This is a genomic window from Novosphingobium sp. (assembly GCF_036820275.1).
Classification (GTDB): Bacteria; Pseudomonadota; Alphaproteobacteria; order Sphingomonadales; family Sphingomonadaceae; genus Novosphingobium.
On sequence record NZ_DAISLT010000037.1, the window covers coordinates 1 to 54222 of the forward strand.

64 protein-coding genes (1 of these 64 only partly in view) are annotated in these 54222 nt (G+C 64.0%); 17 read left to right on the plus strand and 47 right to left on the minus strand.

Annotation, left to right across the window (positions count from 1 at the left end):
* The 5 genes from V7066_RS22190 to sdhC all read right to left on the minus strand — a co-directional run.
* Positions 1-171 (minus strand): BlaI/MecI/CopY family transcriptional regulator (locus V7066_RS22190; protein WP_334185212.1); only part of this gene is annotated, 171 nt, incomplete at its 3' end.
* Positions 172-224: 53 nt separating this feature from the next.
* Positions 225-818: an HdeD family acid-resistance protein gene (locus V7066_RS22195; protein ID WP_334185166.1), complete on the minus strand. Its 594-nt coding sequence runs from the start codon at positions 816-818 to the stop codon at positions 225-227.
* Between the two features lie 401 nt (positions 819-1219).
* Positions 1220-3028 carry a succinate dehydrogenase flavoprotein subunit gene (sdhA, locus tag V7066_RS22200; RefSeq protein WP_334185167.1) on the minus strand — a complete coding sequence of 603 codons (1809 nt, stop codon included), beginning with the start codon at positions 3026-3028 and terminating at the stop codon, positions 1220-1222.
* Entirely contained in the window at positions 3028-3414 is a 387-nt protein-coding gene (gene sdhD / locus V7066_RS22205; RefSeq protein ID WP_147219154.1) for a succinate dehydrogenase, hydrophobic membrane anchor protein, read from the minus strand. The genes sdhA and sdhD overlap by 1 nt, the downstream gene beginning before the upstream one ends.
* A gap of 12 nt (positions 3415-3426) precedes the next feature.
* The gene (sdhC, locus tag V7066_RS22210) at positions 3427-3822 is read right to left on the minus strand and encodes a succinate dehydrogenase, cytochrome b556 subunit (RefSeq protein WP_334185168.1); all 396 of its coding nucleotides are present in this window, start codon (positions 3820-3822) and stop codon (positions 3427-3429) included.
* A 371-nt stretch (positions 3823-4193) separates the two neighbouring features.
* On the opposite strand from sdhC, the gene V7066_RS22215 reads away from it, so the two are divergent.
* A complete protein-coding gene (locus V7066_RS22215) occupies positions 4194-5096 on the plus strand; it encodes a 50S ribosomal protein L11 methyltransferase (RefSeq protein WP_334185169.1) in 903 nt (300 codons plus the stop codon).
* A gap of 267 nt (positions 5097-5363) precedes the next feature.
* Entirely contained in the window at positions 5364-5666 is a 303-nt protein-coding gene (gene sciP / locus V7066_RS22220; RefSeq protein ID WP_334185170.1) for a CtrA inhibitor SciP, read from the plus strand.
* Positions 5667-5738: 72 nt separating this feature from the next.
* Here sciP and ligA read toward each other — a convergent pair whose 3' ends face one another.
* Positions 5739-7877: an NAD-dependent DNA ligase LigA gene (gene ligA / locus V7066_RS22225; protein ID WP_334185171.1), complete on the minus strand. Its 2139-nt coding sequence runs from the start codon at positions 7875-7877 to the stop codon at positions 5739-5741.
* Positions 7878-7925: 48 nt separating this feature from the next.
* Complete coding sequence (locus tag V7066_RS22230) at positions 7926-9248, minus strand: cytochrome P450 (protein ID WP_334185172.1); 1323 nt, start codon at positions 9246-9248, stop codon at positions 7926-7928.
* 126 nt (positions 9249-9374) lie between these two features.
* Between V7066_RS22230 and V7066_RS22235 the strand changes: the two genes are divergently transcribed.
* The gene (locus V7066_RS22235; RefSeq protein ID WP_334185173.1) at positions 9375-10007 is read left to right on the plus strand and encodes a trimeric intracellular cation channel family protein; all 633 of its coding nucleotides are present in this window, start codon (positions 9375-9377) and stop codon (positions 10005-10007) included.
* A 34-nt stretch (positions 10008-10041) separates the two neighbouring features.
* On the opposite strand, the gene V7066_RS22240 is transcribed toward V7066_RS22235, so the two are convergent.
* From V7066_RS22240 to rpsJ, 31 genes are all read right to left on the minus strand, one after another.
* On the minus strand, positions 10042-12165 hold the full coding sequence (locus V7066_RS22240) for a prolyl oligopeptidase family serine peptidase (protein ID WP_334185174.1): 2124 nt from the start codon (positions 12163-12165) through the stop codon (positions 10042-10044).
* Positions 12166-12330: 165 nt separating this feature from the next.
* On the minus strand, positions 12331-12753 hold the full coding sequence (rplQ, locus tag V7066_RS22245) for a 50S ribosomal protein L17 (protein ID WP_334185175.1): 423 nt from the start codon (positions 12751-12753) through the stop codon (positions 12331-12333).
* Between the two features lie 148 nt (positions 12754-12901).
* Complete coding sequence (locus tag V7066_RS22250) at positions 12902-13321, minus strand: diacylglycerol kinase family protein (protein ID WP_334185176.1); 420 nt, start codon at positions 13319-13321, stop codon at positions 12902-12904.
* A 101-nt stretch (positions 13322-13422) separates the two neighbouring features.
* Positions 13423-14490 carry a DNA-directed RNA polymerase subunit alpha gene (locus V7066_RS22255; RefSeq protein WP_334185177.1) on the minus strand — a complete coding sequence of 356 codons (1068 nt, stop codon included), beginning with the start codon at positions 14488-14490 and terminating at the stop codon, positions 13423-13425.
* A 105-nt stretch (positions 14491-14595) separates the two neighbouring features.
* Positions 14596-14985: a 30S ribosomal protein S11 gene (rpsK, locus tag V7066_RS22260; protein ID WP_007011846.1), complete on the minus strand. Its 390-nt coding sequence runs from the start codon at positions 14983-14985 to the stop codon at positions 14596-14598.
* 66 nt (positions 14986-15051) lie between these two features.
* Positions 15052-15420 (minus strand): 30S ribosomal protein S13, encoded by a 369-nt coding sequence (gene rpsM / locus V7066_RS22265; protein ID WP_147219131.1) that lies wholly within the window; start codon positions 15418-15420, stop codon positions 15052-15054.
* A 332-nt stretch (positions 15421-15752) separates the two neighbouring features.
* The gene (locus V7066_RS22270; protein ID WP_334185178.1) at positions 15753-16352 is read right to left on the minus strand and encodes an SRPBCC family protein; all 600 of its coding nucleotides are present in this window, start codon (positions 16350-16352) and stop codon (positions 15753-15755) included.
* 46 nt (positions 16353-16398) lie between these two features.
* Entirely contained in the window at positions 16399-17046 is a 648-nt protein-coding gene (locus V7066_RS22275) for an adenylate kinase (protein WP_334185179.1), read from the minus strand.
* Positions 17047-17078: 32 nt separating this feature from the next.
* Positions 17079-18446, minus strand: a complete 1368-nt coding sequence (secY, locus tag V7066_RS22280; protein ID WP_334185180.1) for a preprotein translocase subunit SecY — start codon at positions 18444-18446, stop codon at positions 17079-17081.
* Positions 18447-18658: 212 nt separating this feature from the next.
* Positions 18659-19138 (minus strand): 50S ribosomal protein L15, encoded by a 480-nt coding sequence (gene rplO / locus V7066_RS22285; RefSeq protein ID WP_021233426.1) that lies wholly within the window; start codon positions 19136-19138, stop codon positions 18659-18661.
* 150 nt (positions 19139-19288) lie between these two features.
* A complete protein-coding gene (locus V7066_RS22290) occupies positions 19289-20656 on the minus strand; it encodes a hypothetical protein (protein ID WP_334185181.1) in 1368 nt (455 codons plus the stop codon).
* A 208-nt stretch (positions 20657-20864) separates the two neighbouring features.
* Positions 20865-21041: a 50S ribosomal protein L30 gene (gene rpmD / locus V7066_RS22295; protein WP_021233428.1), complete on the minus strand. Its 177-nt coding sequence runs from the start codon at positions 21039-21041 to the stop codon at positions 20865-20867.
* 6 nt (positions 21042-21047) lie between these two features.
* Complete coding sequence (gene rpsE / locus V7066_RS22300) at positions 21048-21752, minus strand: 30S ribosomal protein S5 (RefSeq protein WP_334185182.1); 705 nt, start codon at positions 21750-21752, stop codon at positions 21048-21050.
* Between the two features lie 2 nt (positions 21753-21754).
* Positions 21755-22093, minus strand: a complete 339-nt coding sequence (gene rplR, locus V7066_RS22305) for a 50S ribosomal protein L18 (protein WP_147219117.1) — start codon at positions 22091-22093, stop codon at positions 21755-21757.
* Positions 22093-22626: a 50S ribosomal protein L6 gene (gene rplF, locus V7066_RS22310; RefSeq protein WP_132386843.1), complete on the minus strand. Its 534-nt coding sequence runs from the start codon at positions 22624-22626 to the stop codon at positions 22093-22095. The genes rplR and rplF overlap by 1 nt, the downstream gene beginning before the upstream one ends.
* Entirely contained in the window at positions 22626-23021 is a 396-nt protein-coding gene (gene rpsH / locus V7066_RS22315) for a 30S ribosomal protein S8 (protein ID WP_147219115.1), read from the minus strand. The genes rplF and rpsH overlap by 1 nt, the downstream gene beginning before the upstream one ends.
* A 12-nt stretch (positions 23022-23033) precedes the next feature.
* Positions 23034-23339, minus strand: coding sequence for a 30S ribosomal protein S14 (rpsN, locus tag V7066_RS22320; protein ID WP_054440327.1), 306 nt, complete (start codon positions 23337-23339; stop codon positions 23034-23036).
* 26 nt (positions 23340-23365) lie between these two features.
* On the minus strand, positions 23366-23947 hold the full coding sequence (gene rplE / locus V7066_RS22325) for a 50S ribosomal protein L5 (protein WP_021233434.1): 582 nt from the start codon (positions 23945-23947) through the stop codon (positions 23366-23368).
* A complete protein-coding gene (gene rplX / locus V7066_RS22330; protein WP_334185183.1) occupies positions 23940-24257 on the minus strand; it encodes a 50S ribosomal protein L24 in 318 nt (105 codons plus the stop codon). The genes rplE and rplX overlap by 8 nt, the downstream gene beginning before the upstream one ends.
* Positions 24257-24625 (minus strand): 50S ribosomal protein L14, encoded by a 369-nt coding sequence (gene rplN / locus V7066_RS22335; RefSeq protein ID WP_086490050.1) that lies wholly within the window; start codon positions 24623-24625, stop codon positions 24257-24259. The genes rplX and rplN overlap by 1 nt, the downstream gene beginning before the upstream one ends.
* A 203-nt stretch (positions 24626-24828) precedes the next feature.
* The gene (gene rpsQ, locus V7066_RS22340; protein WP_021233437.1) at positions 24829-25098 is read right to left on the minus strand and encodes a 30S ribosomal protein S17; all 270 of its coding nucleotides are present in this window, start codon (positions 25096-25098) and stop codon (positions 24829-24831) included.
* Between the two features lie 12 nt (positions 25099-25110).
* Positions 25111-25311 carry a 50S ribosomal protein L29 gene (rpmC, locus tag V7066_RS22345; protein ID WP_021233438.1) on the minus strand — a complete coding sequence of 67 codons (201 nt, stop codon included), beginning with the start codon at positions 25309-25311 and terminating at the stop codon, positions 25111-25113.
* Between the two features lie 12 nt (positions 25312-25323).
* Complete coding sequence (gene rplP / locus V7066_RS22350) at positions 25324-25758, minus strand: 50S ribosomal protein L16 (protein ID WP_021233439.1); 435 nt, start codon at positions 25756-25758, stop codon at positions 25324-25326.
* A gap of 5 nt (positions 25759-25763) precedes the next feature.
* Entirely contained in the window at positions 25764-26474 is a 711-nt protein-coding gene (gene rpsC, locus V7066_RS22355; protein ID WP_147219111.1) for a 30S ribosomal protein S3, read from the minus strand.
* Between the two features lie 3 nt (positions 26475-26477).
* On the minus strand, positions 26478-26855 hold the full coding sequence (gene rplV / locus V7066_RS22360; RefSeq protein WP_132386855.1) for a 50S ribosomal protein L22: 378 nt from the start codon (positions 26853-26855) through the stop codon (positions 26478-26480).
* Positions 26855-27133, minus strand: coding sequence for a 30S ribosomal protein S19 (gene rpsS, locus V7066_RS22365; protein WP_086490053.1), 279 nt, complete (start codon positions 27131-27133; stop codon positions 26855-26857). Before rpsS ends, rplV begins: the two co-directional genes overlap by 1 nt.
* A 6-nt stretch (positions 27134-27139) precedes the next feature.
* On the minus strand, positions 27140-27976 hold the full coding sequence (rplB, locus tag V7066_RS22370; RefSeq protein WP_334185184.1) for a 50S ribosomal protein L2: 837 nt from the start codon (positions 27974-27976) through the stop codon (positions 27140-27142).
* A gap of 6 nt (positions 27977-27982) precedes the next feature.
* Positions 27983-28291, minus strand: coding sequence for a 50S ribosomal protein L23 (locus V7066_RS22375; RefSeq protein WP_147219107.1), 309 nt, complete (start codon positions 28289-28291; stop codon positions 27983-27985).
* Complete coding sequence (rplD, locus tag V7066_RS22380; protein WP_021233445.1) at positions 28284-28910, minus strand: 50S ribosomal protein L4; 627 nt, start codon at positions 28908-28910, stop codon at positions 28284-28286. The genes V7066_RS22375 and rplD overlap by 8 nt, the downstream gene beginning before the upstream one ends.
* A gap of 2 nt (positions 28911-28912) precedes the next feature.
* Positions 28913-29668 (minus strand): 50S ribosomal protein L3, encoded by a 756-nt coding sequence (rplC, locus tag V7066_RS22385; RefSeq protein ID WP_132263823.1) that lies wholly within the window; start codon positions 29666-29668, stop codon positions 28913-28915.
* A 346-nt stretch (positions 29669-30014) separates the two neighbouring features.
* Entirely contained in the window at positions 30015-30326 is a 312-nt protein-coding gene (gene rpsJ, locus V7066_RS22390; RefSeq protein ID WP_007011873.1) for a 30S ribosomal protein S10, read from the minus strand.
* A 228-nt stretch (positions 30327-30554) separates the two neighbouring features.
* Here rpsJ and V7066_RS22395 point away from each other — a divergent pair, with 228 nt between their 5' ends.
* Positions 30555-31055 carry a hypothetical protein gene (locus V7066_RS22395; RefSeq protein WP_334185185.1) on the plus strand — a complete coding sequence of 167 codons (501 nt, stop codon included), beginning with the start codon at positions 30555-30557 and terminating at the stop codon, positions 31053-31055.
* Positions 31056-31179: 124 nt separating this feature from the next.
* On the opposite strand, the gene tuf is transcribed toward V7066_RS22395, so the two are convergent.
* From tuf to rpsL, 4 genes are all read right to left on the minus strand, one after another.
* Positions 31180-32370, minus strand: a complete 1191-nt coding sequence (gene tuf, locus V7066_RS22400; protein ID WP_334185186.1) for an elongation factor Tu — start codon at positions 32368-32370, stop codon at positions 31180-31182.
* A gap of 90 nt (positions 32371-32460) precedes the next feature.
* Entirely contained in the window at positions 32461-34545 is a 2085-nt protein-coding gene (gene fusA, locus V7066_RS22405) for an elongation factor G (RefSeq protein WP_334185187.1), read from the minus strand.
* Between the two features lie 117 nt (positions 34546-34662).
* Entirely contained in the window at positions 34663-35133 is a 471-nt protein-coding gene (rpsG, locus tag V7066_RS22410) for a 30S ribosomal protein S7 (RefSeq protein WP_147219099.1), read from the minus strand.
* Between the two features lie 183 nt (positions 35134-35316).
* A complete protein-coding gene (rpsL, locus tag V7066_RS22415) occupies positions 35317-35688 on the minus strand; it encodes a 30S ribosomal protein S12 (protein ID WP_007011879.1) in 372 nt (123 codons plus the stop codon).
* Between the two features lie 543 nt (positions 35689-36231).
* Between rpsL and V7066_RS22420 the strand changes: the two genes are divergently transcribed.
* The 6 genes from V7066_RS22420 to V7066_RS22445 all read left to right on the plus strand — a co-directional run bounded on the left by V7066_RS22420 (position 36232) and on the right by V7066_RS22445 (position 44466).
* Positions 36232-39417: an autotransporter domain-containing protein gene (locus V7066_RS22420; protein WP_334185188.1), complete on the plus strand. Its 3186-nt coding sequence runs from the start codon at positions 36232-36234 to the stop codon at positions 39415-39417.
* A gap of 242 nt (positions 39418-39659) precedes the next feature.
* Positions 39660-40295 (plus strand): glutathione S-transferase family protein, encoded by a 636-nt coding sequence (locus V7066_RS22425; RefSeq protein WP_334185189.1) that lies wholly within the window; start codon positions 39660-39662, stop codon positions 40293-40295.
* 93 nt (positions 40296-40388) lie between these two features.
* Complete coding sequence (locus tag V7066_RS22430) at positions 40389-41462, plus strand: AI-2E family transporter (protein WP_334185190.1); 1074 nt, start codon at positions 40389-40391, stop codon at positions 41460-41462.
* 220 nt (positions 41463-41682) lie between these two features.
* Positions 41683-41985: a hypothetical protein gene (locus tag V7066_RS22435; RefSeq protein ID WP_334185191.1), complete on the plus strand. Its 303-nt coding sequence runs from the start codon at positions 41683-41685 to the stop codon at positions 41983-41985.
* Positions 41986-42242: 257 nt separating this feature from the next.
* Entirely contained in the window at positions 42243-43286 is a 1044-nt protein-coding gene (locus V7066_RS22440) for a hypothetical protein (protein ID WP_334185192.1), read from the plus strand.
* 7 nt (positions 43287-43293) lie between these two features.
* Positions 43294-44466 carry an acyltransferase family protein gene (locus V7066_RS22445; RefSeq protein WP_334185193.1) on the plus strand — a complete coding sequence of 391 codons (1173 nt, stop codon included), beginning with the start codon at positions 43294-43296 and terminating at the stop codon, positions 44464-44466.
* Positions 44467-44474: 8 nt separating this feature from the next.
* On the opposite strand, the gene V7066_RS22450 is transcribed toward V7066_RS22445, so the two are convergent.
* A complete protein-coding gene (locus V7066_RS22450; protein WP_334185194.1) occupies positions 44475-44897 on the minus strand; it encodes a Rap1a/Tai family immunity protein in 423 nt (140 codons plus the stop codon).
* Between the two features lie 125 nt (positions 44898-45022).
* Between V7066_RS22450 and V7066_RS22455 the strand changes: the two genes are divergently transcribed.
* Entirely contained in the window at positions 45023-45259 is a 237-nt protein-coding gene (locus V7066_RS22455) for a ParD-like family protein (RefSeq protein ID WP_334185195.1), read from the plus strand.
* On the plus strand, positions 45256-46026 hold the full coding sequence (map, locus tag V7066_RS22460) for a type I methionyl aminopeptidase (protein ID WP_334185196.1): 771 nt from the start codon (positions 45256-45258) through the stop codon (positions 46024-46026). Before V7066_RS22455 ends, map begins: the two co-directional genes overlap by 4 nt.
* A gap of 130 nt (positions 46027-46156) precedes the next feature.
* On the opposite strand, the gene V7066_RS22465 is transcribed toward map, so the two are convergent.
* Complete coding sequence (locus tag V7066_RS22465; protein ID WP_334185197.1) at positions 46157-46615, minus strand: Lrp/AsnC family transcriptional regulator; 459 nt, start codon at positions 46613-46615, stop codon at positions 46157-46159.
* 115 nt (positions 46616-46730) lie between these two features.
* Between V7066_RS22465 and V7066_RS22470 the strand changes: the two genes are divergently transcribed.
* The 3 genes from V7066_RS22470 (at position 46731) to V7066_RS22480 (ending at position 48710) form a co-directional block, all read left to right on the plus strand.
* Positions 46731-47615 (plus strand): EamA family transporter, encoded by an 885-nt coding sequence (locus tag V7066_RS22470; RefSeq protein ID WP_334185198.1) that lies wholly within the window; start codon positions 46731-46733, stop codon positions 47613-47615.
* Between the two features lie 195 nt (positions 47616-47810).
* Positions 47811-48110, plus strand: a complete 300-nt coding sequence (locus V7066_RS22475; RefSeq protein WP_334185199.1) for a YdaS family helix-turn-helix protein — start codon at positions 47811-47813, stop codon at positions 48108-48110.
* Between the two features lie 129 nt (positions 48111-48239).
* Entirely contained in the window at positions 48240-48710 is a 471-nt protein-coding gene (locus V7066_RS22480; protein WP_334185200.1) for a hypothetical protein, read from the plus strand.
* 444 nt (positions 48711-49154) lie between these two features.
* Here the strand turns inward: V7066_RS22480 and V7066_RS22485 are convergent, their stop codons facing one another.
* The 3 genes from V7066_RS22485 to V7066_RS22495 are packed head-to-tail and all read right to left on the minus strand — an operon-like array spanning position 49155 to position 52327.
* Complete coding sequence (locus V7066_RS22485; RefSeq protein ID WP_334185201.1) at positions 49155-49856, minus strand: DarT1-associated NADAR antitoxin family protein; 702 nt, start codon at positions 49854-49856, stop codon at positions 49155-49157.
* A 4-nt stretch (positions 49857-49860) separates the two neighbouring features.
* Positions 49861-51549: a DarT ssDNA thymidine ADP-ribosyltransferase family protein gene (locus V7066_RS22490; protein ID WP_334185202.1), complete on the minus strand. Its 1689-nt coding sequence runs from the start codon at positions 51547-51549 to the stop codon at positions 49861-49863.
* A 58-nt stretch (positions 51550-51607) separates the two neighbouring features.
* Complete coding sequence (locus V7066_RS22495; protein ID WP_334185203.1) at positions 51608-52327, minus strand: hypothetical protein; 720 nt, start codon at positions 52325-52327, stop codon at positions 51608-51610.
* A gap of 229 nt (positions 52328-52556) precedes the next feature.
* On the opposite strand from V7066_RS22495, the gene V7066_RS22500 reads away from it, so the two are divergent.
* Together V7066_RS22500 and V7066_RS22505 are read left to right on the plus strand one after the other, a co-directional pair.
* Positions 52557-53240, plus strand: coding sequence for a hypothetical protein (locus V7066_RS22500; protein WP_334185204.1), 684 nt, complete (start codon positions 52557-52559; stop codon positions 53238-53240).
* A 65-nt stretch (positions 53241-53305) separates the two neighbouring features.
* Positions 53306-54222: the 5' portion of a hypothetical protein gene (locus V7066_RS22505; RefSeq protein ID WP_334185205.1), read on the plus strand. It continues 244 nt past the right edge of the window; 917 of the gene's 1161 nt are visible here — the first part of the coding sequence; it begins with the start codon at positions 53306-53308; the stop codon falls past the right edge of the window.

A 54222-nucleotide genomic window follows, 5' to 3' on the forward strand; every position in this document is an offset into this window, starting at 1 on the left:
GACGGTGGCAAGGCTCCAGCCGCGCGGCTCGCAGACCTGTTCGCAGACTTCGGCGGCGGTCAGCGGGCTGCGCTGCCAGAGCACCTCCATCACCGCATGTTCGGCATCCGAGATACGCTCGGGCTGATCGCCGGATTGGAGTGGGGCAGACTCAGACACCATGGCCTCCATCGTTTACACACGTAATCGACTACGTTTGTAAACATGAACGCCAGATGAATAGATTACTGACTCAGCTTACGCAGGGTATTGGCCAGCAGGATCAGGAAAACGCCGCGCACCACCAGGCTGATCATGATGATGACGGCCAGGAAGGCAAGGCCCGTCGCGGGGTTGGAGAACAACAGGATCAGGCCGAGCACGACGTCCAGCACACCGAGGAACAGCCGCCAGCCGCGATCGTGGCGCGCCTTTAGCGCGAAGGCGATCTGGAAGCCGCCCGATACGGTCAACCAGGCGCCGATCGCCCAGACCAACGAGAGCGCTCCGGCCACCGGATTGAGGATCGCGAATATCCCGGCGACGAGCGCGAGCAGGCCCAGCAGCACTTCCACCCAGCGCGCCCGCTGCGACAGCGAGGTCCACCCTGCGGCGATGGCGGCGATGCCGTAGATCACCAGGACGACGCCGATCAGCAGCCCGGTCGCGACACCGGCGACCAGTGGATTGGCAATCACCACCAGCGCGATCAGCAGGAGCAGGATGCCGTAAGCCAGAACCCAGCCCCAGGCCTTGCCGGAAGCCTGCGCCAGCGATTGCACCAGCGGGTCGTTCTCGACGCGGGGTTCGAGTATCGGGTCCATATTCGTGGGATTCATGCGCCTGCCTCCTGCGCGGCCAGATGTCCGTGCTGAAAAATGCACGAAATGCCATCAGGTTGCGAAGGAAAGTGCATCCAACAGCAGGGGCCATCGCCCCTGCACCCCGTTACTGTCGATGTCACGCCCTGCACTATCCGTTCCGCACCCATGGCGGCGTCGGGAGACATAATGGCTGCGCCGCAGGGAGCGCACCACGGATAGGCGGCGCGCAACGTCGCCAATTCCGAGGGTCTGGGGGATCATCCCCCAGGACTTCCGCTTTTCTACTCTATCTGGAAAGCGGCCCCCGCCCCCGTCTGATCAGCGGCACGGAACAGCGGAAATCTGAAAGACCGCAATAAAAAAGGCGGCGCACCTTCCGGTACGCCGCCTTTTCGAACTCTATCCAGCGAAGCGGATCAGTACACGCGCGCCTTCGGCTTGATGTACTGCACGTCGTCGGTGAGCGTGTATTCGTGGACCGGGCGGTAATCGAGACGGATTTCGCCGCCCTTGCCGCCCCAACCGTTGAACCAGCCCACGGTGTGCTTCATCCAGTTCGCATCGTCGCGGTTCGGGAAGTCCTCGTGCGCGTGGGCGCCGCGGCTTTCCTTGCGCGCCTGCGCGCCGTGCAGCGTGACCGAAGCCTGCGAGATCAGGTTGTCCAGTTCCAGCGTTTCCACCAGGTCCGAGTTCCAGATCAGGCCGCGATCGGTGACCTTGATGTCGTTCATGCGCTCATAGGTCTTGGCGAGCTTTTCCTTGCCTTCGACCATGAGTTCGTCAGTACGGAACACCGCTGCGTGGCCCGACATCGTGCGCTGCATCTCGGTGCGAACTTCCGCCGTCGACGAACCGCCGTTGGCATTGCGGAAGTGATCGAGACGGGTGAGCGCCAGATCGGCCGAGTCCTTGGGAAGTTCGGGCTGGTTGGCACCGGCCTGAACGATTTCCTTGAGGCGGTGGCCGGTGGCGCGGCCGAAGACCACGAGGTCGATCAGCGAGTTCGAACCCAGGCGGTTGGCGCCGTGGACCGAGACGCAAGCCGCCTCGCCCACTGCGAACAGACCCGGCACCACGGTGTCCGGATTGCCGTCCGGACAGATGGTGACGACTTCGCCGTGATAGTTACAGGGAATGCCGCCCATGTTGTAGTGCACGGTCGGCACGACCGGCAGCGGCTGGCGGGTAAGGTCCACGCCCGCGAAGATCTTGCCGCTCTCGGTGATGCCCGGCAGACGCTCGCCCAGCACCTTGGGATCGATGTGATCGAGGTGCAGGTAGATGTGGTCCTTGTGCGGGCCGACGCCGCGGCCTTCGCGGATTTCCATCGCCATCGAGCGCGAGACGACGTCGCGCGAGGCGAGGTCCTTCGCGGAAGGCGCGTAACGCTCCATGAAGCGCTCGCCCTCGGAGTTGGTGAGGTAGCCGCCCTCGCCGCGCGCGCCTTCGGTGATCAGCACGCCCGCGCCGTAGATGCCGGTCGGGTGGAACTGCACGAATTCCATGTCCTGCATGGGCAGGCCGGCGCGCAAGACCATGCCGCCGCCGTCGCCGGTGCAGGTATGGGCCGAAGTGGCGGTGAAGTAGCTGCGGCCGTAGCCGCCGGTCGCCAGCACCACGGCCTGCGAGCGGAAGCGGTGGATCGAACCGTCATCCATGCAGAGCGCGATCACGCCGACGCACTTGCCGCCGTCCATGATCAGGTCGATGGCGAAGTATTCGATGAAGAAGTCCGCGTCGTACTTCAGCGACTGCTGGTAGAGCGCGTGCAGCATGGCGTGGCCGGTACGGTCCGCCGCGGCGCAAGTGCGCTGCACCGGCGGGCCTTCGCCCATGTTCTGCATGTGGCCGCCGAACGGGCGCTGGTAGATCGTGCCGTCGGCATTGCGGCTGAAGGGCACGCCGGCGTGCTCCAGCTCGTAGACTGCGGCCGGGGCTTCGCGCACCATGTACTCGATGGCGTCCTGGTCGCCCAGCCAGTCCGACCCCTTGACGGTGTCGTACATGTGCCAGGTCCAGTGGTCCGGCGTGTTGTTGCAGAGCGAGGCGGCGATGCCGCCCTGTGCCGCAACGGTGTGCGAGCGGGTCGGGAAGACCTTGGTGATGCACGCGGTCTTCAGGCCGGCTTCGGCCGAACCCATCGTGGCGCGCAGACCCGAGCCACCGGCGCCGACGACGACGGTGTCATAGGTATGGTCGATGATCTTGTAGGCAGGCGCGGACATTATGCATGTGCTCCCAGCGCGAGACGAATGACGCAGAAGGCGCCGAAGGCGATGCCGCTGCAGGCGGCAAGGTTCAGCGCGGCAATGCAGGCGAACTTGTTGGCGTGATCGTGGACATAGTCCTCGACCAGAACCTGGAGGCCGATACGCGCATGCCAGAAGGTCGTGACGACGAGCAGGATCATCACCACGGCCGGAACCGGGCGGGCGATCCATTCGACCACGGTGGCGTAGCTCAGATCGGGCAGAAGCAGGATCGAGACGGCCAGGAACAGGACCGAAAGGAGGTTGCCGATCGCGGTGAAGCGCTGGAGCAGCCAGTGGTGAACGCCGGTCTTTGCCGAGCCGAGGCCGCGCACGCGGCCGATGGAAGTTCCGTTACCCATGTTTCCCGTTCCTCAGCGAAGCAGCAGGATCGCCCAGAAGGCGACGGTGGCGAGCACGCCCAGGATCGGGCAGACGATCGACCAGGTCTTGTTCGTCTTGAGTTCGAAGCCCGCGCCGACATCCAGCACGAAGTGGCGAAGGCCGCTCATCATGTGGGTGAAGAACGCCCAGGAAATGCCCACGAGCACGACATAGCCGAGCGGCGAGGTCATGCACTTGGTGAGCAGTGCGTAAGCTTCGGGTCCGCCAGCCAGCGCCCCGAGCCACCACAGCAGCAGGCCGAGGCCGGCGAATGCCATGCCATCGCCCGTCACGCGGTGCAGAATCGAGACGAACATGTGAGGGCCCCAACGCCAGATCTGGAGATGGGGCGAAAGCGGACGGTTCCTGGTGCCGTCTTTGGCCATGGCTCTTTCGAATCCCTTTTGCCTTATGTAGCAGCCTCGAGGCTGCCCCTGTCGAAAGTCCCCTTAGACAAATCACGGCTTGGCGCAAGTTCCGCGAAGCACATCGCAGATGCATCGCACACAAGCGCCCCTGGCAATCGGTCAACCGGACATTCAGCCGCCGGACATCAGCCGATTGCATCCTACTGGTCAGCCGGGCGCAGGCGAATTAAAGCCCGGGCAAAACAGTGCATCCGCGAAAGCCGCAACGAATCGCGCGGCTTTCGGTCGTATTCCATACCGGCCGCCGTCATGCGGCCGATGCCCAAGTCCGCTTCGAACCGGCAGCTTTCCTGTCAAAGGGCCGGGTTCGCAGCGCAGGAGATCCGTTCGTGAGTTGGAAAATCACAGCTTTCGCCCCGCGCGCCACCATCGAGGCCGCACTCGTCGCCCATGAAGACGCCTTCGACTGGGACGAGGGCATCGTCCTGTCCGGCAGCGAGATCGCCGAGGACAAGCCGGACGACTGGCAACTCGAAGCCTGGTTCGCGGACGAGCCGGGCGATGCGGAAAGGCAGGCCATCGCTGCGCTATTCCCCGGCGAGGTGCCCGAATTCATCGTCGAGGAACTGCCGGAAACCGACTGGCTGGTGACGAGCCAGCAGGGCCTCGAACCGATCCGCGCCGGTCGCTTTTACGTGCACACCCCGGATCACCCGGCCAGCGACGAACCCGGCGTGATCGATTTCGCGATCCCCGCCAGCCAGGCCTTCGGCACCGGACAGCATGCGACGACGGCGGGCTGCCTCGCCATGCTCACGCACATGAAGGCGCAGGGCCTGATCTTCCGCAACCATGCCGACATCGGCACCGGCACCGGCCTGCTCGCCTTCGCGGCCATGGCACTCTGGCCGCGCGCGCTGGCGACCGCCAGCGACATCGACCAGGTCTGCGTCGGCGTGGTGGAAGACAATGCCGCCGCCAACGGCGTGAAGATGGGGCCGCGCGGCGGCGAACTGGTCATGACCGTCGCCGACGGCATGGACCACCCGCTGATCGCCGCGCGCGGACCTTACGACCTCATCATGGCGAACATTCTGGCCGGACCGCTGGTCTCGCTCGCGCCGGACTTTGCGCGCTCGCTGGCACCGGGCGGGAGCCTCGTCCTGGCGGGCCTGCTGGAAACCCAGGAAGAGGCCGTCCGCCGCGCCTGTCGCCGCGCCGGCCTGCGCCTCGCGGCAAGGCTGGTGAACGGCGACTGGTCGATCCTGTGGATGCGCGCGCGGCGCAAGTAGGCGCACCAAACGGCAGATGCGGGACCGGCCGGTTTCGCATCTGCGAGCAGCGCGCTACTCCATTCGGCGCAGCCTATGCACGTTAAGACTTATAAACGCGGCGCATAAGTATCAGCAGGAATTTTCGGGAAGCATTATCCTTTTAATTCATAGGACTAAGTAGAATCCCGAGGTTAGCCGTTAACCGCTCGAATTAACTTCGAATTAAGGGTTTCCACCAAGAATTAAGGCCAAGGGGGGCTGGTAACAACAGCTCAAGAGGCCAACATGCTTCAATCTGATCTCGACCGGCCGCGGCAGGTCGTAGGACCCCTGGGTGAAGCTCTCGACAAGAGCAGCCTGCCGCCACGCGGCACCTCTCGCTGGGTCGTTCGTCGCAAGGCGGAAGTCGTGGCAGCGGTGAACGGCGGCCTGCTGACGATTGCCGAGGCTTGCGACCGCTACGACCTCACGCTTGAGGAACTGGCATCCTGGCAACGCGCCGTCGAGCGCGAGGGCATGGCAGGACTGCGCGCAACCCGGGTTCAACATTATCGGCACCTGCACGAGCGGCAATCGCGCCGCGCCTGACAGGTCGCTCCGGACAAAAAGGGCCGCCGGTATCGCACCGGCGGCCCTTTGCGTTTGCACTGTTGAACGGGTCTATCCGGCCGCCGCCTGCACGATCCGCGCCCATTCCGCCTCGTCGATCACGCGGATGCCGAGGTCGGCGGCTTTCTTCAGCTTCGAGCCCGCCCCCGGCCCTGCCACCAGGATGTCGGTCTTGGCCGAGATCGACCCCGCCGCCTTGGCGCCGAGCCTTTCGGCCTGCGACTTGGCCTCGTCCCGGCTCATCGTTTCCAGCTTGCCGGTGAAGACCACGGTCTTGCCCGCGACTTCGCTGTCCACCGTCTCGACGACATAGGCGGGCGGCGTGACTTCCGAGAGCAGGTCGTCCCAGACTTCGCGGTTATGCTCCTCGTGGAAGAAGTCCCCCAGCGCCTCGACCACCGCCGGGCCGATGCCGTCGATCGAGACCAGTTCCGAATAGGCCTCGCTCCCCGCCGCCGCGGCTTCTTCGCCTTCCTTGGCGTGCGAGGCCTCGGCGATCTCCCGCAGCGCCGAAAGCGTCTCGAACCGCTTGAGCAGATCGCGCGCAGTGACGGCCCCGACATGGCGGATACCGAGGCCGAACAGCAGGCGCGCGGCATCGGGGCTGCGCTTGCTTTCCACAGCTGCCAACAGGTTGTCCACAGACTTGTCCTTCCACCCGTCGAGCGCGAGAATGTCCTCCCGACGCCGCCGGAGGCGGAAGATATCGGCAGGGCTTTCAAGCCAGCCCTTGGCGAAGAACTCGTCGATGGTCTTCTCGCCCAGCCCTTCGATATCGAGCGCGGCGCGGCTGACGAAGTGCTTGAGCCGCTCTGTCCGCTGCGCCGGGCAGATCAGTCCGCCGGTGCAGCGCACATCGACTTCACCCTCCTGCGCGACCGCCTCGCTGCCGCATTCCGGGCAGTGATCGGGGAAGTCGAAGGCGGGGCGCTCCTGCTCGCGGGTGAGATTGTCGACGATCTGCGGGATCACGTCGCCCGCGCGCTGGAGCACCACGGTATCGCCGGGGCGAACGCCGAGGCGGCCGATCTCGTCGCGGTTGTGCAGCGTCACATTGGTGACGGTGACGCCGCCGACCAGCACCGGCTTGAGGCGGCCGACCGGCGTGAGCTTGCCGGTGCGGCCGACCTGGATGTCGATCGATTCGAGCGTGGTCTCGGCCCGTTCCGCCGGGAACTTGTGCGCCAGCGCCCAGCGCGGGGCCTTGGCCACGAAGCCTAGGCGCTGCTGCCAGTCGAGCCGGTCGATCTTGTAGACGACGCCGTCGATCTCGAAAGGCAGAGCCGCGCGTCCGTCGCGAATGGTGCGATAGGCGGTCAGCATCTCTTCCAGCGACTGGCAGAGCCGGAACTGCGCGGAGACCGGCAGGCCCCAGGATTCGATCCGGCGGATCACGTCGTGCTGGCTGGTCCCGGGGACCCGGCTCGCCGCACCCCAGCCATGGGCCCAGAACCGCAGCGGCCGCTTGGCCGTGACGCTCGCGTCCTTCTGGCGCAGCGAACCGGCAGCGGCATTGCGCGGGTTTGCGAACTGGCGGACCTTGCTCTCGTCGAAGGCTTCGCCCTTGCTCTCGGCCAGCGCCCGCGCCTCGGCCATCAGCGTCTCGTTGAGGGCGACGAAGGCCCCCTTCTCCATGTAGACTTCGCCGCGCACCTCGAAGACCTCGGGGATGTCCTCGCCCTTCAGTTCCTGCACGACATCGGCGATGTGGGCGACGTTGGCCGTCACGTCCTCGCCGACCTGACCGTCCCCGCGCGTCGCCGCACGGACCAGCCTGCCGTTCTCGTAGCGCAGCGAGCACGAGAGCCCGTCGATCTTGTCTTCCGCCGTCACCAGCACCGGCTCTTCGGCCGGGAGCGAGAGGAAACGCCGCACCCGGCCGACGAAATCGGCGACTTCCTCATCGGTGAAGGCATTGTCGAGGCTCATCATGCGAACCTCGTGCGTCACCTTGGACAGCGGCGAGGCGGCGATTTCATGGCCGACCTTGTTCGTCGGGCTGTCGGGCCGGACCAGATTCGGGAAGGCGGCCTCCAGTTCGGCATTGCGGCGAACCAGGGCATCGTATTCGGCGTCCGAAATCTCCGGCGCATCGTCGCCATGATAGAGCCGGTTGGCGCGGTTGATCTGGCGCGCCAGACGCATCAATTCGTTGGCGGCTTCGGCTTCGTTGATCTCGGGACTGGTCATGGCGCTGGAATAGGCCAGAGCGCGGCGGCTGGGAATTCCCCTTCGCGGTTAATCCCCCTCGATCGGATCGAATTCCAGATGGAGGCTGGCGAGCGCGCGCAGGATATACGTCGGCTCATAATCGAAGTGCAGGCCGCCGTCCGGCCCGACGTGCTGCGCCGAAAGGCGAATATTGCCCATGCGCGCCAGCAGGCGCTCGATGCTCGTCACGACCTCGCGCCGGGCGAGCGGCGCGCCGATGCAGGTATGCGCGCCGCGCCCGAAGGCCAGGTGCTCCTTGAGCTTCGGCCGGTCCATGTCGAAGCGGTCCGGCTCCGGAAAACGGGCGGGATCGCGGTTGGCGGCCATGTGCGACAGCAGGATCGCGGTGCCCGCCTTGATCTCCATCCCGCCCAGCACCGTGGTCTTCTGGCACATCCGCCCGCCGCTCTTGACCGAACCGTCGAAGCGCAGGACCTCCTCGACGAAGGCGGGAATGCGGCCCGGCTCGTCGCGTAGTTCCTGCTGGATATCGGACCGTGTCGCGATGATCCGGAAGGCATTGGCGAGCAGCCGGTTCGTCGTGTCCTGCCCCGCCCCGAACAGGAAGGCGGCAAGGCTCGTCAGATCGACCAGCGAAGGCCGGCTGCCGTCCGGATAGCTCGCCTGCGCCAGTTCGTTGAGAATATCCTCATGCGCCAGAAGCGCCCGCAGGGGCCGCATCAACGGATGCGCGGAAAGCCGCCGCTGTGCGATCAGGCCGAACAGGCCCTTCCCCACTCCGACCAGCGGGTTCTTGAGCATGTCCTCCTCGCTCGCATCCATCGGCACCGGGATCGCCCCTTCCAGAAGGACGCGAAACTTGGCGCGCGTGCGTTCGGACAGACCGAGCAGATCGGAGATCACCAGCGCCCCGTAAGGCCCGCCGTACTGCCGCACGATGTCGACTTTGCCGTCGGCATGGAACTCGTCGATCAGGCCTTCCGCCGTCGCCAGCAGCTTGGGCTGGAGTTCCTTCAACCGGCTCGGCGTGAAGAGGCGCGCGATGATCGAGCGCAAGTCGGCATGCCGCGCGCCGCTCTCGGTGACGATCTGGTCGGCAAAAGCGATCTTGCTGCGATGCGCTTCGAGCTGCGCGGCGATATCGTCTCCTTCCGGCGTGAACGGCAGATCCGCCACCGGCCCGGTCACGGCATTGATCGAGGAGAAATGCTCGGTGTCGAGCATGACCTGCACCGTTTCCTCATATCCGGTCACGGCCACCGCGTTTCGATAGGGCAGACGCACCACCGGTCCTTTCGCCCGCAGGAAGTCGAAGTAGGCATGCGGATCGTCGACCAGCGCGACATCGCTGTACCAGTCCGCGGTTTCATAGGACGCCGAATGAGCCAAGGACTTGCTCTCCCTATTTTTATGATCCTCACTGTATCACAACTGAACAGGTGGTCAACTTGGCGCGCGACCCCTTCCGGAAAGCTTTCGCTCCCGCTTTCACCAAGGCCCGGCTATGACGCTGGTATGCCGACGATCATCCCGCCCGAGACCCCTGCCCTGCCGGCCGCCTTCGATATTCTCGGCATTGCCGTATTCGCCCTGACCGGAGCGCTTTCGGCCGCGCAGATGCGGCAGACTTTCGTGACGGTGGCGTTCTTCGCCTTCATGACCGGGGTCGGCGGCGGCACCTTGCGCGACCTGCTGATCGGCGCCCCGGTGTTCTGGGTGCGCGATCCCTTCGTGGTGCCCGCCTGCCTGACCGTGGCGGTGATCGCCTGGTTCACGCCGGTGCGCTGGTGGCAAGGGCGACTGCTGGAATGGGCCGACGCCATCGGCCTCACGGTCTATTCCGGATTCGGCACGATCAAGGCCATGGCCTGGGGCGTGCCGCCTATTCCGGCGATCGTCATGGGTGTCGTTACCGGTTGCGTCGGCGGCATCGTCCGCGACGTGGTGGCGGGACAGCCTTCGATCCTCATGCGCCCGGAACTCTATGTCACGGCAGGCGCGCTCACCGCGGCCACGGCGGCAGCCGGTCTGGCCATGGGATTTGCGCCGACCTTGACTTGGGCCATCGCCGCCAGTGCCGGTTTCGCGCTGCGCGGCGCCGCGATCCACTGGTCGCTCGGCCTGCCCGCCCACGAAGGAGCGGACTGAAGGGCAGGCGACAAGCGCCCGCCCCTCGATCTTCCTACTTCGACGCCGGCACGCGCAGCCCGGTCCATTGCGCGACGAACGAGAGCACGTCGGCGCTTTCCTCGATCACCTTGTCGGTCGGCTTGCCGGAGCCATGCCCGGCGCGCGTCTCGATGCGGATCAGGTGCGGCTTGTCGCCCAGCGGCGCGGCCTGGAGCGCGGCGGCGTACTTGAACGAGTGGCCCGGCACCACGCGGTCGTCGGTATCCGCCGTTGTCACCAGGATCGCCGGATAGGCCTCGCCCGCCTTGATGTTGTGGTAGGGCGAATAGGCGCGCAGCACCTTGAAGTCCGCCTCGCGGTCCGGATAGCCGTAGTCGTCCACCCAGTAGCGGCCCGCCGTGAAGCGGTCGAAGCGCAACATGTCCATTACGCCGACCTGCGGAATGCCCGCCGCGAAGAGATCGGGCCGCTGGTTGAGCACGGCCCCGACCAGCAGGCCACCGTTCGATCCGCCCTGAATGGCGAGGCCGTCCTTGGCCGCGATGCCTTCCGCCTTCAGATATTCGCCCGCGGCGATGAAGTCGTCGAAGACGTTCTGCTTGTTGGCCCGGCGACCGGCATCGTGCCAGGCACGGCCATACTCGCCGCCCCCGCGCAAGTTCGCCATCGCGAAGGCACCGCCCGCCTGCACCCAGGCCATGCGGCTCGCGGAGAAACCGGGCGTGAGCGAAATGTCGAAGCCGCCGTAGCCGTAGAGCAAGGTCGGCACCGGCTTGCCCGCCTTGGCCACATCCTTGCGGCGCACCAGGAACATCGGCACCCGCGTGCCGTCCTTCGAGGTATAGAAGCGCTGCTCGACGACGACGTCGGCCGGGTCGAAGTCCATCGCCGGCTCGGCGAAAGGCTCGGACGCGCCGGTGTCGAGGTTCATGCGGAAAATCGACGCCGGCCGGTTGAAGCTGGTGAACGAGTAGAAGGTCTCAGGATCGCCCGGCTTGCCGCGGAAGCCCGAGGCCGTGCCGATGCCGTTCAGGGCCAGCGCCCGGCCCGGCTTGCCGTCCAGCCCGACGATCTCGGCATGGCTGGCGGCATCGCGCATGTAGTTGAGCACGAGCTGGCGGCCGACGATTCCGGCCTTCTCCAGGATATCCTCCCGCTGCGGCACGACTTCGCTAGGGGCGGGATCGCTCGCCGCCAGATCGAAGCTCACCAGGCGGTAGCGCGGCGCGCTTTCGTTCGTGACGAACCAGAGCTTCTGCCCGGCACCCTCCACGAACCGCCAGTCGTCCTTGAAGCCCGAGACGATCGTGCGCGCGGTCCAACCGTTCTTCCCGCGTTTCGACAGATCGATGACCCGGACGTCGTAGCGGGAATCGGTGCCGATATGCGAGGTGATGACGGCAAGCCGCCCGTCCTGCGTGACTTCCGCCGAGTGGCCGTAGTCCGGATGGTCCGGCGTGGCATAGACCAGTTCGTCCGCGCTCTGCGGCGTGCCGAGGCGGTGGAAGTAGATCGACTGGTTGTAGTTGAGGCTCTGGAAAGCCGCGCCTTCCTCCGGCGCCGGGAAGCGCGAATAGAGGAAACCTTCGTCACCGATCCAGGCCAGCGCGCTGAACTTCACCCAGCGCAGCTCGTCTTCCAGGACCTTGCCGGTGGCCACGTCCATCACATGGAGCACCCGCCAGTCGCTGCCGCCATCCTGCACGCTGTACAGCAGGTAGCGCCCCTGCTGCGAAGGCTCCCAGGCATCGAGCGCGGTCGCTCCGTCCTTGGCCCAGGCATTGGGGTCGAGCAACAGACGCGGCGTTCCGTGGAGCGCCTCGCGCACGAAAAGCTGCGACTGGTTCTGGAGACCGGTGTTGCGCGTGTAGAAATAGCGCTTCCCCGCCTTCACCGGCAGACCGAAGCGCTCGAAATCCATCAGCGCACTCATCCGCTGCTTGAACCAGGCGCGTTGCGGCAGGGTTTCGAGATAGGTTTCGGTGAAGCGGGATTCCCGATCGACCCAGTCAGCGACCTTGGGGTCATGGCGAACGTCGGCTTCCAGCCAGCGGTAGGGATCGGCGATGCGCTCCCCGAACAAAGTCTCTGCCACGTCGTCGCGGCGGGTTTCCGGGTAGTTCATAGTCGTCACCGTCTCGGCCGATACCGGCATGGCTGCAAACAAACTCAACATGGTTACACGCGCGATCGCACCTCGGGCCCCGCCGAACCCACCCTTCCCAGGCATTCCATTCCCCTGAAACCAAAAAACAAAAGCGGCCGCGAGCCTAGCACTCGCGACCGCCCTTGCAATGTCCGGCCCGCCTCCCTGTGGAAAGCGGTCCTGGCCTTCAGCCTATCAGGCTTCGGCGTATTCGTTTTCTTCGGTCTGGACCGGACCCGAGTCCTTGCCCTTTTCCGAAGTGTCACGGTCGACGAGTTCGATGATCGCGATCGGGGCGGCGTCCGAAGCGCGGATGCCGGCCTTGATGATGCGGGTGTAACCACCGCTGCGACCGGCGTAACGCTCGGCGAGAACTTCGAAGAGCTTCTTTTCCTGAGCTTCGTCCATCAGGCGAGCGTGCGCCAGACGACGGTTCGAGAGACCACCATGCTTGGCAAGGGTGATCAGCTTTTCGAGGTAAGGACGCAGTTCCTTCGCCTTCGGCGTCGTGGTCTGGATCTGCTCGTGCTTGATGAGAGCAGCGGCCATGTTGCGCAGCAGGGCGGCGCGGTGACCTGAGGTGCGCTGAAGCTTGCGCTGGCCATGTTTGTGACGCATGTCTTGTCTTCCTGTTTGTCAGGCAGCCGTTTCAGGTACTGCCTGCCGGGCGATGTGGTGCGGCCACCGCCCAGAGCCGATTCACTTTCGTGTGAAGCGCGCCCTCAAGACGAAAACGGCGGAAGAGTCAAGGCTGGAGGCTTTCTCCTCACCCCAGCAGCGCCAGAACCGGCGGCCCGAGCGTCAGCAGCCCGATCCCTGCGGCCGCTACCGACGCGATGAGGACCGCCCCGGCCGCCACGTCCTTGATACGACCGATCGCCTTGTCGAAGCCGGGTTCGATCCGGTCGCAGAGGTCTTCGATGGCCGTGTTGAACGCCTCGGCCAGCCAGACGAGCGCCATCGCCAGAACCAGCCAGCGCCAGTCGCTTGCCGAAACCTTCAGAAATACGCCCGCCGCCACCACTGCGATCGAGGCGGCCAGATGCAAGCGAGCATTGTGCTCGCCGTAGACGAGCCGACGCAGGCCACGCCAGGCGTAGATGAAACTTCTCAGCCGCGCGGCAACGCTGAAGCGGCTTTGCACGGGCAGTGCGTCAACGGCGATCACATCGGAAGGTTCGGCCATGCCCGGAGCTTAAACCGCCTTCGCGAGCTTCCGCCAGCCCAAAGAAAAAGGCCCCGCGGTTTCCCGCGAGGCCCTCTTCAATTCGGTATCGGGAGCGCCGATCAGCCGAGCAGTTCCTGCTCCAGCTTCTTGGCCATCTCTTCGATGTTCTCGGGCGGCCAGCCCGGGATGTCCATGCCGAGGCGCAGGCCCATCGACGAAAGGACTTCCTTGATCTCGTTGAGCGACTTGCGGCCGAAGTTCGGCGTGCGCAGCATCTCGGCTTCGGTCTTCTGGACCAGATCGCCGATGTAGATGATGTTGTCGTTCTTGAGGCAGTTGGCCGAACGGACCGACAGTTCCAGCTCGTCCACCTTCTTGAGAAGGTAGCGGTTGAGCTGGTTGGTGTCGCTCTCTTCCGAGGCGGCAGCACCGCCGGCAGCCATGCCGATCATCGGCGACTGACCAACCGGAGCGATGTCCTCGAAGTGGACGAACAGCGCAAGCTGGTCCTGGAGGATGCGCGCGGCATAAGCCACGGCGTCTTCAGGAGCCACGGTGCCGTCGGTTTCGACGGTGAGGCTCAGCTTGTCGAAGTCCAGTTCCTGGCCGATACGCGCGTTCTCGACCTTGTAGCTGACCTGGCGGACCGGCGAGTAGAGCGAGTCGACCGGGATAAGACCGATCGGCGCGTCCACGGGACGGTTCGACACGGCGGGGACGTAGCCCTTGCCGGTGTCGGCGGTCAGTTCCATGTTGAGCGTCGCACCTTCGTCGAGGTGGCAGATCACGAGGTCCTTGTTCATGACCTCGATGTCACCCGAGACGGCGATGTCGCCGGCCTTCACAGCCGCCGGACCCGTGGCCGAGAGCTGGAGACGCTTCGGGCCTTCACCCTGCATCTTGAGAGCGATCTGCTTGACGTTCAGGACGATGTCCGTGACGTCCTCGCGCACACCGGCAAGCGACGAGAATTCGTGCAGCACGTTCTCGATCTTGATCGAGGTGATCGCGGCGCCCTGAAGCGAGGAGAGCAGCACGCGGCGCAGCGCATTGCCGAGCGTCAGACCGAAGCCACGCTCCAGCGGTTCGGCAACGAACGTCGCCTTCAGTTTGGGGTCGGGTCCCGGCTTGATCTCAAGGCTGTTCGGCTTCTTGAGTTCCTGCCAGTTCTTGATGTTGACAGTCATGGACTTCCCCTGGGAGTGATGGCGGTTACGCCCCGAGGCCCGGTGGAGGGGCCTGGGACGTTCCGAAGCCGGACAGCGACCGGTTCGCCGTCCGGATTAGCTCGATCAGACGCGGCGACGCTTGGAAGGACGCACGCCGTTGTGCGGGATCGGCGTCACATCGCGGATCGAGGTAATGGTGAAGCCGACAGCCTGGAGGGCGCGCAGGGCGCTCTCACGGCCCGAACCCGGACCCTTGACTTCGACTTCGAGAGTGCGGACGCCGTGCTCGGCGGCCTTCTTGCCGGCATCGTCGGCAGCGACCTGGGCGGCGTAGGGAGTCGACTTGCGGCTACCCTTGAAGCCCATCATGCCGGCCGAGGACCACGAGATCGCGTTGCCCTGGGCGTCGGTGATGGTCACCATGGTGTTGTTGAAGCTTGCATTCACGTGCGCGATGCCGCTCGTGATGTTCTTGCGCTCGCGGCGCTTAATGCGCTGAGGTTCGCGTGCCATATCCGTATATCCTGTCGAAAAATCGCTGAGGGAAACCGATTGGGCCGATTGCTCGGCCCGCGCGGCTTACTTCTTCTTACCGGCGATCGGCTTGGCCTTGCCCTTGCGGGTGCGCGCGTTGGTGTGCGTGCGCTGGCCACGAACCGGCAGACCCTTGCGGTGACGCAGGCCACGGTAGCAAGCGAGGTCCATGAGACGCTTGATGTTCATCGCGGTTTCGCGACGGAGGTCACCTTCAACCGTGTGATCGGCGTCGATGGTTTCGCGGATCTGCAGGACTTCGGCGTCCGACAGGTCCTGTACGCGGCGGCTGTGATCGATGCCGAGCTTGTCGGCGATTTCGAGAGCCTTGGTACGACCGATACCATGGATGTAGGTGAGCGCGATGATAACGCGCTTGTTGGTGGGGAGGTTTACCCCGGCAATACGAGCCACTTAATTCTCCATGCTCCACAGGGAGCGCCCTAAGGGACGAGCCCTATCTCAACGCTTATTCACCCGCCAGGCGTAAATGACAAAAGTCCGTCAGGCAGCACACATGATGCCAACGCCATCCGGACCAGCCGAAACCTTTTGAGTGAAGGGCGCGCATAAAACGATTCGCAAGGCAAGTCAATCCTTGCAAGTTGTGGTCGCTCGATCCCAGCCCGTCATCGAACCTGAGAGAGCGACTGCGCGCAAACCGTGTACCGTATCCGCGAAGTTTAGTCAAAGAATCGGCAGGTGTTGCAAGACGATGCGCAACCTTCCGGTATTCTCCGGCGCCGTTACCGCGCAGCCTCCGGCTCGATCCGACCGCCGAGCTTGCGGGCGAGCCGCTCGATCTGGGAACCCAGCACGGCATCGACCGCCGGTGCGATTCGGGAAAGTCCGGCCCGCGAATAGCCGCCCAGGACATATTCGACGACGATCCGCGTGCCGCCCTGCCCCCGGTCTTCCAGCGGCGCGAGAGTGAAGGTCATCGCGCCCTGTACCGCCTCGGCCTGAAGCGGTCCGAGCGCCCCGCTCATGCGCAGCAGCCTGGCTTTGTCGGCGTGGATCACGCGCATGTGCTCGACACTGCCGCGATCGTCCTTGCCTGCGCCGTCACCTGCACTGGCCGGAAGCCGTTCGCAGAAGCATCCGCCCGCGCGCGGATCGATGGTCAGATTGGCGGAATCGCCGGAATAGCTGTGCGCGCCGTCCCACCACAATGCGGGGGCGACCAGAACAGTCCATGCCTTTTCGGGAGAACCGGGCACCGCGGCGACATAGCGCAACACGATGCCCTGCTCGGAGGTCTCGGCAATCCGCGCCTGCGCGGACTGCCCGAAGAAAGCGCCTGCCGCCCAAAGGGCGACCAGGCAGAACCGGACGGCGCTTCTCATTGCAAGTCCCCTGTTACCGACCGAACCCAAGGTCCGGCCGGTTATGTCAGGACTTGAAAACAGCTTCAATCGCTGCGGAGACGTGATCCATGTCGGCCATGCCGTCCACCTTGGCAACGATCCCGCGCGCCTCGTAGATCGGCAGGATCGGCGCGGTCTTGGCGCGGTATTCGGCCAGACGGGTGCGGACGGTCTCGGCATTGTCGTCGGGACGACGCTTGAACTCGGTACCGCCGCACTTGTCGCAGACGCCTGCAACCTTCGGCTGCTCGAACTTGTCGTGGTAGCCCTTGCCGCAGGTGGCACAGGTGAAGCGGCCGGTGATGCGCTCGACCAGCGCATCCTCATTCACTTCGAGTTCGACCACGTGATCGAGCTTGCGGCCGCGTTCGGCCAGGATGGAGTCCAGCGACTCGGCCTGTGCGGCCGTGCGCGGATAGCCGTCGAAGATGGCTCCGGTGTCGGCGCCCATCGCGTCGAGTTCGTCGCCGATCAGCGCCGAGACGATGGCGTCGGAAACCAGTTCGCCCCGCTCCATCACCGCCTTGGCTTCGAGACCCGTGGGTGTCCCCGCCTTGACGGCGGCACGCAGCATGTCCCCGGTCGAGAGCTGGCGCATGCCATGGCGTTCGACCAGACGCTGCGCCTGCGTCCCCTTGCCCGCCCCCGGCGGGCCCAACAGGATGATATTCACGTCTTACCCCTCATCTGTCCCTGAATGCGCCCTCAGCGCATGCGGCCCTTCAGTTTCGCCTTCTTGATCAGGTCGCCGTACTGGTGCGCCAGCAGGTGCGACTGGATCTGGGTGATCGTATCGACGGTGACGTTGACGACGATCAGCAGGCTCGTCCCACCCATGAACAGCAGCGGCAGACCGGTCATCGAGAGGAAATACTCGGGAACGGTGCAGACGATGGTCAGGTAGATCGCGCCGATCACGGTCACGCGGGTCAGCACGTAGTCGAGATAGTTCGCGGTGTTCTTGCCCGGACGGATACCGGGAATGAAGCCACCGTTCTTCTTCAGATTCTCGGCCGTTTCCTCAGGATTGAAGACGACAGCGGTGTAGAAGAACGAGAAGAAGATGATGCCGGCTGCATAGAGCAGCATGTAGAGCGGCTTGCCGTGACCGAGGTACTGGTTGAGCGCGATCACGATCTTGCCACCGGTCGATTCGGGATTCAGCGACTTGCCGGCGAACTGCGTGATGGTGAGCGGCAGCAGCAGCAGCGAGCTGGCGAAGATCGGCGGGATCACGCCCGCGGTGTTGATCTTCAGCGGCAGGTGGCTGCGATCGGCCTGCATCATCCCGCGCTGCGTCGCGCGCTTCGGATACTGGATCAGCAGGCGGCGCTGCGCACGCTCGGCAAAGCAGATCATCAGGATCATCGCCACGATCAGCACGATCAGGAAGATGATGAGGACCGAACCGGTGTCGCCGGCACTGTAGGCCTGGCCGACATTGCTGGCGAACGTCGGCATCTGCGCGACGATACCCGCCATGATGATCAGCGAAACGCCGTTGCCGATGCCGCGCGAGGTGATCTGCTCACCCAGCCACAGCAGGAACATCGTACCGCCGACCAGCGAGATCACCGCACCGATTCGGAACACCATGCCCGGATCGACCACGGCCTGGAGACCGCTTGAGGCGCCATAGGCTTCGAGGCTGACGGCCAGGAACCAGCCCTGGATCGCGCAGAGCAGCACGGCACCGTAGCGCGTGTACTGGTTCAGCTTCTTGCGACCGGCCTCGCCTTCCTTCTTCAGCGCGACGAGCGCCGGGTGAAGCGAAGCGGCGAGCTGCACGACGATCGAGCTGGTGATGTAAGGCATCACGCCCAGCGCGATCAGGCTCATGCGCGAAAGCGAGCCGCCCGAGAAGGTGTTGAAGAGATCGAGAATACCGCCCTGAGTCTTGCTGTAGAGCTGAGACAGGATCAACGGGTTCACGCCGGGTAGCGGCACGAAGCTGAGGAAGCGGAAAACGATCAGGGCGCCGATGGTGAACCAGATTCGGTTCTTGAGCTCGGTCGCCTTCGAGAAGTTGGCCAGGCTCAGTGTGCTGGCGATATTGTCGGCGCGTGAAGCCATGACGATGTGTAAAGCCTCGATAGTCGGTTCGGGTCTGCCTTAGCGACTGCAAGAAGGCTTGTCGAACCCCGGTTCTGGTCCGCTCATATAGACATTCGCGCCGAGTCTGAAAGACCTGCCTGGAAAGGCCACTTGCGGGAAGTCTGAATAAAGAGAGGGCGAAGCGCATGGCGCCCGCCCTCTCCCTATGAGCATATCGCGATTGCGATGCCTCAGGCCTCGGCGGCTTCCTTGGCAGGAAGGATCACCGAACCACCGGCCTTCTCGACCGCAGCAACGGCGCTCTTCGAAGCACCGGCAACGTTGAACTCGACCTTCTCGGTCAGTTCACCCTTGGCGAGGAGGCGCACGCCGTCCTTGCCGCCACGGGCCAGGCCGGCAGCCTGGAGAACGGCGTGATCGACCACGCCCGAGATGTCGAGCTTGCCCGATTCGATCGCCTTCTGGATCATGCCGAGGTTCACTTCTGCGTAGTCCTTGGCGAACTTCTTGTTCGAGAAGCCGCGCTTCGGAAGACGCATGTGAAGCGGCATCTGGCCGCCCTCGAAGCCGTTGATCGAGACGCCCGAACGTGCCTTGGCACCCTTCTGGCCGCGGCCAGCGGTCTTGCCCTTGCCCGAGCCGATGCCGCGACCAACGCGGATACGACGGTGACGGGCGCCAGCATTGTCGCGGATATCATTCAGTTTCATAGTCTGCACTCGCTTTCGCTTTTAGTCGCGCTAATAGGAAGGCGCGCCCATAAGCGAAGCGCGCCCTGTTGTCACCCCCCAAGAATCCAGATGCGGCCCGGATGCGGCATCTAGCGACCGAATCGGGACGGAGTATCCGGAAACCCGCGGTCAACTGCCGCGCAGGCGGATCATCAGCTTGGCGTCGCCTGAAACCACGCGGCCTTCCGGATCGCGGGCGGGCGTCCACTTGAGCAGGTCCTTGCCCAGCTTGCAGATATCCGAATCGAACTCCGGCGAGACCGTCTTCGGCTCGAACACGCAGGACTTGACCCCGCCCTTGGGGTCGACGGTGAACTTCAGCTCGTGCCGGGTCATCGAATCCTTGTTGAAGATCGTCCCGTAACGCTCGCCCAGCTTCGCGAGTTCGGTGTTGAACGCGGCCTTGCTGCCGTCCGCCAGCGCCGGAACTTCGGCGAGGCCCGCATAGTCCTGCTCCGAGACCAGCGCCTTCATCCGCAGCACCAGCGCCAACCAGGATTGCGCACGGGCGATCTGCATCGGCGAATCGCGATCGACCAGCGCCTGGCACTGCGCGCCCGACGGGCTGGCCTCACGCGAAAGCAGGAAGCGTACGGCGGCATCGCGGCGATAGGCCACAGCCCAAGCCAGCGGCGTCATTCCGAAGAGGTCCGGCGAATCAATCGTGGTAGGACCGTCCAGGGCATCGCCCGTCGCCTCCGCGCTAGGCTCCTCGTCAAGGAGACGGCGCAGCACCGAAACATTGCCCCGGCGCGCGGCGTCGGCCAGTGTCGGATTTTCCGGCATCGGCCCGAGGTCGGCATAGCCGTAAGTCCGAGAGACCGCCTTTGAGGCAGTCTTGGCGACAGGCTTGGCGGCGGGTTTGGCGTTAGACGCTTCCTTGCCCCCTGCCTTGCCCTCAACCTTGCCTTTTACCTTTCCGGCCTTCTCGCCCTTGCTTTCGGCCGCCTCGACGACTTCCAGTTCATCGGGAACTGCGACGGCGCGGCAGACATCCCGATAGGGATAGGCCGGGTCGGCGATCAGCGTCTGGTTGAAGCTGCGTGCGAAGGTCCCGAGCTTGTCCTCGCCCTCCGCGCCCGGCGCCTCGCTGGGCGCGGGCGTCGGTTCGGCATCCTCACCGAAGTAGGTCACGACCCGCGCCATCCGCGGCGAAAGCCCTCCGCGCAGCACGCATTGCGCGCCGAATTCGGCGGTATCGATACCGTCCTGCGTCACGGCGGCGACAAGGCGGAAATCGCCCGCCGCAGCGGCCTTGTGTGCTTCCGCCACCGGATCGGCCTTGCCGCCGGCGAGCAGCGCCTTCAGCGCCTTGTCCGCGAGGCGATCCCGCTCCAGCGTGGCCGGGTCGGCAAGCGGATCGTTGCAGGCCGGCTCGGCCGCCGGACTTTCCTGCACGTAAGTCTCGCCATTATCGCTCGGCTCGCTGCCTTCGCACGAGGAAAGGGCGAGAGCGGCCAGGCATAACGATGAGGCCGCGATGGTCCTGCGAAGCAATGTATCCCCCAGGGAAATCCAAATCCCGCCGCGCTTAGCACAAGTCCGGGCGGTTAGGGGAGGCTGAGACGCAACCAATGAACGATTTTACGCCGCATAGATAAGCACAGCCTAAGCGCCAGCCCCGAAACGAGAAACCGCCCGAAACGAGAAAAGGCCCCGACGTTTCCGCCGGGGCCTTTTCAAGTGTTCGCCTGAAGCAGGTCGATCAGTCGATCACCGCAACCATGTGCGGCAGCTTGGCGATCGCACCACGGACTTCCGGGGTGTCTTCGCGCTCGACGACCTTGTGCATCTTGCCGAGGCCAAGACCGATGAGGATCTTCTTCTGGCTTTCGGGACGACGGATCGGCGAACCGATCTGCTTGATCTTGATCTTTGCCATGACTGATTACTCCGCGATGGCTTCAGCAGCGGCTTCCGCCTCTGCTTCGCTTGCGCCGCCGCGACCCAGCAGGTCGGCTACCTTCTTGCCACGACGCTGGGCAACCGACTTCGGCGAAGTCTGGTTGACGAGCGCGTCGAAGGTGGCGCGGATCATGTTGTAGGGGTTCGAAGTGCCGACCGACTTGGTCACGACGTCAGCAACGCCGAGGCTTTCGAACACGGCGCGCATCGGACCACCAGCGATGATGCCGGTACCGGCCGGAGCCGAACGGACATTCACCTTGCCGGCGCCGAAGTGGCCACGGCCGTCGTGGTGAAGCGTACGGCCTTCCTTGAGCGCCACGCGGACCATCTTCTTCTTGGCAGAAGCAGTGGCCTTGGTGATCGCCTCGGGAACTTCGCGAGCCTTGGCATGGCCGAAGCCGACGCGGCCCTTGCCGTCGCCAACGACGACCAGAGCTGCGAAACCAAAGCGCTTGCCGCCCTTAACGGTCTTCGAAACGCGGTTGATGTGGACGAGCTTCTCGATGAGCTCCTCGCCCTGTTCTTCCTCGTTGTTGCCACGGCCGCCACGGCGGTCGTCGCGACGGCCACGGCCGCCACGCTCGCCGCGTTCGCCACGGCCGCGACCGCGACCGCGACCTTCACGGACTTCCTGGCCTTCAGCGGCCGGGACGTCGGTCTGGATTTCGGTGTTTTCGTCAGCCATGATCAGAACTCCAGCCCGCCTTCACGGGCGGCTTCGGCCAGCGCCTTGACGCGGCCATGGAAGAGGAAACCGCCACGGTCGAACACAACCGAGGTAACACCCGCCTTCTTGGCGGCCTCGGCGAGTTCCTTGCCAACGCGAACTGCGGCATCGGTATCGGTGCCCTTGGCGCCAAGCGTGTTGGCGGCAGCTACGGTGTGGCCCTGCGCATCGTCGATGATCTGCGCATAGATGTGGCGGCCGGTGCGGTGCACCGACAGACGGGGACGACCACCCGCACGGGCCTTGAGGGCCGTGCGGACGCGCCGGCGACGGCGCTCGAAAAGGGAAAGCTTGGCCATTACTTCTTCTTCCCTTCCTTGCGGAAGATGAATTCGCCGCGGTACTTGATGCCCTTGCCCTTGTAGGGTTCGGGCTTGCGCCAGCGACGGATCTCGGCCGCGAGTTGGCCGACCTTCTGCTTGTCGATACCCGAAATCTCGACCGTGGTGTTATCCGGGGTCTTGATCTCGATGCCTTCCGGCACAGCGATGTCCACGTCGTGCGAATAGCCGAGCTGGAGCTTCAGGTTCTTGCCCTGAGCCGCGGCGCGGTAGCCGACACCCTTGATTTCGAGGACCTTGGAGAAGCCGTTGGTCACGCCTTCAACGAGGTTCGAAACGAGGGTGCGCTGCATGCCCCAGTGGCTGCGGGCAGCCTTGGTCTGGTTGGCAGGCTGAACGGCGATCGAACCTTCTTCGACCGAGTAGGTCACGAGGTCCGACAGACCCAGCGTCAGGGTGCCCTTGGGGCCCTTTACGCTAAGCACGCCGTTGTCGATGGCGGCAGTGACCCCGCCAGGGATCACAACCGGCTTCTTGCCGATGCGGCTCATTAGAACACCTCCGCCAGCACTTCGCCACCGACGTTCTGCGAGCGGGCTTCGGCATCCGAAAGCACGCCGCGGGGCGTCGAGACGATGGTGATGCCGAGACCGTTGCGAACAACCGGGAGTTCCTTCGAACCCGAGTAGACGCGGCGGCCAGGCTTGGAGACGCGAGCGATGTGCTTGATGGCGGGTTCGCCTTCGAAGTACTTCAGCTCGATGCGAAGCTGCGGGTGCGCGCCGGTGGCGTCATCGCTGAAGCCACGGATGTAGCCTTCGCGCTGAAGCACTTCGAGCACGCGAGCACGAAGCTTGGAAGCGGGCGACAGGACGGTGTCCTTCTTCGCCTGCTGTCCGTTACGGATGCGGGTGAGCATATCACCCAGGGGATCGGTCATAGCCATTGCTTCGTACCCTTACCAGCTCGACTTGGTCACGCCGGGGATCATGCCCTTGTTGGCAAGATCGCGCAGCTCGATGCGGCAGAGACCAAACTTGCGGTAGTAACCGCGCGGACGACCGGTCGTCGCACAACGGTTGCGAACCCGGGTCGGGTTACCGTTGCGCGGGATTTCGGCCAGCTTCAGGCGGGCGATGAGGCGCTCGGTTTCATCGAGCGATTCGTCATCGGCAACTGCCTTCAGGCGCGCGTACTTGCCTGCATACTTCTTAACGAGCTGCTTGCGGCGCTCGTTCTTGTTCACGGAACTCAGTTTCGCCATGGACTTAAGCTCTCTTCCTCAGCGGCTCACGCCGCTTCCTTCTGTTCCGACTCTTCAGCCGGGAACGGGAAACCGAACAGACGAAGCAGTTCGCGTGCTTCCTCGTCGGTCTTCGCAGTGGTGGTGACGATGATGTCCATGCCACGCACCTTCTCGATCTTGTCGTAGCTGATCTCCGGGAAGATGATCTGCTCCTTGAGACCCATCGCGTAGTTGCCGCGACCGTCGAACGACTTGGGGTTCAGGCCACGGAAGTCGCGGATGCGGGGCATCGCGATGGTGACGAGACGATCGAGGAATTCGTACATGCGCTCCCGGCGGAGCGTCACCTTGCAGCCGATCGGCATGCCTTCGCGCAGCTTGAACTGTGCGATCGACTTGCGGGCCTTGGTCACGACGGGCTTCTGACCGGCGATGGCTTCCATCTCGGCAGCAGCGGTCTGGACCTTCTTCTTGTCCTGGCTCGCTTCGCCGACGCCCATGTTGAGCGTGATCTTCTCGATCTTCGGCACTTCCATCACGTTCTTGTAACCGAACTTCTCGGTCATCGCCTTCGCGATTTCAGCGTCGTACTTCGAGCGCAGACGCGGAGTGTACTTCTCAGCCATCGATGGTCTCCCCGGACTTCACGGCCACGCGGACCTTCTTGCCGTCCTTGGTTTCGAAGCGAACGCGGGTCGGCTTGCCGTCCTTGTCGGCAACGGCAACCTTGCAGATCGCCATCGGAGCCGGCGTACGCTCGATGCCGCCCTGCGGGTTCTGCTGGGTCGGCTTGCGGTGCTTGGTAGCGACGTTCACGCCCTCGACCACGACCTTGGCGTCCTTCGGGAGAACCTGAAGCACGGTGCCGGTGCGGCCCTTGTCCTTGCCGGACAGGACGACGACGGAGTCACCCTTCTTGATCTTCGCGGCAGCCATTACAGCACCTCCGGAGCAAGCGAGATGATCTTCATGAAGCCCTTGCCGCGAAGCTCGCGCACGACGGGGCCAAAGATACGGGTGCCGATCGGCTCCTCGTTCTTGTTGATGAGCACCGCTGCGTTGCTGTCGAAGCGGATAACGCTGCCGTCGGTACGACGGACGTCTTTGCGGGTACGCACGATCACCGCACGGTGAACGTCGCCCTTCTTGACGCGAGCGCGGGGCTGCGCCTCCTTCACCGACACCACGATGATGTCGCCGACGCCTGCGAAACGACGCTTCGACCCGCCCAGCACCTTGATGCACTGAACGCGCTTTGCGCCGCTGTTGTCCGCGACGTCGAGATTGGATTGCATCTGGATCATCGATCCGAGTCCTTCTCAACTGGCTTGCCGGAACAAGTCCGGCAGTTCCTAAAAAGACAGGCCCACGAGGGGCCCGAGTCGCCCAGACGGGCGAAGTGCGCGCATTTGACGCATTCCGCCGTCCAGGTCAACACTCTTGTCCGGCCCTGAGGCCGAGGCAGATCGAACCGGCCATGTCTTCAACGACATGGCCGGTCCAAATCTTATACCTCGGCTTCGAGCGCGGTACCCTTGCTCGCCTGAAGACGGTCAAGAACCTTCCAGGTCTTGGTCTTCGAGAAGGGCTTCGTCTCCTCGATCCGGACGCGTTCGCCGGTCTTGAAGGCGTTGTCTTCGTCGTGAGCGTGGTACTTCTTCGAGCGACGGATGATCTTCCCGTAAAGGGGGTGCTTCACCTTGCGCTCGACCAGCACGGTCACGGTCTTGTCGGTCTTGTCGGAAACGACGGTCCCGATCAGAATACGCTTGGGCATCGTGTTTCCTCCTTAGGCCTGCGCCGCACGCTCGGCCTGGAGCGTCTTGATGCGGGCGATGTCACGACGCACCTGCTTGATGCGCGCGGGCGCTTCAAGCTGGCTGGTCGCGGCCTGGAACCGCAGGTTGAACTGCTCGCGCTTCAGCTCGACGAGATCAGCGGTGAGCTGGTCGTCGGTCTTGGCGCGAAGGTCTTCGATCTTGTTAGCCATGATTCGACTTCCTTACTCGCCGCCAAGGTGCGAGGTGTCGCCGAGGCGAGCCACGACCTTGGTCTTGATCGGCAGCTTCATCGCAGCGCGGCTGAAAGCCTCGGCTGCGAGGGGGCCAGCGACGCCGTCCAGTTCGAACAGGATGCGGCCCGGCTTGACGCGGGCAGCCCAGTATTCAACCGAACCCTTGCCCTTACCCTGACGGACTTCAGCAGGCTTCTTCGAAACCGGCACGTCGGGGAAGACGCGGATCCAGAGACGACCCTGGCGCTTGATGTGACGCGTGATCGCGCGGCGAGCCGCTTCGATCTGGCGGGCGGTGATCCGCTCGGGCTCAAGGGCCTTGAGGCCGTAGGAGCCGAAGTTCAGGTCGGTGCCGCCCTTGGCATCACCCTTGATCCGGCCCTTGAAGGCCTTGCGGAACTTGGTCTTCTTCGGTTGCAGCATGACTCTTAGTTCCTGCGGTCATCGCGTGCCGGACGCACGCCGGAGGTCTGAGCCTCCATCATCAGGCGGTCCTGCGCCATCGGGTCGTGGCCAAGGATTTCGCCCTTGAAGATCCAGACCTTGATGCCGATGATGCCATAGGCGGTCAGCGCCTCGGCTTCGGCATAGTCGATGTTGGCACGCAGGGTGTGAAGCGGCACGCGGCCTTCACGGTACCATTCGGTACGCGCGATTTCCGCACCGCCAAGGCGACCACCGCAGGTGATCTTGATGCCTTCGGCGCCGAGACGAAGAGCCGACTGAACGGCGCGCTTCATCGCACGACGGAACGCAACGCGGCGGATCAGCTGATCGGCGATGCCCTGAGCGACGAGCTTCGAATCGACTTCCGGCTTGCGGATTTCGACGATGTTCAGCTTCACTTCGCTGCTGGTGATCTTCGCCAGCTCCTTGCGGAGCTTCTCGATGTCCGCACCCTTCTTGCCGATGATCACACCGGGACGGGCTGCATAGATCGAGATGCGGCACAGCTTGGCCGGACGCTCGATCACCACCTTCGAGATAGCGGCCTGGGGCAGCTTCGCGACGATGAACTTGCGGATCTTGAGGTCTTCCTCAAGCAGCTTGCCGTAGTCCCGGCCTTCCGCGAACCAGCGGCTGTCCCAGGTACGGTTGATCTGCAGACGCAGACCGATCGGATTGCTCTTATGACCCATGGATCAGGCCTCCTCGACTTCGCGAACGACGATCCGCAGGCGCGAAAACGGCTTGAGGATACGGGTGGACTTGCCGCGACCACGAGCGTGGAAACGCTTCATGGTGATCGACTTGCCGACCGACGCCTCGGCGACGACGAGAGCGTCGACGTCGAGGTTGTGGTTGTTTTCCGCGTTCGCGATCGCCGAAGCGAGGATCTTGCGCGCGTCCTGGGCCATCGCCTTCTTGGAGAAGGCCAGGATGTTCATCGCGTCTTCGACCTTGCGGCCGCGGATCAGGGCGGCGACGAGGTTGAGCTTCTGGGCGGAACCACGAATGGTGGTGCCGACCGCAAGAGCTTCCTTCTCGCCGACGCGGCGGGGTGCTGCCTGCTTGCTCATTAGCGCTTGCCCTTCTTGTCGGCAGCGTGGCCGGGGAAGGTACGCGTGGGCGCGAATTCACCGAGCTTGTGGCCGACCATGTCCTCGTTGACCGAGACCGGGATGAACTTGTGTCCGTTGTAGACCTGGAAGGTCAGGCCAACGAACTGCGGAAGGATGGTGGAGCGACGCGACCAGGTCTTGATCGGAGCAGCCTTTGCACCGGCATCCTGCGCGACCTCGGCCTTCTTGAGAAGGTACAGGTCGACGAAGGGGCCTTTCCAGACGGAACGTGCCATCGTGTCTTACCTCTTCTTCTTGGCGTGGCGCGAACGGATGATCATCTTGTCCGTCTGCTTGTTGTTGCGAGTGCGAGCGCCCTTGGTCGGCTTGCCCCACGGAGTGACCGGGTGACGGCCGCCCGAGGTACGGCCTTCACCACCACCGTGCGGGTGGTCGACCGGGTTCTTGGCAACACCGCGGGTCAGCGGGCGACGGCCCAGCCAACGGCCGCGACCGGCCTTGGCGAGGGTCTGGTTGGCGTTGTCGGGGTTCGACACGGCGCCAACGGTGCCCATGCAGTCGCCACGCAGGTAGCGCTGCTCACCCGAGTTGAGGCGAACGATGACCATGCCGCGGTCACGACCGACGACCTGCACATAGGTGCCTGCCGAACGGGCGATCTGACCACCCTTGCCGGGCTTCATCTCGACGTTGTGGCAGATCGTGCCGACCGGCATCTGCGACAGAAGCATGGCGTTGCCGGGCTTCACGTCGGTCTTTTCACCGGCGATCACGACGTCGCCGACGGCGAGGCGCTGCGGCGCGATGATGTAGGTCAGTTCACCGTCGGTGTACTTCACGAGCGCGATGAAAGCGGTGCGGTTGGGATCGTATTCGATACGCTCCACGGTCGCTTCCATGTCCCACTTACGACGCTTGAAGTCGATGAAGCGGTACTTCTGCTTGTGACCACCGGCGATGCCGCGCGAGGTCACGTGACCCTTGTTGTTGCGGCCGCCGGTCTTGCTCTTGCCTTCGGTCAGCGCCTTGAGGGGCTTGCCCTTCCAGAGCGACGACTTGTCGACGAGGACCAGGCCGCGGCGTGCGGGGCTGGTCGGGTTGTAAGTCTTGAGTGCCATCGGAAATTAACCCCGCGCGCCTTCGGTGATGTCGATCGACTGACCTTCGGCCAGCGTGACAATCGCCTTCTTCACGTCGCTGCGGCGGTAAGCCTTACCGCGCCAGCGCTTGGTCTTGCCCTTGACGACCAGCGTGTTCACGCCGGTGACCTTGACGTCGAAGAGAGCTTCGACGGCGGCCTTGATCTCGGGCTTGGTCGCCTTGTCAGCAACCTTGAAGACGACGGCGTTCTGCTCGGAAAGCAGGGTCGACTTCTCGGTGATGTGCGGCGAGAGGATCACGTCGTAGTGACGGATGTCCACGGTCTTAGCCATTGAAACGCGCCTCCAGCTTTTCGACAGCGGCGCGCGTCAACACCAGCGTATCATGCTTCAGGATGTCGTAGACGTTCGCGCCGACAGCCGGGAGCACGTTCACGCCGACGATGTTGCGGGCAGCCAGGGCGAAGCCCTCGTTGACCTGCTCACCGTCCATGACGAGAACCTTCTTGCCGAAGTTCGCCTTGGCGAGCTGACCGGCGAGAGCCTTGGTCTTGGCGTCGGAAACGTCGAGCGAGTCGACGATCACGAGACCGTTCTGAGCCTTGGCCGAAAGAGCCATCTTCAGACCGAGTGCACGGATCTTCTTGTTCAGCGAGATGTTGAACTCGCGGCGACGGGCACCGTGAGCCTTACCACCACCGATGAACACCGGAGCAGCGCGGTCGCCGTGACGGGCGGTACCGCCACCCTTCTGGCGGCCGAACTTCTTGCCGGTACGGGCAACGTCCGAACGCTCGCGGGTCGCACGGGCGATGCCGCGACGGTTTTCAAGCTGCCAGGTGACGACGCGGTGCAGGATGTCCGCGCGCGGTTCGAGACCGAACACGTCGTCCGACAGTTCGATGTCGGCGTTGGCGGCCGAACCGTCGATGTTGAGGACCTGAACCTTCATGATTAGCCCTCCTGGCCTTCGGTCGCTTCGGGAGCCGCGGCTTCGGCCGGGGTCACGGCAGCGGCCGTATCATTGGTGTTGCTGGCCGACTTGATGCCGGCGGGGTACGGAGCCTCGGCGTGACGGTCGACCTTGACGGCGTCCGAAACGGTGAGCCAGGCGTTCTTCGAACCGGGGACCGAGCCCTTGACGAAGATCAGGCCACGCTCGTCGTCCACGCGGACGACTTCGAGGTTCTGCTGGGTGCGCTGACGGTCGCCCATGTGGCCGGCCATCTTCTTGTTCTTGAACACCTTGCCCGGATCCTGACGGTTACCCGTCGAACCGTGCGCACGGTGCGAGATCGAAACACCGTGGGTGGCGCGCATACCGCCGAAGCCCCAGCGCTTCATGGCGCCCTGGAAGCCCTTGCCCTGGGTGTGACCACCCACGTCGACCAGCTGGCCGGGCACAAAGTGCGAGGCAGCGATCGTGGCGCCGACTTCGAGGAGGGCGTCGTCGGCGACGCGGAATTCCGCGACGCGCATCTTCAGGGGAACCTGAGCCTTTGCGAAGTGTTCACGCTGCGGCTTGGCAACGTTCTTCTGCTTTGCTTCGCCCGCACCGAGCTGAACCGCGACGTAGCCGTCACGATCAGCAGTACGAACCGAAACCACCTGACAGTCTTCAAGTGCCAGGACAGTGACGGGCACGTGGCGACCGTCCTCCTGGAACAGGCGGGTCATCCCGACTTTCTTGGCGATCACGCCTGTACGCATGACCTTTCTCCTTACAGAGGCGTACGCAGGACCATCCCTCGTACGCGTGTCCAACCCTGTTATGATACGAACCCCGTCCGGGTCAGGTGTTCCCTGCAAGTCCACTATGGACCGCGGAAACGAGACGGGGGACGCATTCCCGACGCCTCCCGAAGGAGACGGCGGAGGTATCCCTTGTGTCCCCTCGGTTTCCCTTCGGGGCGCTGTCTCTGCGAACTTTCGTTCGCAAAGCCGGCCTCATGGCCGACAAGGTAATCTGGATCCGGAGATCCGAAATTCACCGATCGTTTAAAGTCCGATCAAAAGACTGTCGGGGCAACCTGGAAGGTCACCCCGAAAAACCGGCTCAGGCCAGCTTGATCTCGACGTTCACGCCGGCAGCCAGGTCGAGCTTCATCAGAGCGTCGACGGTAGCTGCGTTCGGCTGCACGATGTCAAGCAGACGCTTGTAGGTGCGGACTTCGAACTGCTCACGCGACTTCTTGTCGATGTGCGGACCACGGTTGACCGTGAACTTCTCGATCTTCGTCGGCAGGGGAATGGGCCCACGAATCAGAGCGCCGGTGCGGCGGGCCGTGTCAGCGATTTCGCCAGTGGCCTGGTCGAGCACGCGATGGTCAAACGCCTTCAGGCGGATACGGATGTTCTGAGCTTCCATTACCTACTACCGATGAGAAAGAGCCAAAGGGCACGAGGCCCCGTCAAATTCGAACCGCGCCCCTACACGGTGAAGGCGAGTCGGGCAACCCCTGATTTCACGAGGCCCAGCAGGTTTTCTGCCCCAGGTTTTCGGGAGGCCGCCGACGCGGTTCGTCGCATCCGCCCTTCCCTACACCCTGCCCGCACCCTACCTTGGCAGGGCGACGCCTAACAGAAGCCGCTTTCCATGTCCCCCATCACCACGACAATTTCCAGCGCGCTCGCCGCGCTGTCCCTTGCATGCCTGGCGCCCGTCGCCGTTGCAGCCGACAGATCCGTCTACGGCCCCAGCGGAACGGGCATCCCCATCGACCTCGACAAAACCGACGTGCTCACTGCCCACGCCGCCATGCCCGATGCCACGGGCGGCCCCGTGGACGATGCCTGCCGGGAAGCCGCCCGCGCCAGTAACGGCGGCAATGACGGCACGATCGTCGTCTGCTCCCACGGCGGCGACGGCACCAACCAACGCGTCCCGGCATCGAAATCCTTGGACGAGAGCACACGCACGGGCGCTGCCTATCCGCCGGACCTCTGGGACCTGCCCGGCTGCCTCGGCCCCTGCATCACCATACCGTTCGGCCATGTGCCGGAGCCGGTCTACTACATCGACCTCAAGTCCATCCCCGAAGCCCCCAAGGGTTCGGACGCCTGGAAGATCGGACAGGGCGAGCTGCGGGCGCGGTAGAGACGCCGTCCACGCTTTGCCCCCGGGCTTTCAGCGCTTTCAATCTCCATCAACGCGAAAAGCCCGGCGTCTCTTTCGAGACGCCGGGCCAATCACTTTCAGCCGTTGTTGGCCGATCGACGAATTACTTCGTGATCGTGGCAACGACGCCCGAACCGACGGTGCGGCCGCCTTCGCGGATTGCGAAGCGGAGACCTTCGTCCATGGCAATCGGAGCGATCAGCTTGATCGACAGCGAAACGTTGTCGCCAGGCATGACCATCTCGGTGCCCTCGGGAAGGATCACTTCGCCGGTCACGTCGGTGGTGCGGAAGTAGAACTGCGGACGGTAGTTCGCGAAGAACGGCGTGTGACGGCCGCCTTCGTCCTTCGACAGGACGTAGACTTCAGCCGAGAACTCGGTGTGCGGGGTCACGGTGCCCGGCTTGGCGAGAACCTGGCCACGCTCCACGTCGTCGCGCTTCAGGCCACGAACCAGCGCGCCGATGTTGTCGCCGGCTTCACCCTGGTCGAGCAGCTTGCGGAACATTTCGACGCCGGTGACGGTGGTCTTCTGCGTGTCGCGGATACCGACGACTTCGACTTCTTCACCAACCTTGACGATGCCGGTTTCGACGCGGCCGGTCACAACCGTACCACGACCCGAGATCGAGAACACGTCTTCGACGGGCATCAGGAATGCCTTGTCGGTGGGACGCGGGGGCTGCGGGATGAAGTCGTCGACAGCCTTCATGAGTTCGAGGATCGAGCTCTTGCCGATGTTGTCGTCACGGCCTTCGAGGGCGGCCAGAGCCGAACCCTTGATGACGGGGATGTTGTCGCCGTCGAAGTCGTACGACGAGAGCAGTTCGCGAACTTCAAGTTCGACGAGCTCAAGCAGTTCTTCGTCGTCGACCTGGTCGACCTTGTTCATGTACACGACCAGCTGCGGCACGCCGACCTGGCGAGCGAGCAGGATGTGTTCGCGGGTCTGCGGCATCGGGCCGTCAGCAGCGTTCACGACCAGGATAGCGCCGTCCATCTGGGCAGCACCGGTGATCATGTTCTTCACGTAGTCAGCGTGACCCGGGCAGTCGACGTGCGCGTAGTGACGAGCTTCGGTCTCGTACTCGACGTGAGCGGTCGAGATCGTGATGCCGCGCTCGCGCTCTTCCGGAGCCTTGTCGATGTTCGCGAAGTCAACGGCTTCACCGCCGAAGGTTTCCGACATCACCTTGGTGATGGCGGCCGTCAGGGTGGTCTTGCCGTGGTCAACGTGACCGATGGTGCCGATGTTGCAGTGCGGCTTGTTCCGCTCGAATTTTGCCTTCGCCATTTTCAAACCTTCTTTGCTTGAATTGTAATCTGCGGGAATGTGAGGCAGCGCCCGCCGAAACAGGCGCCGCCCCTAGAATGATCTTGCCGATTAGGCAAGCTTCTCCTTGACCTCGGCCGCGACGTTCGCCGGGACTTCGTCGTAATGGGAGAAGAACATCGAGTAGTTTGCACGACCCTGGGTGAACGAGCGGAGCTGGTTCACGTAGCCGAACATGTTCGCCAGCGGAACCATGGACTCGACAACCTGGGCATTGCCGCGGCTGTCGGTGCCCTGGATCTGGCCACGACGGCTGTTCATGTCGCCGATGACGTCGCCGAGGTATTCCTCGGGGGTGACGACTTCGACCTTCATGATCGGCTCGAGCAGCTTGATGCCGGCCTTCTGGGCGACTTCACGCATAGCACCGCGACCGGCGATTTCGAAGGCCAGGGCCGACGAGTCGACGTCGTGGTAGGCACCGTCGTAGAGGACGATGTCGAAGTCGATGATCGGGAAGCCGACCAGCGAACCCGAGGCAGCGGTTTCGCGCATGCCCTTTTCGATCGCGGGGATATATTCCTTCGGAATGTTACCGCCCTTGATCTCGTCCTTGAAGGTGATGCCCGCACCGCGCTCGCCCGGCGTGACCTTGATCTTCACGCGACCGAACTGACCGGTACCGCCCGACTGCTTCTTGTGGGTGTAGTCCACATCGACAGCCTTGGCGAGGTATTCGCGATAGGCGACCTGCGGAGCGCCGACGTTGGCTTCGACCTTGAACTCGCGACGCATACGGTCGACGATGATGTCCAGGTGAAGTTCGCCCATGCCCTTGATGATCGTCTGGCCCGACTCGTGGTCGGTGGTGACGCGGAACGAGGGATCCTCGGCCGAGAGACGGTTGAGCGCGACGCCCATCTTCTCCTGGTCGGCCTTGGTCTTCGGTTCCACCGACAGTTCGATGACCGGCTCGGGGAATTCCATGCGTTCGAGAACGATCGGCGCCTTTTCCGCGCAGAGCGTGTCGCCCGTGGTGGTTTCCTTCATGCCGGCAAGAGCAACGATGTCGCCCGCGAAGGCTTCTTCGATGTCCTTACGGTCGTTGGCGTGCATTTCGAGAATGCGGCCGACCTTTTCCTTCTTGCCCTTCACCGAGTTCAGGTACGAGCCCTTCGAGAGCGTACCCGAGTAGATGCGGATGAAGGTGAGCGAGCCCACGAAGGGATCGTTCATGACCTTGAAGGCGAGCGCCGAGAACGGTGCGGTGTCTTCCGGCGGACGGCTGTCGGGTTCGTCGCTGTCGACCTTGACGCCCTGGACGTCTTCGATGTCGAGCGGCGAAGGCAGGTAGTCGACGACGGCGTCGAGCAGGGGCTGAACGCCCTTGTTCTTGAACGCCGAGCCGCAGACGACCGGCACGAACGCGTGGCCCAGCGTACCCTTGCGGATCAGCTTCTTGAGCGTGGCGACGTCCGGCTCGTTACCTTCGAGGTAGGCTTCCATCGCCTCGTCGTCCTGCTCGACGGCGAGTTCGATGAGCTTGGTGCGGTACTCGGCGGCTTCGTCAGCCAGCTCAGCCGGGATTTCTTCGTAGAAGAATTCGGCGCCGAGCGATTCGTCCTTCCAGACGATCGCACGGTTGTGAACCAGGTCCACCAGGCCCTTCAGGTCGGCTTCGAGGCCGATCGGAATGTAGAGCACGGCAGGCGTCGCACCGAGGCGGTCGATGATCGACTGCACGCAGTACTTGAAGTTCGCACCGGTACGGTCGAGCTTGTTGATGAAGCACATGCGCGGAACGCCGTACTTGTCAGCCTGGCGCCACACGGTTTCCGACTGCGGCTCAACGCCGGCAACGCCGTCGAAGCACGCGACCGCACCGTCGAGCACGCGCAGCGAGCGTTCGACTTCGATGGTGAAGTCGACGTGCCCGGGGGTGTCGATGATGTTGATGCGGTATTCCTGGCCCTCGGACGTCCAGAAGCAGGTGGTCGCAGCCGAGGTGATGGTGATGCCGCGTTCCTGCTCCTGCTCCATCCAGTCCATGGTAGCAGCGCCGTCGTGGACTTCGCCGATCTTGTAGGACTTGCCGGTGTAGTAGAGGATACGCTCGGTCGTGGTGGTCTTACCGGCGTCGATGTGCGCCATAATACCGATGTTACGGTACATATTGAGCGGATGGCTGCGTGCCATGGTGGGAATCCTTAGCAGGAGTGTTTCGGGAGCGAGGCGGCCTTCAGATAAGACCTCGCCCCCTGAATTAAAAGTGTGACGCCCGGATGACCAGTCATCCGGGGCCACACGCTCACATTACCAGCGGTAGTGCGAGAAGGCGCGGTTCGCGTCCGCCATGCGGTGCGTGTCTTCGCGCTTCTTCACGGCGTTGCCGCGGTTGTTGGCAGCATCGAGCAGCTCACCCGACAGACGCGCCGCCATGGTGGTTTCCGGGCGGTTGCGCGCCGCGGTGATCAGCCAGCGGATGGCGAGTGCCTGGGCACGCTCCGGACGAACTTCGACCGGAACCTGGTAGGTCGCACCACCGACGCGGCGGCTGCGGACTTCGATCTGCGGCTTCACGTTGTTCAGGGCATCGTGGAACAGCTGGACCGGGTCCGACTTGGCGCGGGTTTCCATGGTTTCCATGGCACCGTAGACGATCGATTCGGCGACCGACTTCTTGCCGTCGAGCATGAGGTTGTTCATGAACTTCGACAGGACCTGATCACCGAACTTCGGATCAGGCAGGATTTCCCGCTTCTCGGGACGACGACGACGTGACATTTCTTAAACTCCAAAAAGTCCGGAGCGTAGCGGAGGTCTTCAACTGTCATCCCAGCGAAAGCTGGGACCGCTGGCCTCACTGGGCGCTCGGTATGTTTCTTGTCTTCAAGGTCGGGTTAGGCTGCCAGCGGTCCCAGCTTTCGCTGGGATGACGGGCGCCCCGCCGCGGCCCTTGAGACCAGCTTACTTCGGACGCTTGGCGCCGTACTTCGAGCGCGACTGCTTGCGATCCTTGACGCCCTGCGTGTCGAGCACGCCGCGAAGGATGTGGTAGCGCACGCCGGGAAGGTCGCGAACGCGGCCGCCGCGGATGAGCACGACCGAGTGCTCCTGCAGGTTGTGGCCTTCACCCGGGATGTACGAAATGACTTCGCGGCTGTTGGTCAGACGGACCTTGGCGACCTTGCGGAGAGCCGAGTTCGGCTTCTTCGGGGTCGTGGTGTACACGCGGGTGCAGACGCCGCGCTTCTGAGGGTTCTGCTCCATGGCAGGAACCTTCGACTTGGCCTTCTGCGGCTCGCGGCCCTTGCGGACCAGCTGGTTGATAGTGGGCATCTATACTCTTCTTTCAAATGGGAGTGCGATGGATCGCCGCCGAAACCATCGGCATCGACCCGTCGCACCCCGGAGATCTCCGGGCCGGCACATCTGAAAGGGAAGAGTGAGGTCACGCATTCCAACGAGTCCGCCTGCTTGCGCCCGTCATCCCGGCGAAAGCCGGGACCGCTGGCCGCAAGCGCCATGCTCGCTGCACACGTGAGCCGAAAAACACTCCACCCGGCCAATGCACCGGATTACTTTGCCATGCGCCGTTCCGTCCGAAGGTCCGCGATTCGCGGGAACCTTGCCGCCGTTCACGCGCAGGACTGCGCCGAAAGGCCCGGAAATGCTGACATGGCAATGTTCAGCTCTATGTCGTTTCCTTCGGGAATACCCGCAGGAGATGCGCGCCCTTAGGAGATTTGCACCCGAGGGTCAAGATTTACCGGCCGCGCACCGCGCCACACCGGATCGCGATCTCCGGCCTTCGAACTTTTTTCCAAGGCCGCCCGCGAAGGTCTCCGTCTCAGGTCTCGATATCGACCTGAAGGGACGAAGATGCCTCGCTACCTGCTTGCTTCCACCGCGCTTCTCGCCATGGCGACCGCCGCCCATGCAGAGGACGTGACCACCAAGAAGACCACGCCGCTCCTCACCTCGACGATCAAGAACGGCGCCGCCGACGCGATCAACATCACGAAGGACGGCTCCGTCGTGCTGACGTCCGGCACGGCCGTGACGATGGACAGCAACAACAATGTCGCCAATGCCGGTGCGATCACGATTACCAATGCCAACGGCGTACGCGGCGTCGTCGCCAATGCCGGGACCACGGGCGACATCGTCAACACCGGCACGATCACGCTCGACGAGCCCTATACTCCCACCGACGACGACAAGGACGGCGATCTCGACGGTCCCTTCGCGCTCGGCTCGAACAAGATCGGCATCCGCACCGAAGGCGACCACACCGGCAAGATCACCCAGAGCGGCACGATCACCATCAAGGGCAACGATTCCGCCGGTATCTCGCTGGGCGGCAAGCTCACCGGCAACTTCACCCATGACGGCAAGACCAACGTGCTGGGCGACAACGCCATCGGCGTGAAGACCGGCCAGATCGACGGCAACGTCCGCCTTGCCGGTTCGGTGCTGGCGCAGGGCAAGAACGCGATCGGCGCGCAGTTCGGCGGCGACGTGAACGGGGCGATGGTCGTGCAGGGCGCGATCGTCTCGACCGGCTACCGCTATACCACCCCGCCCGCCGACCCCTCGAAGCTCGATGCCGACGACCTGCTTCAGGGCGGCTCTGCCATCGTGATCGAAGGCAACGTGACCGGCGGCATCGTCCTCGCCGTCGCGCCCAAGGACAGCGATCCCAACTATGCCGACGAAGACGGCGACGGCATCCCCGACGCCACCGAAGGCGCTGCCAAGGTCGCCACTTACGGCAAGGCCCCGGCCATCGTGATCGGCTCGGCCACCAAGGACATCGCCATCGGTCCGGTTGCCAGCACCGCCAGCAAGTACGGCCTCCAGATCGACGGCACCGTGGAAGGCCACGGTCTCTACGCCGGGATCGACGGCAACGGCGTGGCCATCGGCGGGCTCGGCGGCAAGGTGACGATCGCGAACGGCATCGGCATTACCGGCGGTATCGCGGCCACCTCGAAGGACGCCTCGGCGACCGCGCTGCGGCTCGGCGCGGGCGCGAGCACGCCGCTGGTCCAGAACGCCGGCACGATCAGCGCATCGGGCGCGCAGGCCGTTGCCGTCCGCATCGATGCGGGCGCCAGCCTGCCCACCTTGCGCAACTCGGGCACGATCAAGGCTGCCGCCGTCAACGAAAACGGCGCGGCCACCGCGATCAGCGATGCCAGCGGCACCCTGAACCTCATCGAGAACAGCGGCACGATCTCGGCCACCGGCGCCAAGGCCGGTTCGGGCAAGAACGTGGCCATCGACCTTTCGAACGCCACCGGCAGCGTCACCGTGAAGCAGACCCAGGTCGGCGCGGGCTTCGCCGCCCCCTCGATCGTCGGCGACATCCGGCTCGGCGGCGGTAACGACCTGGTGGACATTGCCGATGGCACCGTGACCGGCAATGTCGCCTTCGGCGGCGGTAACAATACCCTCGCCCTTTCCGGCAAGGCCGTGCAGACCGGCAACGTCACGTTCGGCAGCGGTTCGGACACGATGACGCTGGCAGGCACCTCGCGCTTCGTCGGCACGGCGGACTTTGGCGGCGGCGCCGATACGCTGACCCTCACCGGCACGTCGGTCTTCTCCGGTTCGCTGACGAATGCCGGAAACCTCGCGATCAAGGTCACGGGCGGCATGCTCGACGTGAACAAGCCCACCGCGATCGGCTCGCTCGATGTCGGCAAGGACGGCATCGTGGCCGTGACGCTCAACAAGGCGGCGGGCCAGGGTTCGGCCTACACCGTCGCCGGCACCGCCTCCTTCGCGGACGGTTCCAAGCTGGCGATCAAGCTCGCCGACGTTTCCACCGCCGAGGGCAGCTACCAGGTGCTGACCGCCGGGACGATCCAGGGCCGCGACAACCTCAAGGCCGCGACCGACCTCGTGCCCTACATGTTCAAGGCCACGCTGGACGACAAGGCCGCCGCGAACACCGTCGTCGTCGATGTCGCCCGCCGCACGGTGGCCGAACTCGGCCTCAACCGCTCGCAGGCGACCGCCTACAACGCGATCTTCACCGCCCTCAGCCAGGACGAGAAGATCGAGGACGTGTTCCTCGGCATCACCAACGGCGACCAGTTCCGCCAGGCCGTGGGCCAGATGCTGCCCGACCATGCGGGCGGTTCGTTCGAGGGCATCAGCCTCGGCGCCCGCACCGTCGGCCGCCAGCTCATGGACCCGATCAACCCGGTCTGGGGCGAAGGCCGGTTCAGCACGACGATGAACCTCTCGTTCTGGGGCAGCGACAAGAAGGCCGGTGCCAGCGCCGCCTACAACCTGCAAGGCTACGCCATGTCGCTCGGCGCCGAGTACCTGACCGGCATCGGCCGGTTCGGCGGCACGTTCTCATATCTCTGGAATCGCCACACGAGCGGCGGCACCAGCGAGATCAAGTCGAACTCCTTCGAACTCGCCGGCCACTGGCGCGGCCAGTTCGGCGCACTACAGAGCTACGGCCGCGCCTCGATCGGCCGGTCCAACTTCGACAGCGAGCGCCAATTCATCGGCGCGATCGGCACGGAGAACGTCAGCCGCACGATCAAGGGCAAGTGGAACGGTACGTTCGTCACCGCTGCGGGCGGCGCTTCCTATGAGGGCGGCGGCAGCCATGTCTTCTATCGTCCGGCCGTCACGGTCGACTACGTGCGCCTGAAGGAAGACGGCTACACCGAGAACGGCGGCGGCAAGGCGCTCGACCTCGCGGTCGCCTCGCGCACCAGCGACGAACTCGGCGTGAACGGCAGCATGACGCTCGGCATCGACTTCATGGGCATGCAGCGCCGCGACGAGAACTGGTTCCGCATCGAAACCGAAGGCGGCTGGCGCGAGATCGTCAGCGGCGGCATCGGCTCAACCACCGCGCACTTCGCAGGCGGCCAGAACTTCACGCTGGACGGCGACGAGGCGACGAGCGGCTGGTTTGCCCGCCTGCGCGCCATCGGCGGCACCCTGGGCCTGACGATGGGCGGCGAACTTTCGGCCGAAGATCGCCATGGCCGCGTCGATCTCGCTCTGCGCGGTTCGGTCACCATCGGCTGGTGATCGCCCGCTCCTGAACCCCGTCCCAGAGCAAGGCTGGAACGGCCTCCGGCTCCGGCACCCCAGCCGGGCCGGTCCGCCGCGAAGGAAGCGCCTCCCCCACCCCAACCCCGCGCCTTTCAGGCGCTCGGCGCATCCTTCGCCCAGCCTCCGGCCCCGATCGCCCCAAGCGACCGGGGCCGGACCCGTTTTCAGTACCCGCTTTTACCTTGGACCTTCCTGACGGTTCCTGCGTTCCGTTCCGCATGATTATCGTCCACCACCTTGAAAACTCGCGCTCCCAGCGTGTCCTCTGGCTGCTGGAAGAACTGGGGCTCCCCTACGGACTCCGCCGATACGAGCGGGACGAAAAGACCATGCTGGCGCCGCCCCAGCTCCGCGCGGTCCATCCGCTCGGCAAGTCCCCGGTGATCGTCGACGATGACGGCGATGCCCCGCTGACGATCGCGGAGACCGGCGCCATCGTCGAATACCTCACGGAAAAGGCTGGCGGCAGGCTGGGACCTCCCGCCGCGCGCGAGGATACCCTGCGCTACCGCCACTTCCTGCATTATGCGGAAGGCTCGCTGATGCCGCCGCTGCTGCTCAAGCTGGTGCTCGGCCGCATTCCCCTCCTCGGTCCTATCGCCCAGAAGCGCATCCAGCCGATGATCGACGTCCACCTCGATTTCGTCGAACAGGAACTGGCCGGCCGGGACTGGTTTGCGGGCGAGACCTTCACCGCCGCCGACGTGATGATGAGCTTTCCGCTCGAAGCCGCCCGCAACCGCGCGGGTCTCGGCCCTTCGCGACCGGCGACGCTGAACTGGCTGGACCGGATCCATGCACGCCCCGCCTATCAGGCTGCCCTCGCCAGCGGCGGACCTTACAAGTACGCCTGAAACCTCATGAATTGACACTGGGCCGCGCCCCGGAGCAAAGCGCGGTTCGGCGCGTTTCGACGCACGACCATCTCCGAGGGGGCAATTGCAGACATGACCATGAACCGAGCGCGCGTGGAAAACGGAGGGCTGATCCTCTTCCTCGCCGCGATCACCATCGCCCTCACCCTCGTCGTGTCGAGCTTCATCGGCGCCCTGCTTTGGGCGGCCCTTGCCGCGCTGCTGTTCCAGCCCCTGTTCCAGCGGCTGCTCGCGCGCTGGCCGGAGCGCCGCAACCTGGCCGCCGCCGTCGCCCTGCTGGTGATCTCGGTCGCGGTCGTCATTCCGGCCCTGATCATCACCAGCCTCGTCGTCGAGCAGGCGGCCGGGGTCTATGCGCAGATGCGCGACGGCCAGATCAATTTCGCGGAATATTTCCAGAAGGTTCACGACGCCCTCCCGCTGCGCGTCCAGACCCAGCTCGACAGCTTCGGCTTCAACAGCTTCGAGCGCGCCCAGGCCCGCATCAGCGAAGCGGTGAGCAACAGCGTCAGCCTGATCGCCAGCCGCGCCCTCGCCATCGGCGCCAATGCGGCCTCGTTCATCCTGGCCTTCGGTGTCGGCCTTTACGTCACCTTCTTCCTGCTGCGCGACGGCGACCGGATCGGCCCCGCCGTCGTACGCGCCCTGCCGCTCGAACAGAGCGTGGCAAGGCGGCTGGCCGAGCGTTTCGTCACCGTGGTGCGGGCGACCATCAAGGGCTCCGGCCTGGTGGCGCTGGCCCAGGGCGCGCTGGGCTCCATCACGTTCGCGATCGTCGGCGTCCCGGCGGCCCTGCTCTGGGGCCTGCTCATGGCCATTGCCGCCCTGCTCCCCGCCATCGGCCCCGCCATCGTCTGGGCACCGGTCGCGGTCTACCTGCTGGCGACCGGGGCGATCTGGCAGGGCGCGGTGGTGATCGGCTCGGGCGTGCTGGTCATCGGCCTCGCCGACAATGTCCTGCGCCCCATGCTGGTCGGCCGCGACACCGGCATTCCCGACTGGCTGGTGCTGGTGACGACGCTGGGCGGGATCGAACTCGTCGGCCTCAGCGGCATCGTCCTCGGCCCGCTGGCGGGCGCGCTGTTCATGACCGGCTGGACGATCATGACCGAGCAGCGCTTCGACCCGTCCCCTGACGTAGAATAAGCGAACCGGCACGGGCCTGTCCTGCGGCTACGAAGACCGGCCGCAGCGGCCCGACGCCCGGCTCGCAAGCGGTTCAACCGGCCGAGGGCACATCCTGCCGCCTCAGGCTCCGACGCCTGCAAATGTCAGCCGATGTTCAGCGCGGCAGCCTATGCCGGAGTTCAAGGAGAAAGTCCGCCCCAGGGCCGACTTCTCTCCTTCCTTCGCTCAGGAGAAGCCCATGAGAATTCTTAAAATTTCCGCTGCACTCGCCTTGATGGCGGGCAGTCTGGGATTGACCGCGACGGCCGACGCACATCCCTACGACGGCCGCCACGACCGTGTGGAACGCGTGGCGCACCGCGATGACTATCGCCGCGATCACCGCCGATACGATCGTCCCCGTTACGACCGGCGCCGCTATGACGATCGCCGTCGCAACCAGTGGCGTCGCCACGAGGCCCGCCGTCACCACGCCTACAGAAATCCGCGCCGTTGCTGGACCGAGTGGCGCCATCATCGCCGCGTCCGCGTGTGCCGCTGATGCCTCGTTGCCCCGGCTGCGTGCCGGGGCAACATCGTTCCGGATGCCGCCTTTCGCGCCAAGTTGCCCTCCGGACACTCCTGACGCCCCAATGCCTAGACTTTCGGGGGATGGGCCGGGCGATTCATGGCAATTGACCCATGCCCGTCCGCCATGGTCTCTCGTTTGTGTTCAAGGTCTTGTCCTGAACGTAACAAACGATGTCGGCGCCGCCTGACCCTTCCCGGCACGCGCGCGCAGCAACCAGGGAGTGCGACGTGCAGGAGCCGGGTACAAGACCACTTGTCCATATCGGATTCCACAAGACCGCCTCCACGCTCTTGCAGAATGCGCTCTTCGCGCGGAGCGACCTGGGCTTCGAGCGGCTCGAAAACGACCGCTACCACGTCCAGGTCGATTTCGTGAAGCAAGGCCCGTTCGACGACCTTTCGCCCGGACGGATCCAGAGCTATCGCCGCCGCAACCGCGAAGCCCAGACGCGCGGCAATACGCTGGTCGTTTCGCACGAACGGCTCTCGGGCTACCCCGCCTCCGGCGGATACGACGCCAAGCTGATCGCCGACCGCATCAAGAACTGCCTGCCCGACGCCCGCATCCTGATCTTCGTGCGCGAGCAGCGCTCGATGATCTTCTCCTACTATCTGCAATATATCAGCGACGGCGGCTCGCTGTCGTTCCGCCGCCTGACCACGCCGCTGCAATGGACGCTTTCCCGCAAGCCGGAGTTCGACTTCCGCTCCTTCGCCTATGTCCAGTGCATCGAGTACTACCGCCGGCTCTTCGGCGCGGACAACGTCTTGGTACTGCCCTACGAGGCCCTGCGCAGCGACGGCTGCCGCGTCGCCCGCGAGATCGCCCAGTTCTGCAGACAGGATTCCTCCCTGATCCCGCATGACATCTTCAAGGTCCCCGCCAACGAGGGCATGCCGATCCTGATGCAGGCGCTGCGCCGTCCGCTCAATGCCCTGTTCAACCGCAACCAGCTTTCGCCCGAGGCGCCGATCCTGTTCCCGTGGTTCGACCGCTACTATCGCAAGCTGCGTCCGCTCTTCGCTTTCACCGGCGTGTTCAACGGACTGCTACGCCGCCGCCTGATGGGTCAGATCGAGCGGGCGGTCGGCGAACGCTACGCCGAGAGCAACCAGCAGCTCCAGCGCATGACCGGCTACGATCTGCGCCGCCTCGGCTACAGCCTGCCGAGCCGGGTGGCCTCGCTCGGCGAACCGGTGAATTCCGGTTCCGCCGTCCCTGCACCGAAACACGCACGTCCCACCCTGCCCACGCCAAATCGCGTGGCGTGAGCCGGCCATGACCGACAAGACGGCCTCGGCCCTGCCGCTTGACCTTGAACCGGTCGGCGCGGCGGAAACCGTCTCCGCGGATACGGCACGGAAGAAAGCGGGTGCCGATACCGTCGGGGCACGACGCGGCGCCTTCAATCCCACCGTTCATGCCCTGCGCGGCGTGGCGGCAACCATGGTGTTCCTGGCCCACGTCGCCGGCGGGGTCGGCCTCAACGTATATCCGCACGATCCCAGCTACTTCGCCATGATGGAGGCGCCCTGGAACTTCGGGCGCTGGGGGGTCTGGCTATTCTTCGTGATCAGCGGCTACGTCATTCTGCCCAGCGTTCGGCGCTATTCCCCGCGCGAGTTCGCGCTACGCCGCTTCTTCCGGCTCTATCCGCTGTTCCTGGCCTTCTCACTGCTGTTCATCGCAGTGAATGCCTGGAGCAATGCCTTTCCCGAACTGAACGACCTCGGCTCGATCGTGCCCGCACTGCTGCTCGTCAACCTGCTGACCCATACCGAGCAGCTCACCCCCAATGCCTGGAGCCTGAGCTACGAAGTGCTGTTCTACGCCATGGCCTGCCTGACTGCCCATGCCGCGCTACGCCGCAAGGAAAAGCTGGCGACAATGCTGCTGGCGCTCGCCTGCGCCTGGCTCGTCTACCGCTTCCCGGCGATGCTCTTCTTTCTCGCCGGGATCGGTGCGCGGCTGCTGGACGAACGCGGCCTGCGCCCGCCACGCGCCTGGAACCCACCGCTGGAACTGCTGGCCTTCGCCGGTTGCCTCTATTTCGGCTCGATCCAGCACTACGACTTCATGCTGAAGAACATGGGCAACCCGAACGCCTATGCGACACTGGCCTTCACTTCGGCCTATTTCTTCCTGGCGCTCGCCCCCGGCAGCCTGACCGGACGCCTGCTCGACCGGCCTGCCGTGCTCTATCTCGGCACGGTGAGCTACAGCCTCTACCTGGCTCACCCCTATACCTACTTCGTCACCCGGCATCTCTTCGTCAGCCTGGGCCTGTTCCGTCCCGACTGGCCGCTGTCACTGCTGCTGTTCCTGGCGGTCGTCATTCCGGTGACGCTCGGCTTCACCCAGATCGTCTACCGCCTGCTGGAGCGCTATCCCTATCAATGGTACTTCCACGAGCGGATCTTCCACCGCCGCGCCACGGAAGGAAAGGGCTAAGGAAAGGGCTAGCGCCTCTTCCTGGGAGCGCTCTTCTTCTTCGCGGGCGCCTTTTTCTGAGACGCCTTTGGAGCGGCACAGGGCCAGGCCTTGCGGGTCGCGGCGAAGACCTGCTCGGACGCCGGGCCTTGCCGGTCCTTCGGGTTGTTGCGGAGGTAATCGACCGTCTCGGTCTTGAGCTGGCTGATCGTCACATCGCCGGGAATGCAGCTGTCCAGCTTGTTGACCTTGCGTGTGGTGTTGAAGGCATCCACCGCACCGGTGATGTAGGCGATGCATTCATAGGTCTTCTCGACGTAGTCGCTGCTGCCCCGCTCGCGCGTGCAGATCGCGTAAAGCTCGTCCCCGGTGTAGAACCCGGCCTCAGCCGCCACGGGAACCAGCCCAAGCGGAGCGGTCAGCAAGATACAGGCCAGCTTTCCGGATCTCATTGTCGAATCTCTCCAATCGCGACCGGACCCTTGGGGCAAATCCGCCCCCCGTCAATCGCCGCGCTTGCGAGATGATCCCTAGGCCGATATGAAACATATACGATTCGTATATTCAGGATGGTTCAATGGGCATCGTCAACATCGAGGATGAACTCCACGAGCAGCTGCGCAAGGCCAGCAAGGCCTCGTACCGGTCGATCAATGCCCAAGCGGCGTTCTGGATCCGCATCGGCATGCTCTGCGAAATGAATCCGGGGCTGACGTTCCAGGAAATCGTCGTGCGCGAATTGCGCGAAGCCGGGGTCGATCCAGGAAACGAACCCGGCGGGAGACCGGTCGGGACCGGAGTCGCCGCGCGATGATCAAGTCGCCTGCCGAAGTCGAGCTCATGGCCGAATCCGGCCGCCTGCTCGCCTCCGTGTTCACCTGGCTGGACGGCCAGCCGCTCGCCGGACGCACGACGATGGAGATCAACGACCTCGTCGAAGCGTTCATCGTCGACGATCTCGCCGCGCGCCCCGCCAGCAAGGGCCAGTACGGCTACGGCTTCGTCCTGAACTGCTCGCGCAACCAGGTCGTCTGCCACGGCGTCCCCTCCACCGAAGACGTGCTGCGGGACGGCGACATCGTCAATTTCGACATTACCCTGGAAAAGAACGGGTTCATCGCCGATTCCAGCAAGACCTACCTGATCGGCGAGGTCTCCCCCACCGCGAGGAGGCTGGTCCAGACCACCTACGAGGCCATGTGGAAAGGCATCCGCGCGGTGCGTCCCGGCGCCCGACTGGGCGACATCGGCCACGCCGTCGAACGCCACGCCAAGCGGGCCGGCTATTCCGTCGTGCAAGACTATTGCGGCCACGGCATCGGCCGGGAAATGCACGAGAAGCCCGAAGTCCTCCATTTCGGCCGCCCCGGAACCGGCATGGCGCTGCGCGAGGGCATGGTCTTCACCATCGAGCCCATGCTGAACCAGGGCCGCCGGACCGTCCGCACCGAGGACGACGGCTGGACCGTCGTCACTACCGACGGCAAGCTCTCGGCCCAGTTCGAACATACCGTCGCGGTTACGGCGGACGGTGTACGCGTGCTGACTTTGCGCCCGGAAGAGAACGCCGCTCGCGCCTGAGGCGACATGCCGACACGGCCCGCCTCTATTCTCTCGTCATTGCGAGCGCAGCGAAGCAATCCAGAGCGGCGTGAAACCGGCCCTGGATTGCTTCGCTGCGCTCGCAATGACGGATAGTTTAGCCGCCCCTTCAAGCAGGCGGCAAGGCCGCCGAACGCTTGGGATGCTGCATCACCACCAGCGTCTTGAACGCGCGGACATGCTCCTCGCCGTGGAGCACCCGCCGGGAAAAGGCATCGTAGTGCTCCATGTCCTGCGCGGCGACCTGCAACACCAGGTCGTGATCGCCGGTCACGTACCAGACGTCGATCACCTCCCGCGCCTGCCGCAGCCGCGCCACGAGACCGTCGACCACCCGGCCCTTGTCGGTATCCAGCGAGACCAGCACGATCATCGTCACCAGCCAGCCCATGGTCCGGGGCGCGACCAGCGCCATCTCCCGCTCGATCGCACCCTGCTCGCGCAAGGCCCTGACGCGCCGGTAGCAGGCCGGAGCCGAAAGCCCGACGATCTCGGACAAGTCCGGCATCGAAATCCGCGCGTCGCGCTGGAGCTCGGTCAGAATGCGCAAGTCGAACGCATCGGGCATCGTGATCGGTCTTTCGTCGGATGTTGGCGATAAATATTATCGACACACAGCAATCATAGAACACCTTTATCGCAGCCCGACGATAAAAGCTGCGGCGTTTCCAATCGAGGGTTCCATGGTCTTTCGCCGCATCGCCGCACGTTCCACATCCAGCGATTTCGCACCGCTCGCCGCAGTCGGCGCCGCCATGGTGTCGATCTGCTGGGGCGCTTCGGTGGCCAAGACGCTGTTTCCGGTGATCGGCCCGGCAGGCACCACGGCACTGCGGCTGTCGCTGGCGGCAGCCATTCTCTGCGGCGTGTTCCGCGTGTGGCAGAGACCGTTCGACCGGCGCATGCTCCACGCCGCCCTGCCCTACGGGGTCGCGCTGGGAACCATGAACCTGCTGTTCTACTTCGCGATCCAGCGCATTCCGCTCGGCATTGCATTGGCGGTCGAGTTCACCGGACCGCTGGCGGTAGCGACGTTTGCCTCACGTCGCCGCGTGGACCTCGCCTGGATCGCGCTGGCGGTGGCGGGACTTTCGCTGCTCCTGCCCCTGGATATCACGCGCGATGCGGTCGACCCGGTGGGCGTATTGCTGGCGCTGGGAGCGGGCGTGTTCTGGGGCGCTTACATCCTGCTCGGCAAACGGGCCGGAGAAACCCTGGGCGCCGCCGCGCCCGCCTATGGCATGACCGTGGCCGCATTCGTCGCCCTGCCCTTCGGCTTGGCCCAGGCGGGAACGACACTGCTCCAGCCCCATGTCCTGGCCGTGGCCCTGGTCGTCGCGATCTTCTCGAGCGCGATCCCCTATTCGCTGGAGATGTTCGCCCTGCGCCGCCTGCCGACCAAGAGCTTCGGCATCCTCACCAGCGGCGAACCGGCGGTGGGCGCGCTGGCGGGTGCGCTGCTGCTGGGCGAGATGCTGCCCCTCGCCAAATGGCTCGGCATCGCCGCAATCGTCGGCGCAACAATCGGCACGACGCTTACCGCCCGGCGCCTGGACAAAAACGCCTGAAAAGATGGCTCCATTGGAGCATTTTCTCATCAGGCGGAATCACCTGACGACCCGGAAAATGCGGTAGATCAAAGACGTAGAGCAGTTGATCCAATGCAGTCGGATCCGAAACTGCTCTAGAAACCTGTAGTTAGCGAGCTTTGATCCTGCCTGTCCGGCTTGCGCCCGGAAGCGATTGCGCCCATGCGTCCGTCTATGCCGCAAGCCTCAGACATCCAGCTCGCCATCTTCTCTCAGGCCGTAGACGCCCTTGGCGGCCAGCGCGCGCTGGCCCGCCACCTCGGCATAGCCGAACGCGAGGTTCGCGACTGGATCTCGGGCGACGTCTCGCTCGACTATGCCACCCTGCGCGAGACCGCGCGGGCACTGATCGCCCACTCGGACATGTGCCGCCGCCTCGAACGCAAGCTCTCGCCCGCTTTCAGCGAAAACCTGACGGAAGCACAGCTCGAAGGTCTGGGCACCCCGGAAGGCAAGCGCCCCAGCGCGGATTAAGGCCGAAAAGCCCGCCCTTGCGAATTCACTGACGCCGCTGGACAATCTTTCACTTCCGACCCGCCTGCAAGCGGGTTAACCCGCCCTCGGGGAACATGTGTTTACGAGGGGGAAATCATGAAGCATTTCATGATCGCGATGGCCTTTGGCCTCGCGTCTTGCGCTGCGCCTGTGATGGCGCAGGAAATTCAGCAAAATACGCAGAAATTCATGCCGGCCAGCACATCGATGACGGTGACGCCACAAGCGGAAATTTCGTCGAAGCACGTCGAGGAGGGGCAGAAGTTCACCTTCTCCACAATCGGCGACGTCAAGGAAGGCGATTTCGTCGTCATCCCCCGCGGATCCACCGTCACCGGAACCGTGACCTGGAAAACAGGGCGAGCGATCGGTGGCAAGTCCGGCAAGTTCGAGGTGACGTTCACTTCGGTCAATGTCGGTGGCAAGGACTATGCGGTGCGCGGCGTCCATCGCCAGGAAGGCCGAGGCAACACCGTCGGCGCCTTGCTCGGTTCGATCTGGATCAGCGGAAAATCCGCAGTGATGCTGCCGGGTCAGGAAGTCTCGATCTTCACGGCCGAACCGATCCCTTACTCCTGACAACGCCGGGCGGCCGCACGTTCCTCCGGCCGCCTACATCAGACATTGCACAAAGCGATTACGATCGACCACGAAAAGGTGGTGAGCCCTGCTGGGTTCGAACCAGCGACCTACTGATTAAAAGCCCGGCTTACAGCCTTTTGCAGGAGCCCGCAGATGCCCTAACTCGGCCTATTCTGCGGACTTTCAGCTCAGCCACATGTCCAAAATTCGCCCCTCCGCGCCTCACTGACGCGCAGACACCCGCATCATCCCCGGGGGCATGCGAGGGGAACGCAGTGGGAAAACGGTGGGCGAAAAAGCCGAACAACCGCCAACGGCTTTGATCAAGAACAACGACTATCCAACTCGGTCGCCACCATATTCACCAGCCGGTGAGGGAAGTGAGCCAACTGGCATCTTAGAGTGCATGGCTGACGGCAAGCCGACAGGCGGCTGGCATTGTCAGAACAGGAAGCCCTGTTGAACGTCGTTCTGCCGTGCATTGCTGGTTCCTGCGCCTTTAAGGCAATCCAGGAACGTCTCGCGGGTGCTGGCGACGTCCATCACGATCCCCCTTCGCGCCAGCGAAACACACAGGGCCACCGCGTAGGCCTGGCAGTTGATCGATTGCTGCGGGTTGAACTCGATGTCGGTGAAGGCATCATGGGCGAGGATCGGCTTGGCGAATTCCGGCTTGCTCAACAGAGCCGTGATGTAGAGCCAGTCATAGAAGGCTGTCTGCGGTTCAATCGGCCAATCCTGCCCATCGAACCGGAAGGCGGTCAATTGGCCCGAATCGCGAAGGCGGGGGTCGCGCTTCGCATCGCGGGACGTCATGTGAAGGAGGTCGAGAAACGGCCCTCCTTTCTGAAACACCTTACCCGCCTGAAACGCGCACTCCACACTTACCGGCCGCCCTACGACGGGATGATAGACCGGCAGATTGAATGCGCTAAGCGAGACGCCAAGCTGCTCGGTCGATTTGCTCGACACTTCCAGGATGGCCGACAGCCCCAGAGTTTCTGCGGCTGCCTCATGAAGCGACGCCACCGACTTCTGCTTCTGCGACGCGGAGAGGCCAGGGTGCCAAGTGAACGACACCATTTCGGTTCGCACGAAAACCGGGCCATCTGCCTCGGGAATGAATACCGGCCGAAGCGCCATCGTCTCAGTTACCTTCAATCTTGCGGGCCACGCTGCGCAGCCCGAACAGGCCCGTCCGGTCGGCATGGACGATCACATCTCGCTCGCCAACCACGGAATGCCACTGTGCCAGGCTCGCAGGATCACTGAAGACGACCCCGGTGATCGCCGAGGGGGGAATGTCCGCAAAGACCAGAACTTCAGCCTGCACATCCGTCGGATCATATGGCGCCAGCCCCTGCTCGGCCCGCGTGGGCTGGGCATCGCCCTTCACGAAAAGACCACCGAAGGCCTTGGCACTTCCCAGCGTCTTTCGGCCCTGCTTGCTGATCCGGCGATCCGCAGCGTTGTGCGCGCAAAATGCCACTTCGCTCTCCCACAGTATGGCCGGATCGAGCGAGAGCACTGCCCAGCGCTGCGCGGGATTGTTCATCCGCCAACGATAGAAGAGCTTCTCGTTCGGATGCGAAATGGAAACGCAGATCGCGTCTTCATGCCCATCGATCCGGTGCTCGTCATTCCAGCGGAACGGAATCCGATTGGACTGCAATGCCTGTACCGGGCGCAATCCGTGCCGGAAGATGGATGGGAGATTCTCGACACGGGTAAAATGATAGAGCGAGGCGATATCCAGCGATCCACAGATGGCCCGGATCATTTCCGCTTCCTTCTCGAAGGGACTGACCGGAGAAAGCTGAAGTCGTGTGTTCTCCGCCAAGGCCGCCGCGATAGCGCCGCGAAAAGGATTCTGGGGTGGGGGTGCCGGCATGATGTCGGCCAAGGCAGACTGTTGATCGGCTTTGAGGCTCACCGATGGCGAATGCGGCGCTGGCGGACCATCAATCCCCCGGCTTCTGGCATATCGCTCGAACCCACGCGCGATTGCCGGCTCTTCCAGTTTGGCCAGCCACTTCCAGAAATGCTTTGCGAGGTTCGCATTCTCTTTCAGCTGTGAACAGACATCATCGAGAAAGCGCTCATGCTTTTCCTTTGCCTGCAAAATACCCGCTTCAGCACCATCCGCTACTCGCGCGTCGGCGTGTCGTGGCGGGAATCCGAAATCCGGTGGGGTCGAGGGAGCACGCGGAGCGGATGCGGTTTTCGTCTGCTCCATAGTGGATGTGATTTCGACCAGTATCCTGTCGAACCGGGCGCGTCTTTCAGGAGTGTCGTAGGTCCGGTCAATCCGGTCTTCCTCGCCAGCCTGTCTGAGAGCCGCTTTCAGTACGGCCTGTTCAGGATAAGTCGTACGAACAACCGCAGACACTCTTTCCTGGATGGCAACCTTGACCTGAACGGCATCCAACAGTTTTTCAGACGCGACACGAAGGTCATTCGCTCCGGTCGACAGGCTATCGAGAAACCCTTCCACCACAGTGGGCGGACTTCCAGGCTGCTTGGCCTTGGCGGTTCCAATACCTTGGGCATTTGCCCGGTTGGTAACAGGAGTTGTGCTCGCCACGGATGGAATGGTGACGCTTGGGCCAGCACCTTTGCTCGTCCGAGTTTGACTGTCGCCGCCTCCCGACAGGACGCCATAGCTTCCCCAGATGACAAGCAATTGCAGCAGAATCAGCGGCGAAGCGAAGACCATCACGAACGTGAAGATCGTCCAGCCGATGCACAGCAGTTCAAGCTTGCCTCTGGCGATGACACGAACAGCCAGGATCGACAGAAAAATCGCAACCTGAAAGCCCAAGATCGAACCAAACATCTACCCACCCCCGGTCGGACGAACAGCATGCAGCGTCGCCCAGAAAATTTCCGCGCGATTACGCCCCTTCGTCGATCCGGGCCGCCAAGTGATTGCGAATAGCGTGCAGATCATCGCGGCGATTGCGGCGAAGCGCAGACAATTGGCCCTCCGCGCGCTTCTCCAGGAGCGCTACATCGGCCACGATGCCTGCGGAGAGCCCCGCTCGCTCAGCCTCATCGGCATCGCTCCATAGCGAAGCGTTGCGATGGGCCAGTTCCGGCAGATTGCGGCGGATCAGGACGGCCGTTTCCATGAGTTCAAGCGCCAGCGGCTGCGCGTCCGAAGCTGCCAGAAGCCGCGCGCAGGCATCACGGGCACGATTGAGGCCCCGGACGTCTGCCGCCGGAAGCATCCCGGTTAGCTGTTCCCATGCCTTCGAAACCTTGCGCTCTGCGCGCGGCTCGATCGCCCCAGCATAGGCTTCGGGCTCAAGAGCTACCGGAACGGGAAACACTTCTTCTCTTGCGTCCCAACCCCGCCGCCATCGGGAACTGCCACGCTGAAAAATCGCAGCAGCCGCCAAAACCGTGACGATCAGTCCAATCGCCCAAGCGTATTCGGACTCCACGCCAAACGCAGCCGCGCAAAGGCCAATGGCTGCGCCAAGAGCACCTGCCACGCACAGTATCCCAACCGCGCGCAGCACGATCACCAGCGCGCGGAGTATGGCGCCGATGATGGCCAAGACCACTACGGCAACTATCACGAATACGAAAAAGCCAAGCAATGCCGCCAATTCTCAAAACCGCCCAAGTTGAAGCAGCGCATGGGGGCATTTAAAATTGCAGCATCCCATCATGAGACAGCCCTTGCGCCGCGGTATTGTTTCTCTTCCCTTGGTAGCGCTTTGTCGGCAAGTAAGCATCTCGTAAATTAGGGAAATTAACAAACAGTTTGCCAGCGAGACGCCCCGAACATGGCGCTGCTCACGAATTCCGCCCTCTGCACGGACACTCTCTACCCCCATGGACATCGAGTTTCTCTCCCGTCGCCAAGCCGTGACCGAATGGCGCGATCGCCAGTTGTTTCAGGCGATGACCATGCTCAACGCCGCAGGCATCGGAGCGCGCACGGCGCTCGACGAGCAGATCAAAGACGCGGCCCTGTTCCAATCGGTCTGGGACCCCGCGGGATTCGTGAATGCCCGGATCGACGAATTGATGCGCGGTGAGGTTGCAGCGCGCATGGAGACATTCCTGGAACAGGCAGCAGAGGAACTTCGCGCGCTCGAATCCCGCTTTCAGCCTTTGGCGGATGCGCTGGTTGCCAGCGCCTCAGCAATCGAAATGCCCGCCGCACCAGAACCTGAGCCAGTCGCATCCACCGCTGTCGAAGCCCCCCTACCCCCACAAGTTCAGCAAAGTGAAGGCAGGCTGTCGCGCGCGACAAAGCGGGTCAGCGACTTTGCGATAGCACGCTCGGCGCGGGAATGGGGTGCCTGGGCTGCTGATGGCGTCGCTTCCGTCGCGGACACCGTGAGCCGCTCCTTGCAGGATAGCACCGGCCTATACGAGCGCCTCCGCCGTCTCGGTGCGGAACGGATCGCATCCGCCTGGATGGGAGATGCCGGCACGCCGCGCCCCCTCAAGGCCCAACTTGTTCTTCTCATCGAAGATGTCACCCATGAAGCCCGGAGCGTAAACCTGTGACCATTTTAGGCCTCGCTGGACAAATCCTGATGCAAGTCCCTCCGGCACATCGGCGCAAGCTCCTGATGGGCGCCCTCAAGCTTACCGGCTCTGTCCTGCGCGATACCAAGACCGGCCGCATCGTCGGCTTTCTGCAGGAGGCTGCGCCGATCGCAGGGCCCTTGTCCCAGCGGCTGTCAGGCACAGTTGGCAAGTTCGCCTCCGTCACGGTCGCCACAGGTAATCCAGGGCTCGGTGCTTTAGCAGCCGGGGCAGACTTGGCGCTGCAGACCGGTCAACTGGTGCAGGGCGAAGCAATCCGCTCCGGCGTGAACCGCGTCGAAAAGGGCGTGGACCGCCTCGAGCAGGGCATGGCGCGTGTGGAGGACAAGCTCGACGGCGTCAGCGACCAAATCGGTGCGCTCGACGAAGGGATGGACCTCCTCCAGAATTTGGGCGTCGCCAACCTCGCGATGGGCGCCGCAGGCCTGGGCGTGCCGATGGTCGGGTTCGGCGTCATGTCGATCAAGCTCGACCGGGTCCAGGCATCGATCCATGCGATGTCGGATCATCTCGACAGCATCAGCACCAGGATCGATCGCCTTCGCCAGGACGCCGTGGATGCAGATTTCGTGGAGGTCCATTCCCTCTGCCGCCTCTACGAAGAGGGATGGGATTTCAAGGACCGCGGGCGGTCCGAACAGCAGTGGCTGCGCATCGCCCATGAGGCACGCACCTTCCAGGATCGCTTCGCATGGCGCGCACGGGAACTGCTCACGGCCTCGCCATCCAACGCCGCACTGGCGGACCCGATGCTGGACGCACTTTCACTTGCAAGCGGCCTTCGCGTCACCTCGCTGGTCGCCTGCAACGAAGGGACACTCGCCTGCAATGTCTCGTCCGAAGCCGCGGTGCAATTGGAAGCCCTGACAGGCTCCATCGGCCTCTTCGAGCTGTCTGCCATGCAGCTCCCGGCCGATGTAGAGGCAGGCTCGACCGACTA

What these genes read in the sequence shown, in the direction of transcription:
- V7066_RS22195 (WP_334185166.1), bottom strand. Translation starts at nt 818, where the DNA reads ATGAATCCCACGAATATGGACCCGATACTCGAACCCCGCGTCGAGAAC.
- sdhA (WP_334185167.1), bottom strand. Translation starts at nt 3,028, where the DNA reads ATGTCCGCGCCTGCCTACAAGATCATCGACCATACCTATGACACCGTC.
- sdhD (WP_147219154.1), bottom strand. Translation starts at nt 3,414, where the DNA reads ATGGGTAACGGAACTTCCATCGGCCGCGTGCGCGGCCTCGGCTCGGCA.
- sdhC (WP_334185168.1), bottom strand. Translation starts at nt 3,822, where the DNA reads ATGGCCAAAGACGGCACCAGGAACCGTCCGCTTTCGCCCCATCTCCAG.
- sciP (WP_334185170.1), top strand. Translation starts at nt 5,364, where the DNA reads ATGCTTCAATCTGATCTCGACCGGCCGCGGCAGGTCGTAGGACCCCTG.
- ligA (WP_334185171.1), bottom strand. Translation starts at nt 7,877, where the DNA reads ATGACCAGTCCCGAGATCAACGAAGCCGAAGCCGCCAACGAATTGATG.
- V7066_RS22235 (WP_334185173.1), top strand. Translation starts at nt 9,375, where the DNA reads ATGCCGACGATCATCCCGCCCGAGACCCCTGCCCTGCCGGCCGCCTTC.
- V7066_RS22240 (WP_334185174.1), bottom strand. Translation starts at nt 12,165, where the DNA reads ATGTTGAGTTTGTTTGCAGCCATGCCGGTATCGGCCGAGACGGTGACG.
- rplQ (WP_334185175.1), bottom strand. Translation starts at nt 12,753, where the DNA reads ATGCGTCACAAACATGGCCAGCGCAAGCTTCAGCGCACCTCAGGTCAC.
- V7066_RS22250 (WP_334185176.1), bottom strand. Translation starts at nt 13,321, where the DNA reads ATGGCCGAACCTTCCGATGTGATCGCCGTTGACGCACTGCCCGTGCAA.
- V7066_RS22255 (WP_334185177.1), bottom strand. Translation starts at nt 14,490, where the DNA reads ATGACTGTCAACATCAAGAACTGGCAGGAACTCAAGAAGCCGAACAGC.
- rpsK (WP_007011846.1), bottom strand. Translation starts at nt 14,985, where the DNA reads ATGGCACGCGAACCTCAGCGCATTAAGCGCCGCGAGCGCAAGAACATC.
- V7066_RS22270 (WP_334185178.1), bottom strand. Translation starts at nt 16,352, where the DNA reads ATGAGAAGCGCCGTCCGGTTCTGCCTGGTCGCCCTTTGGGCGGCAGGC.
- secY (WP_334185180.1), bottom strand. Translation starts at nt 18,446, where the DNA reads ATGGCTTCACGCGCCGACAATATCGCCAGCACACTGAGCCTGGCCAAC.
- rplO (WP_021233426.1), bottom strand. Translation starts at nt 19,138, where the DNA reads ATGAAACTGAATGATATCCGCGACAATGCTGGCGCCCGTCACCGTCGT.
- rpmD (WP_021233428.1), bottom strand. Translation starts at nt 21,041, where the DNA reads ATGGCAAAGATCAAGATCAAGCAGATCGGTTCGCCGATCCGTCGTCCC.
- rpsE (WP_334185182.1), bottom strand. Translation starts at nt 21,752, where the DNA reads ATGGCTGACGAAAACACCGAAATCCAGACCGACGTCCCGGCCGCTGAA.
- rplR (WP_147219117.1), bottom strand. Translation starts at nt 22,093, where the DNA reads ATGGCCAAGCTTTCCCTTTTCGAGCGCCGTCGCCGGCGCGTCCGCACG.
- rplF (WP_132386843.1), bottom strand. Translation starts at nt 22,626, where the DNA reads ATGAGCCGCATCGGCAAGAAGCCGGTTGTGATCCCTGGCGGGGTCACT.
- rpsH (WP_147219115.1), bottom strand. Translation starts at nt 23,021, where the DNA reads ATGGCTATGACCGATCCCCTGGGTGATATGCTCACCCGCATCCGTAAC.
- rpsN (WP_054440327.1), bottom strand. Translation starts at nt 23,339, where the DNA reads ATGGCGAAACTGAGTTCCGTGAACAAGAACGAGCGCCGCAAGCAGCTC.
- rplE (WP_021233434.1), bottom strand. Translation starts at nt 23,947, where the DNA reads ATGGCTGAGAAGTACACTCCGCGTCTGCGCTCGAAGTACGACGCTGAA.
- rplX (WP_334185183.1), bottom strand. Translation starts at nt 24,257, where the DNA reads ATGGCTGCCGCGAAGATCAAGAAGGGTGACTCCGTCGTCGTCCTGTCC.
- rplN (WP_086490050.1), bottom strand. Translation starts at nt 24,625, where the DNA reads ATGATCCAGATGCAATCCAATCTCGACGTCGCGGACAACAGCGGCGCA.
- rpsQ (WP_021233437.1), bottom strand. Translation starts at nt 25,098, where the DNA reads ATGCCCAAGCGTATTCTGATCGGGACCGTCGTTTCCGACAAGACCGAC.
- rpmC (WP_021233438.1), bottom strand. Translation starts at nt 25,311, where the DNA reads ATGGCTAACAAGATCGAAGACCTTCGCGCCAAGACCGACGACCAGCTC.
- rplP (WP_021233439.1), bottom strand. Translation starts at nt 25,758, where the DNA reads ATGCTGCAACCGAAGAAGACCAAGTTCCGCAAGGCCTTCAAGGGCCGG.
- rpsC (WP_147219111.1), bottom strand. Translation starts at nt 26,474, where the DNA reads ATGGGTCATAAGAGCAATCCGATCGGTCTGCGTCTGCAGATCAACCGT.
- rplV (WP_132386855.1), bottom strand. Translation starts at nt 26,855, where the DNA reads ATGAGCAAGCAGGCAGCACCCCGCCGCGTCGGCGAGAAGGAAGCTCTT.
- rpsS (WP_086490053.1), bottom strand. Translation starts at nt 27,133, where the DNA reads ATGGCACGTTCCGTCTGGAAAGGCCCCTTCGTCGACCTGTACCTTCTC.
- rplB (WP_334185184.1), bottom strand. Translation starts at nt 27,976, where the DNA reads ATGGCACTCAAGACTTACAACCCGACCAGCCCCGCACGCCGCGGCCTG.
- V7066_RS22375 (WP_147219107.1), bottom strand. Translation starts at nt 28,291, where the DNA reads ATGGCTAAGACCGTGGACATCCGTCACTACGACGTGATCCTCTCGCCG.
- rplD (WP_021233445.1), bottom strand. Translation starts at nt 28,910, where the DNA reads ATGAAGGTTCAGGTCCTCAACATCGACGGTTCGGCCGCCAACGCCGAC.
- rplC (WP_132263823.1), bottom strand. Translation starts at nt 29,668, where the DNA reads ATGCGTACAGGCGTGATCGCCAAGAAAGTCGGGATGACCCGCCTGTTC.
- rpsJ (WP_007011873.1), bottom strand. Translation starts at nt 30,326, where the DNA reads ATGGAAGCTCAGAACATCCGTATCCGCCTGAAGGCGTTTGACCATCGC.
- V7066_RS22395 (WP_334185185.1), top strand. Translation starts at nt 30,555, where the DNA reads ATGTCCCCCATCACCACGACAATTTCCAGCGCGCTCGCCGCGCTGTCC.
- tuf (WP_334185186.1), bottom strand. Translation starts at nt 32,370, where the DNA reads ATGGCGAAGGCAAAATTCGAGCGGAACAAGCCGCACTGCAACATCGGC.
- fusA (WP_334185187.1), bottom strand. Translation starts at nt 34,545, where the DNA reads ATGGCACGCAGCCATCCGCTCAATATGTACCGTAACATCGGTATTATG.
- rpsG (WP_147219099.1), bottom strand. Translation starts at nt 35,133, where the DNA reads ATGTCACGTCGTCGTCGTCCCGAGAAGCGGGAAATCCTGCCTGATCCG.
- rpsL (WP_007011879.1), bottom strand. Translation starts at nt 35,688, where the DNA reads ATGCCCACTATCAACCAGCTGGTCCGCAAGGGCCGCGAGCCGCAGAAG.
- V7066_RS22420 (WP_334185188.1), top strand. Translation starts at nt 36,232, where the DNA reads ATGCCTCGCTACCTGCTTGCTTCCACCGCGCTTCTCGCCATGGCGACC.
- V7066_RS22425 (WP_334185189.1), top strand. Translation starts at nt 39,660, where the DNA reads ATGATTATCGTCCACCACCTTGAAAACTCGCGCTCCCAGCGTGTCCTC.
- V7066_RS22430 (WP_334185190.1), top strand. Translation starts at nt 40,389, where the DNA reads ATGACCATGAACCGAGCGCGCGTGGAAAACGGAGGGCTGATCCTCTTC.
- V7066_RS22435 (WP_334185191.1), top strand. Translation starts at nt 41,683, where the DNA reads ATGAGAATTCTTAAAATTTCCGCTGCACTCGCCTTGATGGCGGGCAGT.
- V7066_RS22445 (WP_334185193.1), top strand. Translation starts at nt 43,294, where the DNA reads ATGACCGACAAGACGGCCTCGGCCCTGCCGCTTGACCTTGAACCGGTC.
- V7066_RS22450 (WP_334185194.1), bottom strand. Translation starts at nt 44,897, where the DNA reads ATGAGATCCGGAAAGCTGGCCTGTATCTTGCTGACCGCTCCGCTTGGG.
- V7066_RS22455 (WP_334185195.1), top strand. Translation starts at nt 45,023, where the DNA reads ATGGGCATCGTCAACATCGAGGATGAACTCCACGAGCAGCTGCGCAAG.
- map (WP_334185196.1), top strand. Translation starts at nt 45,256, where the DNA reads ATGATCAAGTCGCCTGCCGAAGTCGAGCTCATGGCCGAATCCGGCCGC.
- V7066_RS22465 (WP_334185197.1), bottom strand. Translation starts at nt 46,615, where the DNA reads ATGCCCGATGCGTTCGACTTGCGCATTCTGACCGAGCTCCAGCGCGAC.
- V7066_RS22470 (WP_334185198.1), top strand. Translation starts at nt 46,731, where the DNA reads ATGGTCTTTCGCCGCATCGCCGCACGTTCCACATCCAGCGATTTCGCA.
- V7066_RS22475 (WP_334185199.1), top strand. Translation starts at nt 47,811, where the DNA reads ATGCCGCAAGCCTCAGACATCCAGCTCGCCATCTTCTCTCAGGCCGTA.
- V7066_RS22480 (WP_334185200.1), top strand. Translation starts at nt 48,240, where the DNA reads ATGATCGCGATGGCCTTTGGCCTCGCGTCTTGCGCTGCGCCTGTGATG.
- V7066_RS22485 (WP_334185201.1), bottom strand. Translation starts at nt 49,856, where the DNA reads ATGGCGCTTCGGCCGGTATTCATTCCCGAGGCAGATGGCCCGGTTTTC.
- V7066_RS22490 (WP_334185202.1), bottom strand. Translation starts at nt 51,549, where the DNA reads ATGTTTGGTTCGATCTTGGGCTTTCAGGTTGCGATTTTTCTGTCGATC.
- V7066_RS22500 (WP_334185204.1), top strand. Translation starts at nt 52,557, where the DNA reads ATGGACATCGAGTTTCTCTCCCGTCGCCAAGCCGTGACCGAATGGCGC.